Below are 55751 nucleotides of genomic sequence, written 5' to 3' on the forward strand. Positions count from 1 at the left end.
CGACCAGCAGCGAAGTGGCGAGGATCTTGTTACGCGGGCTGTAGAGCAGGTTGGCGCGCGGCACATGGGTCGAGCAAACCGGCTTGCATTTACCGCAGCGCAGGCAGTCCTTGACCATGTCGGAAATCTTGCCGATTTCCGATTGCTCCATGATCAGCGACTCGGTACCCAGCAGGCTGAAGGAAGGCGTGTAGGCATTGCCCATATCGCCGCCGGGCATCAGCTTGCCCTTGTTGAAATGGTTGTTGGGATCGACCTTCAGCTTGTAGGCGCGGAAGGGAGCAATTTCCTCTTCGGTCAAGAACTCCAGCTTGGTGATACCGATCCCGTGCTCGCCGGAAATCACTCCGTCCAGCCCGCGGGCCAGGTGCATGATGCGGGCGACCGCCTTGTTGGCCGTCTGCAGCATCTCGTAATTATCCGAATTGACCGGGATGTTGGTATGCACATTGCCGTCGCCGGCATGCATATGCAGGGCGACGAAGACGCGGCCGCGCAGCACTTCCTTGTGAATGGCCTCGATGCGTTCGATGATCGGCCGATAGACGCCGCCGTCGAAAATCTTGGAGAGCCGTGCCTTCAGTTCCTGCTTCCACGAAACGCGGACCGAATAGTCCTGCAGGCGGTGGAACAGCCTCGGGTTTTCAGCCCGGTTGGTCAGTTCGCCGGCCTGCACGCCGTAGGACAGGAAACGCGATTCGGCCTCGGCCAGCGGCAGGTCGAGGTTGTCAAGCAACCATTCCCAGCGCAGGCGAACGGCTTCGACGTAATCGAGCGCGGCCTGCCGGCGGTCGCCGATCAGCACGTCGGTCTCGAGCGTCGTGTCGCCTCGGTGCAGCGGCAGTTCGCCCTTGAGGAATTCGCTCAGCGCATCGCACAGGGCGAGCTTGTTCTGCGTCGACAATTCGATATTGATGCGCTCGATGCCGTCACAGTAGTCGCCCATGCGCGGCAGCGGGATGACCACGTCTTCATTGACCTTGAAGGCGTTGGTGTGGCGAGAAATGGCGGCGGTGCGCGAACGGTCGAGCCAGAATTTTTTGCGGGTTTCGCCGTCGACGGCAATGAAGCCCTCGGCGCCGCGCAGATTGCACATGCGGACTACGTCGGAGGCGGCGGCCATCACGGCCTTTTCGTCGTGGCCGACGAGATCGCCGATCAGCACCATCTTCGGCCGGCCATGGCGCTTGGCCTTGGTCGCATAGCCGACGGCCTTGACGTAGCGCTCGTCGAGGTGTTCCAGACCGGCCAGTAGGACGCCGGCCGCATTGCCGGCACCGCCCGGCTTGAAGTAGTCGGTGATCTCGACGATGGCCGGCACCGCCTCGCGGACCTGGCCGAAAAATTCGAGACAGACGGTGCGCGTCACCGGCGGCATCTTATGCAGCACCCAGCGCGCTGCGACGATGATGCCGTCAGTGCCTTCCTTCTGGACGCCCGGCACGCCACCCAGGAACTTGTCGGTGACGTCCTTGCCCAGCCCGGTCTTGCGGCAGGCCGCACCGGGCATGGTCAGGACTTCCTCGCCGAGCAGTTTCTTGCCGCTCGGATCGAAGCGCTTGAGGCGGAATTCGACGTTTTCCTGCTCGTGGATCTTGCCGTAGTTGTGATTGACCCGTTCGACTTCCAGCCAGTTGCCATCCGGATCGACCATCTTCCACCAGGCCAGGTTGTCGAGCGCAGTGCCCCACAATACGGCCTTCTTGCCACCAGCATTCATGGCGATGTTGCCGCCGATGCAGGAAGCGCTGGCCGAGGTCGGGTCGACCGCGAAGACGCGGCCAGCCAGTGAGGCGGCTTCGGAAACGCGATCGGTGACCACGCCGGCGCCGGTGCGGATCGTTGCATACGGCGTTTCGTGGCCGGTCAGCACCAGATCCTCGACCGGACCGATGTCGATCAGCTTTTCGGTATTGATCACTGCCGAGTAGCGGGTCAGCGGCACGGCGCCGCCGGTGTAGCCGGTGCCGCCCCCGCGCGGGATGATGGTCAGGCCGGCTTCGATGCAACCGCGCACGAGGTGGCCAATTTCCTCTTCGGTATCGGGATGGAGGACGACGAAGGGGTATTCGACGCGCCAGTCGGTGGCGTCGGTGACGTGCGAGACACGAGCCAGGCCATCGAAGGCGATATTGTCCTTGCGCGTGTGCTTGCCGAGATACTTCAGGACCTTGCGCCGCAGATCGATGGTTTTGCCGAAATGCTCGGAAAAACGATTGACGGCCAGTTGGGCCGCTTCGACCAGCCGCTTGACCTTGGCCGAACGCTCCGGATCCTCGCTCTCCGTCGACTGGCGGCGCTTTTCCACTTCGACCAGGCGATGGCGCAGAGCATTGACCAGGGCCTCGCGGCGCTCGCGATTGTCGAGCAGATCGTCTTCAAGATAGGGGTTGCGCTGGACGACCCAAATATCGCCCAGCACCTCATAGAGCATGCGGGCCGAGCGGCCGGTGACGCGCTCGCTGCGCAGTTCGTCGAGAATCGCCCAGTTGTCGGCGCCGAGCAGCCGGATGACGATCTCGCGATCGGAAAACGAAGTGTAGTTGTAGGGGATTTCGCGCAGGCGGGCAGTCATGGAAGCAGCCGGGGTCCGTCAAAAGATGAATTTTAGCGTATTGCGGCGCAACACGCGGGGCAGGTAGACCGGAAAAGGCTCGCCGAGTTTCGTTGCCAATGGCGCTTTTGCCTATGCGCCGTGACGTTTGGCGGCGTCGGCCGTAGAATCACCCCTTTGCCCCCAGCGCCCCCGCCATGCATCCGGATTATCTCGAAAAAGTTCTCAACGCCCAGGTCTACGACGTTGCCGTCGAAACGCCGCTCGAAGTGGCCGGCAACCTGTCCGCCCGAGTCGGCAACAAGATCATTTTGAAGCGCGAGGATTTGCAGCCGGTGTTCTCCTTCAAGCTGCGCGGCGCCTACAACAAGATCGCCAGCCTGTCGGCCGAAAAGCTCAAGCGCGGCGTCATCTGCGCCTCGGCCGGCAACCATGCCCAGGGCGTCGCACTGTCGGCGGCCCAGGTTGGCTGCCGGGCGGTCATCGTCATGCCGACCTCGACGCCGGGCATCAAGATCGACGCGGTGCGGCGGCGCGGCGGCGAAGTCGTGCTGTTCGGTGACTCCTTCGACGAAGCCTGCGCCCACGCCCTGGAACTGGAAAAAGCCGAGAAACTGACCTTCGTCCACCCCTTCGACGATCCGGAAGTAATCGCCGGCCAGGGCACCGTGGCGATGGAAATCCTGCGTCAGCACTCGCGTCACAACGGCCAGATCCACGCCATCTTCTGCGCCATCGGCGGCGGCGGGCTGGCCGCCGGGGTGGCCGCCTACATCAAGCGCCTGCGCCCGGAAATCAAGGTCATCGGGGTCGAGACCTTCGACGCCGATGCGATGAAGCAGTCGATCGCCGCCGGCAAACGCGTCCGCCTCGACCAGGTCGGGCTGTTCGCCGACGGGACCGCCGTCAAGCTGGTCGGCGAGGAAACCTTCCGCCTGTGCAAGGAATACCTCGACGAGGTCATCCTGGTCGATACCGACGCCATCTGCGCCGCGATCAAGGACGTCTTCGAGGACACCCGCTCCATCCTCGAGCCGGCCGGCGCCCTGGCCGTCGCCGGCGCCAAGGAATATGCCCGCCAACACAAGCTCAAGGACAAGAACCTGATCGCCGTGACCTCCGGCGCCAACATGAATTTCGACCGCCTGCGCTTCGTCGCCGAGCGCGCCGAGTTCGGCGAGCAGCGCGAGGCGGTGTTTGCCGTCACGCTGCCGGAGAAACCAGGGGCCTACAAGAAGTTCCTGGCGCTGATCGGCAAGCGCAACATCACCGAATTCAATTACCGCTACAACACCGAGGCCGAAGCGCACGTCTTCGTCGGCGTCCAGGTGGCCAAGCGCGAGGAGTCGCTGAAGCTGGTCGACAGCCTGCAGAAGCACGGCTACCCGACGCTCGACCTGACCGACGACGAGATGGCCAAGAACCACATCCGCCACATGGTCGGCGGCCATGCGCCACAGGTCTGCCAGAACGGCATGAGTGAACTGCTCTACCGCTTCGAATTCCCCGAGCGGCCGGGCGCCTTGATGAACTTCCTGACCCAGATGAGCGCCGGCTGGAACATCAGTCTGTTCCACTACCGCAACCACGGCGCCGACTACGGCCGGGTGCTGGTCGGCATGCAGGTGCCGCCGGCCGAGATGGGACAGTTCCAGGATTTCCTGAAGAACCTCGGCTACGCGCACTGGGACGAAAGTCAGAACCCGGCCTACAAACTGTTCCTCGGTTAATCACCAAAGCTGATAAGGATTTGCCTTTTCCGTCTTTGGCCGGCCGGCCGCGCCGCCTAGACTGCTGTTACCCGCTTCCGGAGATCCGCTCATGAAAATCGCCAACAACGTCACCGAACTGGTCGGCAACACGCCGCTGGTCAAGCTCAACCGCGTCACCGAAGGCGCCGGCGCCACCGTCGTCGCCAAGCTGGAGTTCTTCAACCCCGGGCACAGCGTCAAGGACCGCATCGCCGTCGCCATGCTCGACGCCGCCATCGCCGCCGGCAAGATCGGCCCGGAAACGGTGATTCTAGAGCCGACGTCCGGCAATACGGGGATTGGCCTGGCCATGGTCTGTGCCGCGCGCGGCATCAAGTGCGCCTTCGTGATGCCGGAAACGATGAGCCGCGAACGCAAGCTGCTGTTGAAAGCCTATGGCGCCGAACTGATCCTGACCCCGGGGCCGGACGGCATGGGCGGCGCGATCAAGAAGGCCGAGGAACTGGCCGCCGCCGACGCCCGCTATTTCATCCCGCAGCAATTCGAAAACCCGGCCAATCCGGAAGTACATCGCAGTACCACGGCCGAGGAAATCTGGCGCGACACCGACGGTCAGGTCGATATCTTCGTCTCCGGGATCGGCACCGGCGGCACGGTGACCGGCGTCGGCGAAGTGCTGAAAGCCCGCAAGCCGGGCGTCAAGATCGTCGCCGTCGAACCCGATGCTTCGCCGGTACTGTCCGGCGGCGCCAAGGGGCCGCACCCGATCCAGGGCATCGGCGCCGGCTTCGTACCCGGCGTGCTGAACACTGCGGTCTACGACGAGGTGATCCGCGTCAAGAACGACGATGCCTTCGCCGTCGCCCGCCGCATGGCCACCGAAGAAGGTCTGCTGGTCGGCATTTCGTCCGGCGCCGCGACCTGGGCCGCCCTCGAACTGGCCAAGCGCCCGGAAAACGCCGGCAAGCTGATCGTCGTCATCATTCCGTCCTTCGGCGAACGCTACCTGTCCACCGCCCTCTATCAGCACCTCGAAGTTTGAGCCCCGAGGTTTGAGCCGCTTCGACACGCCGCCCGACCGGCAGCACTCCGACTCCATCAAGTGGGGCAAGTACGCCGGTCGCGACATCCTGCCGCTGTGGGTCGCGGACATGGATTTCGCCGCGCCGCCGGCCGTGCTCGCCGCGTTGCAGCAACGCATCGGACACGGCGTGTTCGGCTACGGCGGCCCCTGGCCGGCGCTAACCGAGTCAGTACTCACTCACCTTGCAAGTGAATACGACTGGGCGGTCGAAGCCGACTGGATCGTCTGGCTACCGGGCCTGGTCACTGGCCTGAACGTCGCCTGCCGGGCGGTCGATGGCGAGGTGCTGACGGCGACGCCGATCTATCCACCTTTCCTTTCCGCGCCGCGCTTTTCGGGGCGGCCGCTGAATCGCGTCGAACTGGCCTGCCGTGATGCCCACTGGCAGTGGGACATGCCGGCGCTGCACGATGCCTGTCGCGACGCCACCCGGCTCTTCCTGCTCTGCCACCCGCACAACCCCGTCGGCCGTTGCTGGAGTCGCGAGGAACTGCTCGATCTCGCCGCTTTCGCCGAGACCAACGATCTGGTCGTCTGCTCCGACGAAATCCATTGCGGCCTGATCCTCGACGCCGACAAGCAGCACATCCCCTTCGCCAGCCTATCGCCGGCGACGGCCAAACGCAGCATCACGCTGATGGCACCGTCGAAAACTTACAACATCCCCGGCCTCGGCTGCGCCTTTGCGGTGATCCCCGATGCCGGGCTGCGCCGCCGCTTCCTGCATGCCATGGAGGGCATCGTGCCGCACGTCAATGTGCTCGGCCTCGCCGCCTGCGAAGCAGCCTACCGCGACTGCGCCGACTGGCATCGCGAACTGATCGCCTACCTGGCCAGCAACCGCGACCGGGTTGCGGCGACACTGGCCGGCCAGCCGGGAGTCAAGGCCAGCCCTGTCGAGGCGACCTATCTCGCCTGGATCGACGTGCGCGAACTCGGCCTGGCCCACCCGGCAGCTCACTTCGAAGCACATGGCCTCGGCCTCTCCGACGGCGGCGATTTCGGCGCCCGGGCTGGCTGCGCCTCAACTTCGGTTGCGCCCGGGCGACGCTCGACGAAGCCCTGGACCGCTTCAGCAAAGCTTGCGCCGCCGCATGAATCCCTACACCCTGACCCTGTGGTCCTTGGCCGTGGCGCTGATCGCCCAGTCCCTGGTCGCCGGACTGAGCATCGAACTCTTCCTGCGCCGGAATCAGGCAGCCGGCCTGCGCCGCGCCTGGCTGGCGATTGCCATCGGCTCGCTGCTGCTCGCCCTGCATCATGGCTACACAATCGAACTGGCGCTGCGCACCGGCCTCTACGACATGCGCCAGGCAGTGCTGGCCGGACTGACCTCCGTCCTCCTCGCTTTCGGCTTCTCCGGCCTCAGGCGTTCACAGGCCTGAGCGCGCCAGCCTCGGTGACGATCCAGTCCAGTCGCTGATCGTGGCTTTCCGGGCGAATGCTGGCCAGCCGATTGATCTCGAAACCGACACCAACCGCCAGCGGGCGAGGGGAGAGCACTGCTAGCGTGCGGTCGAAGTAGCCACCGCCGTAGCCCAGACGATAGCCAGCCGCATCGAAGCCATTGAGCGGCAACAGGATCAGGTCGGGGTGCACGAAGTCGCCGGTGGTCGGCGTCGGAATGCCGTAGCGGTCGAGTTCGAGCGGCGTTTCGGCGTGCCAGGTGCGAAAGGCGAGCGGTGCGTCCGCGGCGACTACGACCGGTAGCGCGGCCTGGGCGCCGCTTTCCCGCCAACCGGCGACGATGGCCCGGACATCCGGCTCGTGCTTGATCGGCCAGCAAAAGGCAACGACTTTGGGCACCGCCAGCACAGCCTGCAGGTGCATCACGATGCGGGCCGACAACTCGGCATGCGCCGACTCGTCCAAGGTCGCCCGCCGGGCCACCATTTCACGCCGCAACGCGCGCCGCCAGGCCGTGTTATCCTCGTTCGATTGATTCATAAGCCTAATCTAGCATGAAGTTTCGCCTGGTCGTTCTCGGTCTCACCCTAGCTTTTCCCCTCTACGCGCAGGACAGTCGCGACGCCGCCTTCCTGGCCGCCCGTGACGCATTCCGGGTCGGCGACCGCAACAAGCTGGAACGCGCCAGCGCCCAGCTCGGCAACCACGAACTCGCTCCCTACGTTGAAAACTACCGCCTGCGCATGGCCTTCGATCAGGGCGATTCAACCGCCATCCGCGACTTCCTGGAACGCAACGAAAAAAGCTATGTCGCCGAAAAGCTGCGTGCCGACTGGATCCGTTGGTTGGGCAAGCGTGCTACCTGGAACGAAATCGACCGCGAATACCCGAAGCTGATCGCCCCCGAACCGGATGTCACCTGTTACAGCCAGCTAGCCCGTCTCGCCCGCGACGATCGCCGCGTGCTCGACGAAGCCGAGAAACTCTGGCTGACCCAGCTCGAGCCGCCTGAGGCCTGCCGCGCGGTGTTCGACGCTGCAGTCGCCGCCCAGCGCCTGTCGGCCGACGATGTGTGGCTGCGCACCCGCCGCCAGGTCGAGGCCAACCGTCCTGCCCAGGCCAAGCTCACACTGGCCTATCTGCCGGATAGTCAGATGCCCGACTTGCGCACCTTCGACAGCGCCATCAACAGCGGCATGGGCTATCTCGCCCGCCAGCCTGCCAACTGGTATGGCAGTCGGCCCGGCCGCGAACTGGCGGCGATCGCCATCCAGCGCATCGCCATCAACGATCCGCGTATCGCTGCCGAGCAACTGGAAAAACTCCAGAGCCGGCTGCAAGAATCCGAGGGGCGCTGGGCCTGGGGCCAGATCGGCCTGCAAGCGGCAAAGAAGCACATGCCGGAAGCCGTGGACTGGTTTGCCCGGGCCGACAAGAGTGCGCTCTCCGACGATGCCTACCAGTGGAAAGTGCGCGCCGCGCTGCGCGCCCAGGATTGGGGTGTGGTGCGCGACACCATCCAGGCCATGCCGCCGCCACTGGCCGCGCTACCGGAATGGATCTACTGGCTCGGACGCGCCCTGAAAGCCGGCGGCCGCACCACCGAGGCCGATGCCCTGTTCGCCAAGATCGCCGGTCAGGCCAATTTTTACGGTAATCTGGCCGACGAGGAACTCGACCACACCGTAATGCCCCCGCCACGGGCCGTGGCCCCCAGCGCCGAGGAACAGAAGGCGGCCCGCGACAATCCAGGCATCCGCCGAGCCCTGACGCTCTTCCGGCTCGACATGCGGACGGAAGGGGTCAGGGAATGGAACTGGTCGGTGCGCGGCATGGATGACCGCAATCTGCTGGCGACCGCCGACCTCGCCCGGCGCAACGAGATCTGGGACCGCGCCATCAACACCGCCGACCGGACCAAGAACGAACACGATTACACGCTGCGTTTCCTTGCGCCCTACGGTGACCAGGTACGTTCGGCGGCCCTCAACCAGTCGCTAGACGATGCCTGGGTCTATGGCCTGATGCGCCAGGAAAGCCGCTTCATCACCAATGCCAAATCGACGGTCGGCGCCTCCGGCTTGATGCAGTTGATGCCCGCCACCGCCAAGTGGGTGGCCAAGAAGATCGGCCTGCGCGACTTCAACCACGGCCGGGTCAACGACACCGAGACCAACGTCCTGCTCGGCACCAGCTACATGCGGCTGGTCATGGAAAACCTCGACAACCACCCGGTACTCGCTTCGGCGGCTTACAACGCCGGTCCCGGCCGGGCCAAGAAATGGCGGGCCGACAGGCCCCTGGAAGGCGCGATCTATGCCGAAACCATTCCTTTCAGCGAAACCCGCGACTATGTCAAGAAGGTGATGAGCAACGCGGTTTACTATTCCGCCTTGTTCAACGGCAAGCCTACCTCGCTGAAAGCCCGCCTCGGTACGGTCGGCGCCCGGACCAGCGATGCCATGAAAGACGCCGACCTGCCCTGAGGTAATCGACCCATGCCTGCGCAAACCGATTCCTTCGAAATCCTGCGCGATTGTCGCGCCCTGTTCCTGAAGCAACTGGGCACGCTGCTCCAGGACAGCGGCGTCCTCGCCAGCGCTGCTATCCAGGCCGTCCAGCACGGTGCCGGCACCTACTTCGACGAAATGGCGGCCAGCCAGCGACGCGGCAGTTTCAAGGAAGAGGCCAGTGGCCTGACCTCGTCGCGGATCACGCTGGTCGGCGAAGAAGATCTGGAACTCAACATCCGGCTCGATCAACTGAGCACCCGATTTTTCGAGGCGACCGCCGGTAGCCTGTGGAAGCTCAACCTGCGCCTGACCACACTGCTCAGGCGCCCGGACCTCTCGCGGAGCAACAACCCGATTGACCCGAAGGGCATCTGCCGGGGCCTCGACGAGATGTTTGCCTCGGCTGGAGCCGTCTCGCACGACAAGAAACTGGACCTCCTCGGCCGCCTGGAAAGCAGTCTGCTGCAAAACCTGCCGGCGCTCTACAACACTCTCAACGACTTTCTCGAACAGGCCGGTATCGAAGCAGCGCAGGCGGCCATCGTTTCCACACCCGAGACCGCACGAAAACCGGCTGCGGAATCGCCGACCGTTCCCGACAATCTGCTGCTGACTCTACAAAAAACGCTGCGCGAGCGGCTGCCGATTCCAAGCCCGGCCGTCGTCGACCGCACTGCCAGCGGTACGTTGCTCAGCCAGGCCGCGCTGGAACGCCTGCTTTTCCGTTTGAACGAACTCGACCGTCCGGGCAATCTTGCATCGAGCTTTGATCCGGTCGCCTCGCATAGCCTTGAAACGCTGATTCCAGGGCTTTTTTCCGAGCCGGCGCCGAGCCAGCCAAGCCTCCCGAGCCAGCCAAAATCCCTGAGCTCTCTGGAGCTGGGTATTCCAGCCAACGCCCCGGAAGGTCTCGCTGTCGATACGCTGGCCAGCCTGTTTGCCGCCATCTTCGACGACCCTGAACTTCCGGATGCACTGAAAGCCGTGATTTCCCGCCTGCAAATCACGATCCTCAAGACCGTCATCCGCGATGCCGGGTTCTTTAGCGACGCCTCCCATCCGGCCCGCCAGTTGCTCGACAGGATCGGTGTCGCCATGCTCGGCCTGCATCCCGATACCACGCTCAAACATCCGCTTTGCACCCGGCTTTTGACGCTTGCCGCTGAACTGCAGGGCAGATTCAAAGGCGATGTCGCCGTCTTCACGGAAGCCTGCACCCAGATCGATGCCTTGATCGCCGAGCGCCATGCCGGCATCACCGACGCGGCCGAACCCTATATCCCCTTGCTGCATCAACTGGACCGCCGCGATCAGGCGCTCGCCGAAGCCCGGCGGGTCATCGCCAAGGCCATACCGCCCGGAACCCCGGTTCCGATTCGCGAATTCTTCAACAACTCGTGGAGCAAGGTGCTGCAGGTGGTCTGGATGGAACATGGTCCCGACAGCAACCAATGGGCAACCAACAGCAATGTCATGGCCAATCTGTTGTGGACTTTCGAACCCAAGCCGAGCGCCGAGAAGCGTAACGAACTGAACAAGCGACTACCGGAAATCCTCTCCCTGCTCAAGGCCGGAATGGATCGCCTGGGAATGGCCGAATCAGCCCAGGCAGCATTTTTTGATATCTGTTTCACCCTGCAAACGGAAGCCCTGCGCTCGACACCGCCCCAGACCGAGAATCCGGAATCGCCCCTGCTTGAACCCGGCACTTGGTCGCCAAAGGCCGGCAACCTGGTTATCGGGGAGATTTTGTCGGGTAAGTTGGTGCTGCGAACACTCGAGTTCGCCGGCAACCCGCCGGCGCCCGCTCGCAAATTGCCTTGTTCGCGTGGCGACTGGCTGAGATTCGAGCTCGATCACGGCAAAGCGTGCGTTGCCTTGGTATGCCATGTCAGCCCGACCAGCCAGCGCACCCTGCTCAGTAACCCCGACTCAGGGCTGGCCATGGCCATCCATCCGGCTGTTCTCGACCGCCAACTCCGCGAGGGCAAGGCAGAAATCCTCAGCTCGCGCTCGCTGTTCGATACCGCGGCCGAGCGGGTGCTGCGGCGGACTGCCGGGAACTGAGCGCGACAAGCCCGCCCGAATCCCGCCAAATTACCTTAAAATCACGGTTTTACGAATCAAGTTTCCGGGGTTCCAGATGGACATCAAAAAGGTCTTGCTGCTGGGGGGTAGCGGTTTTGTCGGTACCTATATCGTCAACCGTCTGTCGCAACGCGGCATCGAAGTCACCGTTCCGACCCGTCGCCGCGAACGAACCAAGGCGCTGATCATGCAACCCGGCGTCGAGATGCCGGAAGCCAACATTCACGACGAGCAAACGCTGACCGAATTGATGCGTGGTCACGACGCCGTGATCAACCTGGTCGGCATCCTGCACAGCCGCGATGTCAAGTTCCCGTACAGCCAGGACTTCGCCGAAGCTCACGTCGAGCTGCCGAAGAAAATCGTTGCCGCCTGCAAGGCCGCCGGCGTCCGCCGCCTGGTGCATATGAGCGCCCTCAAGGCCGACCCCAAGGCGCCGTCCGAATACCTGGCTTCCAAGGGTGAAGGCGAGGCCATCGTCCTCGCTGCCAAGGGTGAACTCGATGTCACCGTTTTCCGCCCCTCGGTCATTTTCGGCCTCGGAGATTCCTTCCTGTCGATGTTCGCCAAAGTCCTGAAGAAGCTGCCCTTCTTCCCGCTCGGTTTCGGTCATGCCCGCTTCCAGCCGGTGTGGGCGGCCGATGTCGCCGACGTTTTCGTCGACAGCCTGGGCGATGTCACTACCTTTGGCCAAGCCTACGATCTCGCCGGCCCCAAGGTCTATACGCTGCGCGAACTGGTCGACTACACCGCCCAACTGACCGGTAGCGGTTCCCGCATTATTGCCCTGTCCGAAGGCTGGGCTTACCTGCAAGCCGGCCTGATGTGGCTGGCCCCGCAACCGATGATGTCGCCGGACAACCTGCGTTCGATGCAGGTCGATAGCGTCTGCGAAGGCGGCTGCAATCCGCCCGCCAACTGGCGGCCGACGGCACTCGAAGCCATCGCGCCGAGCTATGTCGCGCTCAACACGCCGAAGGGCAAGCTCGACGGCTTCCGCTACCGCGCTGGAAGGTAAGCGTCGACACCGACGATGAACATTTACGTCGTCGGCGGTGCCGTCCGCGATCAACTGCTCGGCCGGCCCCATGCCGACCGCGACTATGTCGTGGTCGGCGCCACCCCCGAAGCCATGCTGGCCAGGGGCTTTCGTCCGGTCGGCAAGGACTTCCCGGTTTTTCTGCACCCGCAGAGCCATGAGGAATACGCTCTGGCCCGCACCGAGCGCAAGAGCGGCCATGGCTATCACGGCTTCACCTTCCATGCCGCGCCCGATGTCACGCTGGAAGACGACCTCGCCCGCCGCGACCTGACCATCAACGCCATGGCGCGCGCCGAAGATGGCCGCCTGATCGACCCTTACCGCGGCCAGGACGATCTGCTCAGCAAGACCCTGCGCCATGTTGGCCCGTCCTTCGCCGAAGACCCGGTGCGCATCCTGCGCCTGGCCCGCTTCGCGGCTCGCTTTACCGATTTCACGGTGGCGCCGGAAACCCTGGACCTGATGCGCGGCATGGTTGCCTCCGGCGAGGTGAACCACCTGGTGGCGGAACGGGTCTGGCAGGAACTCGCTAAGGGCTTGATGGAAGACCAGCCATCGCGCATGTTCGAGGTGCTGCGCGCCTGCGGGGCGCTGGCTCAGCTGCTGCCTGAGGTCGACGCACTGTTCGGGGTGCCGCAACGGGCCGACTACCACCCGGAAGTCGACACCGGCATTCACACGATGATGGTCATCGACCAGTCGGCCCGCCACGCGCTGCCGCTAGCGGGGCGCTTTGCGGCGCTGACCCACGACCTCGGCAAGGCCCTGACGCCGGCCGACATCCTGCCCCGCCACATCGGCCACGAAGGACGCAGCGTCGAACTGGTCGAGGTCGTCGCGGCCCGCCTCCGGGTGCCCAACGACTGCCGCGACCTGGCGCTGCTGATGGCGCAGTACCACGGCAACATCCATCGCGCCACCGATCTGAAGGCAAGCACCGTGGTCGGCCTGCTCGAAAAGACCGACGCACTACGCCGACCGGATCGCTTCCGGCTGCTGCTCGCCACCTGCCGCTGCGATTACACCGGGCGCCTGGGTTGGGAAAACCGTCCCTACGAAAGCCCGCAGCACCTGGAGACGGCGCTGGCGGCGGTCAATGCCGTGGCCGCGGGCGAAATCGCTGCCGCCTGTGCCAACAAGGCGAGCATTCCGGAGCACATTCACGCGGCCCGGGTCAACGCCGTCAAGCTCGCGTTAAATGAGGCGGGAAACCAGCCAGAGTAGCAGCGAGAAGATGATCACCGAGGCGAACGGAAAGCTGTAGGTCCGGCCGCGAAAGCGGAATGCCATGTCACCGGGCAGTTTCCCGAAACGGATAAAGCGCGCCAGATGCGGGGCGACAATACCCAGCAGGAAAATCGCGATCACCAGCGTCAGAATCCACTTCAACATTTATTACCTTGCGCTACGGGGTGAAAGTCGCATTTAATCACGCATCACCCTGACAGAACTCAATGATAAAAACTCAAACCATCGAAGGCCTCGAAGTCCATTCCTGCCTGCCGACCAAGAAAAGCAACCGCCCCCCCGTCCTATTCATCCACGGCGCCTTTGCCGGCGGCTGGATGTGGACCGAAACCATCATGCCTTTCCTGGCCAAGGCCGGCCATCCCTGCTACGCGCTCTCGCTGCGCGGACACGGCGGCAGCCAGGGCCGGGAGCAGATCGAATGGCACTCAGTCAGCGATTACGTCGATGACGTCAAAACGGTCATCAACTGGCTGGGCGTGGCGCCCGTGCTTGTCGGTCACTCGATGGGCGGTTTCATCGCCCAGAAATACCTCGAACGCCACGACACGCCCGGCATCGCGCTCGTCTGCTCGGTGCCGCCGCAGGGCCTGATCGCGTCGCAATTTCACCTGATGTTCCAGAAACCGCATCTGTTTTCGGAAATCAATCGCATCATGGCCGGCGACCACACCGATACCAGCACGCTACGCGAGGCGCTGTTCGCTGGCGAAGTCGACGAAGCCATGCTCGGCATCTGGGTAAAGCGCATGCAGGCCGAGTCCCAGCGCGCGCTGTGGGACATGTCGATGTTCAACCTGCCCAACCTGCACGCCATGCACCGTCCACCGATGTTGATCCTGGGGGCCGAACATGACGTACTGGTGCCCGCTTTCCTGGTCCAGACCACAGCCCAGACTTATGGTCTGCCGGCCCATATTTTCCGGGGCATGGGCCATGCCGTAACCCACGAAAAAGAATGGCCGCTGGTCGCGGCCACCTTGCGCGACTGGCTGGACGAACTCAGGCCTTGATGTCGACCGTGTTGCCGAGATGGGAAGGATTGCCGGCCGGTAGCGGCAACCCCTCCAGCAGTTGCAAGGCGCTCTGCGCCTGAATATCCATGGCTTTTTTCAACACCAGAATACTGACGGCATCACCAGTCTTGGCCTGCGCCAGGGCGCTGCTCAAACTACCGATTGAAGAAACATCCATCGTGCACTTGCTCCGAAGCACTCACGCCATTACCTTAGTGTAACCGTCACCCGTGTTTATTCAATGACTCTTCCGGAAAAACCCGATCCGGCATCCGCCATCAGCGAAGCGATCCGCGCCAAACGCGAACGCAAGACCGGCATTGCCGAAGATATCGCCTCGCTTGAAGCTTCGCTACTGGCCGATATCGAGACCTTCGACCTTGATGCCGCCGAGCGTCAGGCAAGGCGCGAGGCGAGCACCAGCGGCGCGGCCGGTATGAGCGATCCTTCGCTGATTTTTCCTGAAATCGTTCCGGCCAGCTTACCGCGCCAGCCCACGGCCCGAGCGGCGGCCGTCGAACCGGAGGAGGGCGAACCCAACACCGACAACGGCAGCCTTCTCGGCCGGCTCAGACAGCAGGCCGAGTCGCTTCAACGCGAACAACACAACGCGCTGGCCGAGCGAACGACCACCAATGAGGCCATCGACCAGGCCCTGAAACACCTGTTTTTCTATCTTCACGACTTCGTTCAGCAACTCAACATCGTCAAGCCGGCCATCCCCCGCGACTACCCGCTGCTCGAACAGTACGTACTGAATCAGATTACCTGGCAGGAAGGCTTTGCCGATTACCGGACGCAGAGCCAGAGCGCCGGCGCCCTGGTCGAACTGGTAATCTTTTCCTACCGCCTGATCGGCGCCGGCTTGCCGGTGGTCGAACGCGATGGCCCCCGAGTCGAGCGTTTCCGTGCCATGTTGTTCGACTATGGACTACCGTTTACCTGCAAGGAATTCAAGAACGAGCGCAGCTATGTCGAACGGGCCGAATTCCACATCAGCAGCGAGATCAGCGTCAGCGCCCGCTGGCGGGCGGATTTCGCGAAAGGCGTTCTGCTGCTGGAGACGCGCAATCTGGAGCGGCTGGGCAGCGCGGTCTATACCATTCGCCCGCAAGCCGTAGACCACCCGCTATTCGAAGCTTTCGGCCGCTTGGTGCTCGGTCAGCCCAACCAGTTCCGCGAACTGGCCAACCGCTCATAAGCGGCGGCTCTGGTCGCCTTGGGCAAAGCCGCAGAGACTGTCGTCGATGCCGCGGCCGATGGCGATGACCTTGAACAGTTCGCCCATCTCGTGTGGCATCAGCAGCTTGTTCACGGCCCCGGCCGCCCGGATGTAGTCGGGCGAGGCATTCGGAATTGCCGCCAGACTGTCGAGAATGCCGCAGTTGAGCAGGAACTGCCCCTGGCTGGTATAGCCCAGCAACTCCAGACCGGCACCGTGGGCCGCCGCAATGATGCCGGTGAAATCGACATGAACCGTCACGTCCTGCAGCCCTGGCAAATAGAAGGGGTCGGGATGCGCATGGTGGCGGTAATGGCACATCAGCGTGCCGCGCCCGCGTTGCTGGTGATAGAACTCGCGCCGGGGGAACCCATAATCGATCAGCAGCAGCGCGCCGCGCCCCAGGTGATGCCCCCACTCCGCGGCCCAGGCCCGGTTGGCCAGACTGATCTCGCTTTCAAAACCTGGCGGCAGGCTGCACTGCTCGCCGATTTCTTCGGCGGCAGCCAGCAGGGCACCGCCGGCGGGCTGTTCGATCCAGGTGAAAGAGCCGCCACCGTCGAGACCGACGCCGCGCTCGAAAATGCCGTTTTCCCGCCAGGCAACAATGTGGGCCGGCATCGCGTCGAGGAGTTCGTTGGCCACCACCACACCGGAAAACGACTCCGGCAGGAGATCCAGCCACTCGACCCGGGGTAGCAGATGCGGTACGGCCCGGGCGATGGTGTCGCGCTGCCGTTGCCGCAGATCGGCCGACAGATCGAGGATGAAATAGCGCTCGGGCAGGGCCTGCAGCCGCTCCAATTCGAGCAGCAGGTCGGCGGCCAACCGTCCGGACCCGGCACCGACTTCGAGCACGACCGGCACGGAAGCCGCCATCACCTGGCTGACCTGGCGAGCCAGGGCTTGCCCGAACAGCCCGGTCATTTCTGGCGAAGTCACGAAGTCGCCGGCCGCTCCGAACTTCCGTGCTCCGGCTGCGTAGTAGCCAAGCGCCGGCGCGTAGAGGACTTGTTCCATGAAGCGCGCGAAGGAAATCCAGCCGCCACCGGCGACGATTTCCTCGACGATGGCCTGTTGCAAATGCTGGCTATGAGCCAGTGCATCGGGATCGGGTAGCGGCAGATTGTTCATGGGACCTCGCTAAAACGCGGATTTTAGCGGCCAATGCACGTGGCTGGCGGTGGCCTGTACGATTTTTTCGCCACAGCGCCGGCGGACCGGCTGGTAAGTGCCTGCGAAACCCGCGCCCGGAACTGGCAGGTGGCCGGAATCGTCGGCGGAATCGATGCACCGGAACGTGAAATCCGCACGCTTTCCCGCCATCTAAAGCTTATTGCAGGCGGAGTCTCAGGGTACACTGATCGGTCTCCAGATTGACCGCGACCGGCCGGGTTCTGCTATCTCCCCTCGGTCACTGCATAGCCTGTCCCATGACCACCTCCAATACCCTGCAAAAACTCCGCAAGTTCCTTGAAAGCCGAACCGGCAAGGCCATCGGCGACTACAAGATGATTGAGGATGGCGACACCGTCCTCGTTTGCTGCTCCGGCGGCAAGGATTCCTACACCCTGTTGGCCATGCTGATGGCACTCCAGCAACGGGCGCCCGTCAAATTCCGCTTGATCGCGATGAATCTCGATCAGAAGCAGCCCGGATTCCCAGCTGACGTACTGCCGGCCTATTTTGAATCGCTCGGCATCGAGCATCGCATTGTCGCGGTCGATACCTATTCCGTGGTCAAGGAAAAGATTCCCGAAGGCAAGACCACCTGCTCGCTGTGTTCCCGGTTGCGCCGCGGCATCATCTACCGGACGGCCAAGGAACTGGGCGCCAACAAAATCGCCCTAGGCCATCACCGGGACGACATGGTGCATACCCTGTTCCTGAACATGCTGTTCGGCGGCAAGCTTAAAGCCATGCCCCCCAAACTGGTCACCGACGACCGCGCCCATGTCGTCATCCGCCCGCTAGCCTACTGCGCCGAGAAAGACATCGCCAAGTTCGCTCGCGGCATGGAATTTCCGATTATCCCGTGCAACCTCTGCGGCTCGCAGGAAAATCTCCAGCGCCAGAAGATCAAGGAAATGATGCAGGACTGGGACAAGCGTTTCCCAGGTCGCACCGAGTCCGTATTCACCGCCATGCAAAACATCGTCCCCTCGCATCTGGCGGACAATGCCATGTTCGATTTCCAGGGCTTGACCCTCGATACCTGGGTCGAGGAGGGCGATATCGCCTTCGATGCGCCGGAAATGCCGATCAGCGGCACAATTCCGTTAAGTCTTTCGGCATAATGCGGAAGCCCGGCTACTCATCATATAATCCGACTTAACAATAACTTACACTCCTGCGCCGTCGATGACTGCCTCGCAACACAAACTGGTCGTGATGTTTGCCGATGTTTCCGGAAGCGCCGGCCTGTTTGAGCGTCTCGGCGATACCGAGGCGATACATGCGGTCGAACGCTGCATCAAACGCATGAAACGTTCGATCGACGGTTATCGCGGCCGCACCGCCCAGGTCGTCGGCGACGAACTGCTCGCTGTTTTCGGAACGGCCGAGGACGCCTGTCAGGCGGCTATCGACATGCAGCAGCGGATCGCCGATTTGCCACCGGTCTCGGGCCTCAAGCTGACTATCCGGATCGGTCTCCATATCGGCCAGGTCACGGAAGATGGGGACAAGTTCACCGGCGAGGTCGTCACCAATGCCGCCCGTATTGCCGGCATCGCCCGCCGCGACCAGATCCTTGCCAGCTCTGCGCTGACCGCCGAATTGCCGGAATCCGGTATCGTTTCGGTTCGTCCGATGCCCGAGTTGGGCAGCATTCCAGAAAATGGAAACTCGCTGAATCTGCTCCAGATTCACTGGACCACCCACGAAGTCGGCGGCCAACCCCATTCGGCCTTCGGGCCAGCATCGCACCCGCCACCGGTTGAGCGTCTCTGCGTCCGCTATCACGGCAAAGCCTTCCTGCTCGACGAAAAAACCCCGGCGCTCTCCCTGGGCCGCGATCTCGGCAACAAGCTGGTGATCGAGGACCGCAAGGCCTCCCGCCAGCACGCCCGTATCGAGAAACGGGCCGACGGTTATTTTCTCGTCGACACCAGCACCAACGGCTGCTTTGTCACCATCTCGGGACGCCAGGAAGTCATGGTCCGGCGTCACGAATTAGCGCTTGAAAGCAGCGGCCGAATCTGCTTCGGCGGTTCGGGTAACGACCCGAGCACCGACGGCGCCGACTTCGAACACTTGTAGTAACTGGAAAACGGCCATCCGCGGATGGCCGGCCGGCAGCGGTGCTATCGCCGCCCGATTATTCGTCGTCCAGCATCATGCGCTGCTGGCGGTCCATGAAATCCTGCATGCTGTCGATGCCGCGTAATTGCAGAATGGTATTGCGCACTGCAGCCTCCAGCAGAACGGCCAGATTGCGGCCGGCAGCGACCGGAATTACGACCTTGCGAATCGGCACGCCGAGCACTTCCTGGGTCTGGGCATCGAGCGGTAAACGGGGTGCATCGCCTGCAGCAACCGTCTTCTGCAAATGGACGATCAGTTTCAGCCGCATTTTTCGGCGCGAAGCAGTTTCACCAAAGATGGTACGGATATTGAGCAGCCCGAGACCGCGTACCTCGAGGAAATCCCGCAACATGCCGGGACACCGGCCATCAATCGTCGCTGGTGCTATGCGCGCCATTTCGACGACATCATCAGCCACCAGGCCATGGCCGCGGGAGATCAGTTCAAGGGCAAGCTCGGATTTGCCGACGCCGGAATCGCCGGTGATCAGAACGCCCATGCCCAGCACATCCATGAAGACGCCATGTAGGTTGACGGTGTCTGCCAGGCGAGCCGAGAGGTAGATGCGCAGCAGGTCGATCACCGCCGAGCAAGGCTTGGGCGAGAGAATCAGGGGGGTACCGGACTGCGTACACGCATCCGTCACCAGATCGGGAGGAACCAGTCCGTCGGCAACGATGACCGCGGGTGGCTGGGCGCTGAGCAAGTCGGTGAACATCTGGCCGAAACGCCGCTCACCGATGCGCTCAGCCCACTCGTACTCGGCAAAGCCAAGGACTTGCAGGCGCTCGGGATGAATGATGTTGATATGGCCGACAACATCTGCCCCGTAATTGTTCGAAAGCTTGATCTCGATCCGGCGTTCGGTCTGTTGGCCGATCACCCAGCTCAACAGCAGCTTTTCGCGGTTATCGTCGTAGAGCTGGGTCAGACTGATATGGCGCACGAGCGTTGATCAGGACTGAAAGAGCGCGACGACGGACGCCGGGTCCGGGGCGGCCTGCAGTGCATCGCGGAAGGCGCGATCGGCAAAACGCTGGGCCAGCTCGGAGAGAATCTGAAGATGCTCTTCGGTGGCCTGTTCGGGCACCAGAAGGACAAAGAGCAGATTGACCGGGCGGCCATCGGGTGAATCGAAAGGGACCGGAGTCGCCAGGCGCAGGAAGGCACCGGCCGCATTTTTCAGACCCTTGATCCGGCCATGAGGAATGGCAATGCCCTGACCAAGTCCGGTCGAGCCGAGTTTCTCACGGGCAAACAGGCTGTCGAATATAACCGAGCGCGCCAAGCCGAGATGCGACTCGAAGAGCTGGCCGGCCTGTTCAAAGACCCGTTTCTTGCTGCTGGCCTCAAAGTCGAGAAGCACCTGCGAGGCCGACAGAATGTTGCTTAGAGGGTTCATAAGGGGAAGGGGTAAAGCAAGGGGCCGCAGCTACAGCGCTGCGGCCGATCGGCGCTTATTCAGCAACGTCGAGCGCAGGCTTTTCACCGCGATGGTGATCCTGCACTTTTTGCTTGTATTTGAGAACCTGGCGATCCAGCTTGTCGAACATGGCGTCGATGGCGGCATAGAGATCGTCGCCGGATTCTTCGACATGCATGTCCTTGCCGGGCACATGGACGGTAACTTCGGCCTTCTGTTTGAGTTTCTCGACAGACAGGACGACGCTCACACCGGTTACCTTGTCAAAATGGCGAACCACGGGATCCAGCTTGTTTTCCACGTACTCGCGCAAGGCGGGGGTAACTTCGATGTGGTGACCAGCGATCTGCAGATTCATGTTTTCTCCTCTCTCTACAGGGTCTTGCGTAAATTGACCGGCGGGATGTTGAGCGACTCGCGGTATTTGGCTACCGTGCGTCGGGCGACAACGATTCCCTGCTGGCCTAGTATTTCGGATAATTGACTATCCGACAAGGGCTTCTTGCCGTCCTCGGCTCCGATCAACTGCTTGATCAGAGCGCGGATGGCGGTGGCGGAACAAGCTCCGCCGGTGTCGGTAGCAACATGGCTACCGAAGAAGTATTTCAGCTCAAAAATGCCCCGCGGCGTCGCCATGTATTTCTGGCTGGTGACGCGGGAGACGGTCGATTCATGCAGGCCGAGAATGTCGGCGATTTCGCGCAACACCAGCGGCCGCATGGCGACTTCGCCATGCTCGAAAAACTGGCGCTGGCGATCGACGATGGCCTGGGTTACGCGGTGGATGGTCTCGAAGCGCTGCTGGACGTTCTTGATCAACCAGCGGGCCTCCTGCAACTGGCCGGTCAGGTTGCCATTGCCCCGGCGCTGGCGGGAGAGTATCTCGGCATACAGGCGGTTGATGCGCAGGCGGGGATAGGCATCCGGATTGATGTAGGCCGTCCACTTGTTCTTGAGCTTTTTGACGATGACGTCAGGCGTAATGTAGCGCGCCTCGACCTGGGCAAAACCGGCCCCCGGCCGCGGATTCAGACGAGTGATCAGAGCGTGCGCCGCGCGCAGCGCCTCGTCGTCGCAGCCGGTCAGGCGGCGAATCTTGACGAAATCCCGGGCGGCCAGCAACTCGAGGTGCTTTTCGACGATGGCCAGGGCCAACGGCTGTTCGGCACAGGGCTGCAGGGCCTTGAGTTGCAGGGCCAGGCATTCCTGCGGGCTGCGCGCGCCAATCCCGGTCGGATCGAAGTGCTGGATATGATGCAGGGCGATTTCGAGCTCTTCGAGCTCGATCTCGTATTCCGGCGGCAGAGTTTCAAGAAGTTCCAGCAAGGAAGCCGACAGGTAGCCGTCATCGTCGAGGGCTTCGATCAGGAAGCGGACCAGGGCACGATCGCGCTCGGTCAGCTGGGTCATGCCCAGTTGCCAGCCGAGATGATCGCGCAGGCTGATGGTGCCGGCATGAATGTCCTGGGCATCGCTATCGTCGTCCTCGTCGCGCCCGGCACCGGTAAAGGTCCCAGCATCCGAGCTCCAGCGATCGTCGTCGACATCGGAGGGGGCTGATGGCACATCCATTTCACGGTCGTCGCGGGCATCGCGCTCTTCGCGTTCGACCTTCTGTTCGCGCTCACCTTCGCTGGTCTGCGGCGAGTCGAACTGCTGAGCCGCGGTAAAGGTCTCGCTGCCACCGTCGTCGTCGCGCTCCAGCATCGGATTTTCGAGCAGATAGCGTTCGATTTCCTGCTGCATTTCCACCGTCGACAGCTGTAGCAGCTTGATCGACTGCTGCAACTGGGGGGTCAGCGCCAGATGCTGGGATAGTTTGAGTTGGAGGGCAGGTTTCATCGGTTGGGATAGGGGCGCTGCTTAACGGTCAGAGCTTGAAATGCTCGCCGAGATAAACCTTGCGGACGCTTTCATTCTCCACGATTTCGTTCGGCCGTCCAGCGGCGAGTACGCGGCCAGCGTTAATAATGTACGCATGGTCGCAAATACCGAGGGTCTCGCGGACGTTGTGGTCAGTGATCAGCACACCGATACCGCGCTCCTTGAGGAAGCGGATGATTTTCTGAATTTCCAGGACGGCGATCGGGTCGACGCCGGCAAAGGGTTCGTCGAGCAGAATGAAGCGAGGATTGGTGGCCAGCGCCCGGGCGATTTCGACCCGCCGCCGCTCACCGCCGGAGAGTGCGGCGGCGTTGACGTGGCGGACATGGCCGATATGCAGTTCGCCGAGCAGACCCTCGAGGCGGTCATTGACTTCCTCTTCGGGCAACTTGAGCAGTTCGAGGATGGCCCGGATGTTTTCCTCGACATTGAGCTTGCGGAAGACCGAGGCCTCCTGCGGCAAGTAGGAAAGACCCTGCCTGGCCCGGCTGTGCATCGGCAGATGGGTCAGCCGGGCATCGTCGATATAGACCTCGCCGCCATCGGCCGGCACCAGGCCGACAATCATGTAGAAGCAGGTGGTTTTGCCGGCCCCGTTCGGTCCGAGCAGGCCGACAACCTCGCCGGCGGCGACCTCGAACGAAACGTCCTCGACCACGGTGCGCGCCTTGTAGCGCTTTTTCAGGTTATGGGCCGAGAGCTTGGAGATCGGGGCGTTCATTGGCTGGCTCCGCGCATGACCCGGCGGATGGCATCGCCCGAGAAGCCGCGGTATTGCAGAAAGCGCATCTGCTTGGCCCGCTCTTCCGGGGTCTGCGGCAACTGGCCAAATTTCTTGGCCCACACCGACTGGCAGCGCTCGCCCTCGTCACCGCCTTCGGGCAGGGCGGCGGCGATGTCGTCGTCACCGACCCCGGTCTGCCGCAACTCCTGTTTCAGCCGCGCATTACCGTAACGGCCGGCACGGGCCACGACGCGTTGCCGGGCAAAGCGGTGGTCGGAGAGCAGATTCTGGGCTTGCAGGGTGTCGAGCACGGCCGCGAGCTGCTCTTCCGACTCGGCGGCGCCAGCGAGTTTGGCCTTCAACTCGGCCCGGCTGTGTTCGCGCCGGGTCAAGAGTTTCAGGGCACGAACGCGCAAATCAGACATCAGCCTTGGCAGCCTTGACCGGCTTGATGACGTTGGTGCTGGCGGCCTCGCGGATGCCGGCCTCGATTTCCTGGGCGATTTCCGGATGGCTGCGCAGGAATTCTCGGGCGTTGTCCTTGCCCTGGCCGATTTTCTCGCCCTTGTAGGCATACCAGGCGCCGGATTTCTCGACCAGCTTGTGGGCGACACCCATTTCGACGATTTCGCCGTGGCGGGAAATACCTTCGCCGTACAGAATGTCAAAAATGGCTTCGCGGAACGGTGGCGAGACCTTGTTCTTGACGACCTTGACCTTGGTTTCGCTGCCGATGACTTCATCGCCCTTCTTGATCGAGCCGATGCGGCGGATATCGAGGCGCACGGAAGCGTAGAACTTCAGCGCATTGCCACCGGTCGTCGTTTCCGGCGAACCGAACATGACTCCGATCTTCATCCGGATCTGGTTGATGAAGACGACCAGGGTGTTGGTCTTCTTGATGTTGGCGGTCAGCTTGCGCAGGGCCTGGCTCATCAGCCTGGCGTGCAGGCCGACCATCTGGTCGCCCATTTCGCCTTCGATTTCGGCACGTGGGGTGAGGGCGGCGACCGAGTCGATGACGATGATGTCGACCGAACCGGAGCGGACCAGCATGTCCGAGATTTCGAGGGCCTGTTCGCCGGTATCCGGCTGCGAGATCAGCAGGTCGCCGACATTGACGCCGAGCTTTTGCGCATATTGCGGATCGAGGGCGTGTTCGGCATCGATGAAGGCGGCGACGCCACCGAGTTTCTGCATTTCGGCGATAACCTGCAGACAGAGCGTGGTCTTGCCCGAGGATTCCGGTCCGTAGATTTCAACGACCCGGCCGCGCGGCAGTCCGCCAACGCCCAGGGCAATATCCAGACCCAGCGATCCGGTGGACACCACCTGGATGCCTTCGTCGATTTCGGCATCGCCCATCTTCATGATGGAGCCTTTACCGAACTGCTTTTCGATCTGTTGCAGCGCTGCGGCGAGCGCCTTTGCCTTGTTGTCGTCCATGGAGGTACCTCGAAATTTGAGCGGATTATGGCACAGGGGCCGAAGATGGAACAGAAATTGCTGAGCCGAAAATCAGCGGATTTGGCGCGAAATATGCATATGGCAAACCGCGATTTTGGCCGAATACCGATAAACACGGGTATATTTTCGGCGGCCACTTCTGGCCGCCCCAGGTTACTGGTTATAAATACAGTACATTTTAGGTAGTCACTTGGCAAGATTATTTTTCCTTTCACCGGCCTCGGGGAAACTGCTGTTCGGCCTTGCCCTGGCCGCTGCCACAGCATTCGCCCAGGCCAGGCCCGCCCCGTGGTATTGGTGGGTCAGCAAGGTCGATGGGGCCCGCGTTTGCCTGCAGACCTCTCCGGGCAGCGGCTGGTATCGCGATGGCGGACCGTACCGCAACGGCCGCTGCGGCGCCGATCTGGCACGCTGAAGCAGAGCCACCGATGATCTATACCCCGCCGGCCGATACCGGCCTCAGCATCATCTACGCCGACGACAGTCTGCTCGTGCTCGACAAGCCGGCGGGGCTGCTCTCGGTGCCGGGACGCGGCGCCGACAAGGCCGACTGCCTGGCCAGCCGCGCCCAGGCCAATTTTCCGGATGCGCTGACCGTGCATCGGCTCGACATGTCGACTTCAGGCCTGCTCCTGATGGCCCGCGGAGAAGCCATGCAGCGCGCGCTGTCCCGATTGTTCGAGGACCGCCGGGTCGACAAGCGCTATCTCGCCGTGGTCGACGGCTACCTGGAAAGCGAGAGCGGCGAGGTCGACCTGCCGCTGATCTGCGACTGGCCGAACCGCCCCCGACAAAAGGTGGATTTCGAAGTCGGCAAGCGCTCACTGACGAAATTCCGAAGATCTGGCTTCGATCCGCATACCGGATGTAGCCGGGTCGAACTGGAGCCGGTGACTGGCCGTTCGCACCAGTTGCGGGTCCATATGGCCGCGCTCGGCCACCCGATCCGCGGCGACGAACTCTACGGACCGGACCCCGAACCCGGCGAACGCCTGCTCTTGCATGCCACGGATCTGGCCTTTGTCCATCCGCTAAGCGCCGTCGCCCTGCGCTTTCACAGCGACGCTCCGTTCTAACCGCCGAAAACCTTATAATTCCCGCGTTTTCAATCCCTTGCCGACGTCGCTCGGAGAATCATGCTGATCTGGTTCGTCGTTCTCTACCTGATGCTTTCCATCGGCATTGGCCTCTATGTCGCGACCCGCGTCCATAGCGCCAAGGATTTCGCGGTAGCCGGGCGCCATCTGCCGCTGCCGGTCGTCACCGCCACCGTGTTCACCACCTGGTTCGGGGCCGAAGCGGTGTTCGGCGTCTCCGCGACCTTCGTCAAGGAAGGCCTGCGCGGCGTCGTCGCCGATCCTTTCGGTTCCTCGCTGTGCCTGATCATCGCCGGCATCTTCTTCGCCAAGAAGCTCTACAAACTTAACATCCTGACCCTCGGCGACTACTTCCGGATGCGCTACAACCGCACCGTCGAAGTGCTGACCACGCTCTGTATCGTGGCCAGTTATCTGGGCTGGGTCTCGGCCCAGATCAAGGCCCTCGGCCTGGTCTTCAATGTCGTCACCGGCGGCTACGTCAGCCAGACGGCGGGAATGATCCTCGGCGCGGCCATCGTCCTCACCTACACCACCTTCGGCGGCATGCTCTCGGTGGCCATCCTCGACTTCGTCCAGATGGGCGTCATCATGGGCGGCATGCTGTACATCGGCTACATTGTCTCCGGCCTGACCGGCGGCGTCGATGTCGTCATCAACCATGCGGCGACCGCCGGCAAACTCGATTTCTTCCCGCCGCCCGACCCCTGGCAGTGGCTGACCTTCCTCGGCGCCTGGATGACCATGATGCTCGGCTCGATCCCGCAGCAGGACGTCTTCCAGCGCATCACTTCGGCGAAGAGCGCGCGCATCGCGATCTGGGGGTCGGTCCTCGGCGCCTCGATCTACTTCTGCTTCACCTTCGTGCCGATGTTCATCGCCTATTCGGCCACCCTGATCGACCCCGAGCTATTTAACGGCCTGATGAAGACCGATTCGCAACTGGTCCTGCCCACGCTGGTCCTCCAGCACACCCCGCTCTTTGCCCAGGCCATCTTCTTCGGCGCCGTGCTCTCGGCCATCATGAGCTGCTCGTCGGCGACGCTGCTCGCCCCCTCGGTCGCCTTCTCGGAAAACATCGTGCGCGGCTTTTTCCCGGGCATGGGCGACCACCAGTTCCTGCAGGTCATGCGCGGCTCTATCGTCGTTTTCGCCGGCATCGTGCTCGGCTTTGCGCTGTATTCCAATGCCAGCATTTTCAAGATGGTTGAGAACGCGTACAAGATCACACTGGCCGGCGCTTTCGTACCGCTCTTCTTCGGTGCCTTCTGGAAACGGGCGACGATCCAGGGCGCGCTGGCCGCAATCATTGGCGGGCTGAGTTCATGGATCCTGATCGAAGTGCTGGTCAGCAAGGCCGATCAGGCTCAGGAATACGCCTACGCGCTGGTCGGCGCCGGGCAGGCCGTTCCTCCCCAGCTGATCGGACTGGGCGTCAGCATCATCGGCATGATCGCCGGTTCGCTGCTGCCGCAATGGGTCGGCCGGCCGACAGCGCATGAAGACATCCACGCCGCCCTGCACCACCGGGCGGCGGCTGAGACTCACCACGCCGAGACGGTGCACCGGCACGAGTCTTAAACAAAGCGTACGCCTTGGGCCAGCGGCAGGTCGGCCGAGTAGTTGATGGTATTGGTCGCCCGCCGCATATAGGCCTTCCAGGCATCCGAACCGGCCTCGCGGCCGCCGCCGGTTTCCTTCTCGCCGCCAAAGGCACCACCGATCTCGGCCCCGAGGGGCCGATATTGACGTTGGCGATGCCGCAATCGCTGCCGCCGACGGCCAGAAAACGCTCCATCTCACGCAGGTCGTTGGTGAAAATTGCCGACGACAGCCCCTGCGGCACAGCGTTGTGCACGGCGATGGCCGCCTCGAGTTCGCGGTAACGCAGGACGTAGAGGATGGGGCTGAAGGTTTCCCGGCGCACCAGTTCGCTTTGCTGCGGCATTTCGACCAGTGCCGGCCGCACGTAGCGGCCGTTCGGACAGCCGTCCACGGCCACCGCTTCGCCGCCGTGCACCGTGCCGCCTTCGGCCCTGGCCTGGAGCAGCGCGCTGTTATGGGCGGCCAGCGCCGTATCGTCGATCAGCGGACCGACCAGGGTGGCCGGGTCGAGCGGCTGGCCGACCGGCAGGCTCGCGAAGGCGATCGTCAGCCTGGCGAGCAGCGCCTCATAGATATCCTCATGCACGATCAGTCGGCGCAAGCTCGTGCAGCGCTGGCCGGCCGTCCCGGCGGCGGCGAAGACGATGGCCCGCACCGCCAGCTCGAGGTCGGCGCTGGGCGCGACGATCATCGCGTTGTTGCCGCCCAGTTCGAGCAGGCAACGCCCGAAACGGGCGGCGACAATGGGCGCGATGCGCCGCCCCATGCGGCTCGAGCCGGTAGCCGAGACGAGGGCGACCTCGGGATGGGCGACCAGCTGTTCGCCGAGCCCGGCATCGCCGATCACGACCTGGCTCAGGCCGTCGGGCACGCCGCCAACCTCGGCCGCCGTCTGCTCGAACAGGGCCTGGCAGGCGAGGGCGGTGAGCGGCGTGCGCGACGATGGCTTCCAGAGCAGGGTATTGCCGCAGACCAGGGCCAGCGCTGCGTTCCAGGCCCAGACCGCGACCGGAAAATTGAAGGCGGTGATCACCGCGCAGACGCCGAGCGGGTGCCAGGTTTCCATCATCCGGTGCGCCGGGCGCTCGCTGGCGATGGTCAGGCCGTACAACTGGCGCGACAGGCCGACAGCGAAGTCGCAGATGTCGATCATTTCCTGCACCTCACCGCGGCCTTCCGAGAGGATTTTGCCGGTTTCGATGCTGACCAGGCGGCCGAGCGCCGCCTGGTGCCGCCGCAGGCACTCGCCGTAGCCATGCACCAGCTGACCGCGGCGCGGGGCCGGCACCTCGCGCCAGGCCAGAAAAGCTGTGCGCGCCTGGGCTACCATCGCGTCGAGCGTGCCGGGCGGACGTTGCCAGTGGCCGAGGCAACTGCCGTCGATCGGCGTATGAACAGCGATTTCCCCGTCGTCGGCCGGCGGCACGCCGAGGTAGACGAGGAGCGATGCGACTTCGGTCGCGAGATGGGCGCTGGACATGGCGGCCTCCTGTTCGGCGATATCACCGGCCCCGACCGGCGGCGGTCAAATGCCCCAGACGACAGCCGTGGCGCGTCGATGATTGGACCATTCCGATCACCATCGGTTGCGTCACCGAAACCCATGGCCATCACGATGCGGCGCGCCCCGGAACCGCGCCAGTTCCGCCTGTGGTCATGCTTATGGACCGAAATCAAGGTGTGCTGGCGCGCGGTCGACGGTAGCGCAAACGGTTAGAATCGATGCCATGCCCCATCACGAACGCAGCCCCGTCCTGCTTTCCCGCTACCTGGCGTTGGCCTGGCTTGGTTTGATCGTCTATGGCAGCCTGCATCCGTTCAGCGGCTGGCGAACAACCGGCGATTCGCCTGTGGCCTTTCTCGATGGCGGCTGGCCACGTTACTGGACGGTTTTCGACCTGCTCGCCAACGTGGCGGTTTACGTGCCGCTTGGCCTGTTCCTGACCCTGGCTCTACGCAGCCTGCCCTGGCGCTTCACGGCGCCGATCCTTGCCGTGCTGCTCGCCGCCGGCGTCAGTTTCGGGCTGGAAACGGTCCAAACCTGGTTACCCTCGCGCGTTCCCTCCAATGTCGATCTCGCCTGCAATGCCCTTGGCGGACTGCTCGGCGCCATCTGGGCGCAGGCAGTCGGACCGCGGTTGTTCGCCCGCATCATGGAAATCGAGCATCGTCTGATCGCCCCCATCCCGCATGCCGAGCTGGGCCTGACCCTGCTCGGTCTCTGGCTGCTGGTGCCGCTGTCGCCGGAAACCCTGCTTTTCGGAGCCGGCGACCTGCGCCAGTTGCTCGGCTTCAGTAGCGACCTGCCTTTCGTCGCCGAGAGTTTCGTCGTCATCGAGGCCAGCATCACCACCCTCAATGCGCTGACCGTCGGCCTGATGCTGAGCATGCTGGCGGCGCGCCGGGTAGCGGCTTACATCATCGTGCCACTATTCCTGCTCCTTGGCCTGATCGTCCGTACGCTGGCCGCCGCCATCCTGATCGGTCCGGGTGAGGCGCTCGCCTGGCTGACACCAGGCGCCCAGAGCGGCCTGCTGAACGCCATCGTTCTGCTCCCACTGCTGCTGCTCCTGCCGCCGACGCCGCGCCTGATGTTGGCGGCTGTGGCGCTGCTGGCCGGAACGGTGCTGGTCAATCTGGCACCGCCCAATCCCTATTCGGCGGCGGCCCTGGCTACCTGGCGCCAAGGTCACTTCCTGAATTTCAACGGTCTGACCCGACTGGTGGCAACGCTATGGCCCTTCCTGACGCTCCCCTTCCTGCTGCTGACCAGCCGTCGCCAATAGACTGGCACGCCCGGTCGGCGGAAGCCACCGCCACGGCAATCGGCGTCGATGTCGCGAGCGGTCTGAGTGACGCCGAGGTGGCGGCCCGCCTCGAGCGCCACGGTCCCAACCGGCTGACCGAAGCACCGGGCAAACCGGCCTGGAAACGCTTTGCCGAACAGCTGATGCAGCCGCTGGTCCTGGTCCTGATCGCCGCCGGCACGGTCACGGCAGGACTTGGCGAATGGGTGGACGCCAGCGTCATTTTCGGCGTCGTGGTAGTTAACGCGGTCATTGGCTACTGGCAGGAAGCCAAGGCCGAAGGGGCGCTGGCGGCGCTCGCCAAGAGCGTCGCAACGCCGGTCACCGTCAGGCGCGGCGGTCAGCGCCGGCAGATCGAAGCGGCCGGACTGGTTCCCGGCGACATCGTCGTTCTCGCCGCCGGCGACCGCATTCCGGCTGACCTCCGGCTCTTCCACGAGCGTGAGCTGCATACCGACGACTCGATGCTGACCGGCGAATCGCAGCCGGTACTCAAGCACACCACGGCGCTACCCAGCGACACCCCGCTCGCCGACCGCCGTAACATGGCCTACGCCGGCAGCACCGTGGTCGCCGGGCTGGGCAGCGGCATGGTCATCGCCACCGGCGATGCCACCGAAACCGGGCGCATCGCCGACCTGATCGCCAGTGCCCCCGATCTGGTGACGCCGCTGACCCGCAAGATGATTACTTTCTCCAACTGGCTGCTGTGGGCGATCGGCGGCCTCGCCATCCTCACCTTCGGGGTCGGCCTGGCGCGCGGCGAAACCGCTTTCGAAATGTTCATGGCGGCGGTGGCACTGGCCGTCGGCGCCATCCCGGAAGGGCTGCCGGCCGCGGTCACTGTCACGCTGGCCATCGGCGTCGCCCGCATGGCCCGCCGCCGGGCCATCATCCGCCACCTGCCGGCGGTCGAAACGCTGGGCAGCACGACGGTGATCTGTTCCGACAAGACCGGCACACTGACCGAAAACGCGATGACGGTGCGCGTCCTGTGGTGCGCCGGGGCCGGCCATGCCGTCAGCGGTCATGGCTACAACCCGGAAGGCAGCATCAGCCATGACGAAATGCCGGCTCCGATCGCGGGCGCGCTACGCGAATCTCTGGTCGCCGGAGCCTTGTGCAACGACGCCAGCCTGGGGCGCGATGGGCAACACTGGAAAATCACCGGCGACCCGACCGAAGCGGCGCTACTGGTCGCCGCCCGCAAAGGCCGGCTCGACGAACAGACCCTGCTCGCCCTCTATCCCCGGGTCGACGAACTGCCCTTCGATGCCACCCGCCAGTACATGGCGACCGCGCACCGCAGCGACGGCGAAACGGTAATCTACGTCAAGGGCGCCATCGAGCGCCTGCTGCCGCGCTGCAAAGACCAACTCGGGGCCGACCAGCAATTGCTGCCGCTGGCAACGGCGACGATCGAAGCCGCCGCCCATGCCTATGCCGGACAGGGCATGCGCGTCCTGCTCCTCGCCCGCGTCCTGCGGCCGAGCGCCAGCCGGCTCGACGACGATGCCCTGCACGACCTGACCCTGCTCGGCCTGGTCGGCATGATCGACCCGCCGCGCAAGGCGGCAATCAGCGCCATACGCAACTGCCACTCGGCCGGCATCCGGGTCAAGATGATCACCGGCGACCACGCCATCACCGCCCTCGCCATTGCCCGGCAGATCGGGCTCAGTAGCGAACACGCGCTGACCGGGCGCGAACTGGCGGCGCTCGACGACCAGGCGCTGGCCAAGGCCGCCCACGAAATCGATGTCTTTGCCCGCGTCGAGCCAGAACAGAAGCTGCGCCTGGTGCGTGCCCTGCAAGGGCTGGGCGAAGTCGTGGCGATGACCGGCGATGGCGTCAACGATGCCCCGGCCCTGAAGCAGGCCGACATCGGCATCGCCATGGGCCTCGGTGGCACCGAGGTGGCCAAGGAGGCGGCGGCGATGGTGCTGACCGACGACAATTTCGCCAGCATCGAGGCGGCGGTCGAGGAGGGCCGGGGGGTCTGGGACAATCTGGTCAAGTTCATCACCTGGACCCTGCCGACCAATTTCGGCGAAGGTCTGGTCATCGTCGCCGCCATCGTCTTCGGCAGCACGCTGCCGATCACGCCGCTGCAGATCCTCTGGATCAACATGACCACCGCGGTTTTGCTCGGCCTGCCGCTGGCCTTCGAGCCGATCGAGCGCGGCATCATGCACCGGCCGCCGCGCCGGCTGGCCATGCCGGTACTCAATGGCGACCTGATCCGCCGCATCGTGCTCGTTTCGCTGCTGCTGCTCGGCGGCGCCTTCGGCCTCTTCCTGCACGAGCTCGACCAGGGCAAATCGCTGGCCGAAGCACGGACGGTCGCCGTCAATGTCTTCGTGATGGTCGAAGCCCTCTATCTCTTCAACTGCCGTTCGCTGACCCGCAGCTTCTGGAGCCTCGGCCTGTTTACCAACCTCTGGGTGTGGGGAGGGGTCGCCAGCATGCTCGGCCTGCAATTGCTGTTCACCTACTGGCCGCCGCTCGCCGCCGTCTTCCAGACCGCCCCCATCGGCTGGGTCGAATGGGGCAAGATACTGGCCGTCGGCGTGTTCAGCAGCGCCATCATCGCCCTCGAAAAACACTGGACCAACGCTCGGCGTTCCACGTGAAAGCGGACCGCCTATAATGTTGAGCCCCCGAGGAGAGAACCGATGAGCCATTTCAAATACCACGTCTTTTTCTGCTGCAACCAGCGCGAACCCGGCGAAAACTGCTGCAACGCCCATGGCGCGAGCGACATGCAGACCTACGCCAAGGAGCGCATCAGCCAGCTCAAGATGAAGGGGGAAGGCAAAGTCCGCGTCAACAAGGCGGGCTGCATGGATCGTTGCGATCTCGGGCCGGTCATGGTCGTCTATCCGGAAGCCGTCTGGTACACCTACATCGACAAGGACGACGTCGAGGAAATCATCCAGGAACACCTGATCAACGGCCGCATCGTGGAGCGTCTGAAAATATGAGAGCCCCGGAAGAAAAGATCGTGATCGACGGCCCGGCCGGCAAGATCGACGTCATCATGGAGCGCCCCGACGCGCCGCGCGGCATCGCCCTGATCGCCCACCCGCACCCGCTGGGCGGCGGCGCCAACACCAACAAGGTCGCCTATACGCTGGCCCGCACTTTCGTCGGCCTCGGCTACGCCGCCTTCCGCCCCAATTTCCGCGGCGTCGGCGGCACCGAAGGCATCCATGACGAAGGCCGCGGCGAAACCGAAGATCTGCTCGCCGTGCTCCAGGACGCCAAGTGCCGCTGCGGCGACCTACCGGTGGCGCTGGCCGGCTTTTCCTTCGGCGCCTACTGCCAGACCCGCGTCGCCAAGCGCCTGGCCGAAGCCGGGCATCCGGCCCAGCGCCTGGTCCTGGTCGGCACCGCCGCCGGTCATGTCGAAGGTACCCGCCAGTACGACACCGAAGCCGTGCCCCACGACACCATCGTCATCCACGGCTCGTCCGATGAAACCGTCCCGCTGGCCAATGTCTTCGACTGGGCGTTGCCCAATGACCTGCCGGTCGTCGTCGTGCCCGGTGCCGACCACTTTTTCCATCGCCGCCTGCACCTGATCCGCGACATCATCACCCGGGCATGGCGGCACTAGTGGCTGCTTCGGATTCAGTGGCACTGAGTGCCAGCGGACTGCGCAAGTCCTATGCCGGCACCGAGGTGGTGGCTGGCCTGTCGTTCGCCGTCGAGCCCGGCACCTGTTTCGGCCTGCTCGGCCCGAACGGCGCCGGCAAGACGACGACCCTGCGCCTCTGCCTCGGCCTGACCGCCCCGGAGAGTGGCGAGATCACCCTCAACAACTACGCCATTCCGGCCGACGCCCAGCAGGCGCGGGCGCGGGTCGGCGTCGTGCCGCAGTTCGACAATCTCGACCCGGATTTCACCTGTGCCGAAAACCTGCTCGTCTTCGGCCGCTACTTCGGCCTGCCCGACGCCGAGGTCAAGGCCCGCATCCCGCAGCTGCTCGAGTTCGCCAGCCTGACCAGCAAGGCCGACGCCCGCCTGGCGACCCTGTCCGGCGGCATGAAACGGCGCCTGACGCTGGCCCGCGCCCTGGTCAACGACCCCGACATCATCTTTCTCGACGAGCCGACCACCGGCCTCGACCCCCAGGCCCGCCACCTGATCTGGGACCGCCTGAAGCAGCTCAAATCGGCCGGCAAGACGCTGATCCTGACCACCCATTTCATGGACGAAGCCGAGCGCCTGTGCGACCGGCTGATCGTCATCGACCACGGCCGCCTGATCGCCGAAGGCAGCCCGCGCCAGTTGATCGCCGAGCACATCGAACCGCAGGTCATCGAGGTCTACGACGAGGCGGCCGGCGACCTGCCGGCTTTCGTCGAGGCCCAGCGCGGCCTGGCCGAACGCGTCGAAACCAGCGGCGAAACCGCCTTCTTCTACTGCCGCGAACCGCATCCGCTGCTCGCCAGGCTGGCCGAAGCCCCCGGCCTGCGCTATGTGCACCGCGCCTCCAATCTGGAAGACGTTTTCATCAAACTGACCGGCCGGGAGTTGCGCGACTGATGACAGCATTCAACTGGCTCCCCGTCTGGCGCCGCAACTTCCTGGTCTGGCGCAAACTGGCGCTGCCTTCCATCCTCGGCAATCTGGCCGATCCGCTGATCTACATGCTCGGCCTCGGCTACGGCCTGGGCGCCATGCTGCCCAGCATCGACGGCCAGCCTTACGTCGCTTTCCTGGCCGCCGGCACGGTGTGCGCCTCGACCATGAATGCGGCGACCTTCGAGGCCCTGTACTCCTCGTTTTCGCGCATGCATGTCCAGAAGACCTGGGACGCCATCCTCAATACGCCGCTCGGTCTGACCGATGTCGTCGCCGGCGAACTGTTCTGGGCGGCAACGAAATCGCTGTTTTCCGGCGCCGCCATCCTCGTCGTGATCGCCGCCCTCGGCCTAACCCATGGCCCGCTGCTGTTCTGGGCGCTGCCGGCCGTCGTCCTGACCGGGCTGGCCTTCGCTGCGCTCGGCCTAATCTGGAATGCGCTGGCCCCGTCCTACGATTTCTTCATGTATTACTTCACGCTGTTCATTACCCCGATGACGCTGATTTCCGGCGTTTTCTTCCCCACCGACCAGTTGCCCGCCTGGCTCGCAACGATCGGCGGCTGGCTGCCGCTAGCCCAGGGCGTCGCCTTGGTCCGTCCGCTGCTCGCCGGCCAGGTGCCGGCCGATGCCCTGATCCACATCATGGCGCTGCTCGCCACGGCCGGTGTAGCCTTCGCGATTGCCCTGCGCCTGACCCGCCGCCGCCTGCTCAAGTAGAATCCGCTAATGGAATCCCTGCTCGTCATCACCAACTGTCCGGATGAAGCCTCCGCCAACGCCATCGCCCTGGCCGTAGTCGAAGCGCGGCTGGCCGCCTGCGTCAATATCCTGCCGCGCGTCCAGTCCGTCTACCGCTGGCAGGGTGCCGTCGAGTCGGCCACCGAGATCCCCCTGCTGATCAAGACCACCGCAGCCAATTATCCGGCGCTCGAGCAAGCCATCGCCGAACTGCATCCCTACGAAGTCCCCGAAATCATCGCCCTGCCGATCGCGCAGGGTTTGCCGGCCTATCTGAACTGGGTGGCGGCCGAGACGATCCAATGACCATGCGCGCGCTGTTCCTGCTTTTCTCCCTGCTCATTTCGCTGGCCCATGCCGAGGAATTCCTCGACCCGGCGGTCGCCTTCAAACCATCGGCGCGCGCCCTCGACGGCCAGACCATCGAGATTTCCTACGAGATCGCCAAGGGCTATTACCTCTATCGCGACAAGTTCCGCTTCAGCGTCGACGGCGACAGCGCCACCCTCGGCACCCCGACCTTCCCGCCCGGCAAGGAGAAGATGGACGAGAACTTCGGGAAGGTCGAGGTCTATTACAAGTCGGTGGCGATCCGCGTGCCAGTCGAAAGAAATGCCTCAGGAGTGCTGCCGCTCAAGCTCAAGGTCATTTCGCAGGGCTGTGCCGATGCCGGCGTCTGCTACCCGCCGCAACCCCAGACGGTGAGCCTCGAACTGCCCGATCCGGCGAGCACGCCGCCCGCCGCCGCCCAAGGCAGTGGCGACGAGAGCGGCTTCATCGCCCAGACGCTGAAGGATGCCGGGTTCTGGGCCAATCTCGCTTTCTTCTTCCTGGCCGGGCTCGGCCTGTCGCTGACCCCCTGCGTCTTCCCGATGATTCCCATCCTCTCGGGCATCATCGCCGGCCAGGGCCACAAGAATTCGCACGGCCGCGGCTTCGCCCTGGCCCTGGCCTACGTCCTGGGCATGGCGGTGACCTACGCCGCGGCCGGCATCGCCGCCGGCCTGACCGGCACGCTGCTCTCCGCCGCGCTGCAGAACGCCTGGGTGCTCGGCAGCTTCGCCGTGGTTTTCGTGATCCTCTCCTTCTCGATGTTCGGTTTCTACGAACTACAGTTGCCGGTTGCGCTGCAAAGCAAACTCTCCGAGGAATCCGGCCATCTGCAGGGTGGACGCGGCATCGGCGTCTTCGTGATGGGTGCGCTATCGGCCCTAATTGTGGGACCCTGCGTCGCCGCCCCGCTGGCCGGCGCCTTGCTCTATATCGGCCAGACCGGCGACGCCGTGTTCGGCGGTGCGGCGCTGTTCGTCATGGCCCTCGGCATGGGCGCCCCGCTGATCGCGGTCGGCGTCGCCGGCGGTTCGCTGCTGCCCAAGACCGGGCCCTGGATGGAGGCGGTCAAGAAAGGTTTCGGCGTGCTGCTGCTGGCCACCGCCCTCTGGCTGGTTTCGCCGGTCATCCCGCCGGTCGCCGCGATGCTGGCCTGGGCGGCGCTGCTGATCATTCCGGCAATCTTCCTGCACGCCCTCGACCCGCTACCGGCCCAGGCCAGTGGCTGGCTGCGCTTCTGGAAAGGCATCGGCATCGTCATGCTGCTGACCGGCGCCGCACTGCTGGTCGGCGCCCTGGCCGGCGGTCGCGATCCGCTGCAGCCGCTGGCCGGGCTGCGCGGCCAGGCGGTGGCCGAAGAAGTCCGGAAACTGCCGTTCGAGCCGGTCGGCTCGCTGGCCGAACTGGATAGCCGGGTACTGGCGGCCGGCCGGCCGGTGATGCTCGACTTCTATGCCGACTGGTGCGTCTCGTGCAAGGAAATGGAGCGCTTCACCTTCGCCGACCCCGCCGTCCAGGCCAAACTGGCAGGTTTCACGCTGCTCAAGGCCGACGTCACGGCCAATAGCGACGAGCACAAGGCCTTGCTCGCCCGTTTCGGACTCTTCGGGCCGCCGGGCATCCTATTTTTCGACGCACGGGGCAAGGAAATCAAAACCGTCCGCGTCGTCGGCTATCAGGATGCGGCGACCTTCCTGCAGTCGCTCAACCGCGTTCTGTAATCCGCCGCGCGAATAAGTTCGCTAATTTTTGTAAAAAAGGGCCCTTCGGCTAAAATGCGCCCACTATGGATTCCCTTGGCCTGATTCGCGAATTTCTCCAGGACCGCATCGGCGTTGCGCCGGAGCAGGTCGTTCCCGAAGCCCCGCTCGCACCGCTCGGCGTGGACTCGCTGATGATGCTCGAATTGATGTTCGAATTCGAGGACCGTTTTGGCATCACCCTCTCCAAGGACCTGAAAAGCCCAACAACTGTCGGCGATATGGCTGAGCTGATGGACCGGCTGCGCCGCGAACAGGGTTGAGCATGATCCAGCGTCGGGTGGCGATTACCGGGCTGGGTCTCGTCAGCCCCTACGGCGGCGATCTGCCGGATTTTTTCGAACACCTGCTGGCCGGCGAATCGGCCGTGCATTTCCTGCGCACCGACGACATTCCCCGACCGCTGACCATTCCTTTCGTCAGTTGCCCCGGCTTCGATGCCGACAGCGTGTTGGGCCGGCCCCTGGCCGGAACGATGGATCGCTTTGCCCAGCTCGCCACGGTCGCCGCTTTCAGTGCCTGGGCCGATGCCGGCCTGAGCCGCGCCCCGGACGCTGAAGACCGCAATCACTGGGGCGTCGCCTGGGGCACCGCCCTGGGCGGTACGCTGGCTTACGAAAAGGGTTATCGGGAACTTTGGCAAAAGGGCCGCGAGCGGGTTTCGCCGCTGTCGGTGATTCTCGGCATGAACAACGCGGCCAATGCCCACATTTCCATCCAGCTTGGTCTGGGCGGCGTCAGCATGAGCCATACCGTGGCCTGCGCCTCCTCCTCGATCGCCATCGGTGAGGCCTTCCGCCGCGTGCGTAGCGGCGAGGCGCCGATCATGCTGACCGGTGGCTCCGACGTGCCGCAGGCCTACGGCGTCGCCCGCGCCTGGGAAGCCCTGCGCGTCATGGCCAGCGGCGATGAAAATACTTCAGCGAGCGCCTGCCGGCCGTTCAGCGCCGAGCGTACCGGCCTGGTCCTGGGCGAGGGCGGGGCTGCCCTTGTCCTCGAGGACTGGGAACATGCCGTCGCCCGCGGCGCCCGCATCCACGGCGAAATGGTCGGCTACGGTACGAGTTGCGACCACAGCCACCTGGTCCGTCCGGAAGCGGCCGGTCAGGTCAGGGCACTGGAAGCCGCGCTGGCCGATGGCGGACTGCGCCCTGCGGACATCGACTACGTCAATGCCCACGGCACGGCGACCACCGAGGGCGACCCGGTCGAAGTCGCCGCCCTGAAAGCCGTATTCGGCGAAGGCGCCACCCGCTTGCCGGTCAGCGCCACCAAATCCATGCACGGCCACCAGTTGGGTGCGGCCGGCGCCATCGAAGCCATCGTCACCATCCTCGCCCTGCGCGAACGGGCGATCCCGCCGACCGCGCATCTCGCGGCGATCGATCCAGCCTGTACCGGCGTCGACCATGTCACCGCTGCCCGGCGCGACCAGCCATTGCGCGCCGCCTTGTCGAACTCCTTCGCTTTTGGCGGCAGCAACGCGGTCCTCGCGTTTCGCGCCGTCGGCTAATCCTCCTACGGAAACCCTGTCATGTCCCAAGAAATTTCGCCGGAAACCGTTGCGGCCCTGCTGCCGGAAGTAGCCGAGCTGATCGTTTCAGCCCTCAACCTGGATGTCGCCCCCGCCGACATCGAACCCGATGCGCCGCTATTCGGCGACGGCCTGGGACTCGACTCGATCGACGTGCTGGAAATCGCCCTGGTCATTTCCAAACGCTATGGCTTCCAGTTGCGTTCGGACAACGAGGACAACCTGCGCATTTTCTCCTCGCTGCGCGCCCTGGCCAGCCACGTCGCCAGCCAACGGACCAAATGATCGTTCCCGGCCCGGCCAAGCTGCTGCGCGGGCTGGCCCTGGCCGCCCTCGTCGTCGCCTGGGCCTGGTTCGCCCATCAGGGTAGCGCCGGCGCCGGCAATCCCGATTTTTCCGTCGCCCTGGCGACTGCCCCCGTTGCCGTCCTGTTCGTCATCCTGCTCTGGCGCGTCGGCAACCCGCTGGGGAGCGCGCTCGGCGGACTGGCCATGCTCGGCCTGCTCGCCTGGTCCTGGCCGGCACTGCGCCAGAACATCGCGCTGCTCTACTACATCCAGCATCTCGGCACCAATCTGGCACTCGCCGCCTTGTTCGGCCACACCCTGTTCGGCAGACATGAGGCACTGGTCACCCAGTTCGCCCGGATGGCGCATGGCGGGGTCGTTTCCGCCGCCCAGGAACGCTACTCGCGACAAGTCACCATCGCCTGGAGCATTTTCTTCCTGGCCAATGCGGCCGTCTCGAGCGTGCTATTCTGGCTGGCCGCCCCCGCGGCCTGGTCGCTGTTCGCCAACGTCTTGAGCACACCGCTGGTCGCCGCCATGTTCGTGATCGAACACCTCTGTCGCAACCATTTCCTGCCACCGGAAGACCGCTCGAGCGTCGCCGACACCATTCGCGGCTATCGCGCCGCGATGGCGGCACGGCGCCAGAATACGCAGGCCCGTCACCCATGAGCCGGATACCGCTCCTCGCCCACGCCAGCCTCGACGACAACCTGGCCTGGGGCCCGGCCGGCCCGGTCACGGTGCGCCGCTTTCTCGCCGAAGCCCAGCTGCTCGCCGAAAAGCTGCCGGCCGGGCACCATCTGCTGAATGTCTGCCAGGACCGCTATCGCTTCGCGGTCGGCTTCGCCGCCGGCCTGCTCAGCGACCGGATCAGCCTGCAACCGTCCTCGCAGACGGCCGAAACGCTGCGCAACATCCGTCAGCAGACCCCCGACGTCGTTTGCCTGTGTGATGGTGAATTCGACAGCCAGGACCTGCCGCGCCTCGACTATCCCGTTCTTTCCGCCGCCGATGTCGATGCCGTGCGCGCCATTCCGGACATCGCCGCCGACGCCATCGCGGCCTGCCTGTTCACCTCCGGCTCGACCGGCGCCCCGATGCCGCACTTCAAGCGCTGGGGCCAGCTGGCCGGCAGCGGCCAGGCTGAGGCGAAGAGGCTGGGCCTGGCCGAGCGACCGCACGTCATCGTCGGTACCGTGCCGGTCCAGCACGCCTTCGGCTTCGAGTCGACTTTCCTGCTCGCCCTGCACGGGGGGGCCACATTCTGGTCCGGCAAGCCCTTCTATCCGCAGGACATCGTCGCCGCCCTGAAGACCGTTCCGCAGCCCCGGCTGCTGGTCACCACGCCCTTTCATCTGGCCAACCTGCTGTCCGCCGAAATCGAACTTCCCGCCGTCGACCTGGTGCTCTCGGCAACCGCGCCGCTATCGAACGAACTGGCGGCGCGCGCCGAAAGCCGCTTTCAGGCCCCGCTGCTCGAAATTTTCGGCAGCACCGAGACGCTGCAGATCGCCAGCCGCCGGCCGACCCACGGCGCCGCCTGGCACCTCTTGCCGGGCATCGAGCTGAAGCAGCAGGACGACCTGACCATCGCTTGCGGCGGTCATGTCGAAGCCGGTGTGACGCTATCCGACGCCATCGAACTGCTGCCCGACCACCACTTCCTGCTGCACGGGCGTCATGCCGACCTGGTCAACATCGCCGGCAAGCGGACCTCGATCGCCTATCTCAACCATCAGATCGCCGCCATCCCGGGAGTCATCGACGCTGCCTTCTTCCTGCCCGACGACACGATGCCCGACGGCGTAACCCGCCTCGCTGCCTTTGTCGTCGCCCCCGGCCTCGAGCGCCGGCAGTTGGTGGCCGAATTGCGCCGGCGCATCGATCCCATCTTCCAGCCCCGGCCGCTGGTCTTTCTCGACCAACTGCCGCGCAACGCAGCCGGCAAGCTGCCGCGCGCCGAGCTGGCGGCGCTGCATGCCGCCCACACCACCCATGCCGGCAACTGATTTCAGCTGGGTCGTTCCAGTCGATCATCCGGCCTTTGCCGGCCACTTTCCCGGCCAGCCCATCGTGCCCGGCGTCGTCCTGCTCGACCAGGCCATCCTGTTTGCCGAGCGCCTGCTCGACCGACCGCTGGCGCTGTGGCAGATCGGCAACGCCAAATTCTTCAGCCCGGTCGCTCCGGGCGAAACCCTCGTTTTCTCGCTGGAATGCAAAGCCAGCGGTGCGCTCGCCTTCCAGGTCCGCAGCCCCGACCGCGATGTCGCCAGCGGCAGCCTGACGCCGCCGACACCATGAGCCAGCCCAAGCCGGCCGGCAGCGACTGGCTGCGGCAACAGGAAAAAAGCAATCTGGCCATCCTCAAGCTGATGGTCTGGATTTCGCTGACCTTCGGCCGCCGTTTGGGCCGCCTGGTGCTCTACGGCATCGCCGCCTATTACGTGCTGTTTGCCCCCCAGGCCCGGCGCTACAGCCGCGACTACCTGCACCGCGCGCTCGGCCGCTGGGCCGAATGGTCGGACGGCTTCCGTCACGTCTTCAGTTTCGCGAGCACCATCCACGACCGCATCTACCTGCTCAACGACCGTTTCAACCTGTTCGACATCGAGGTGATCGGTGCCGAGGAACTGCATGCCTCGCTCGACAAGCAGCCGGGCGCTCTGCTGATCGGCGCCCATCTCGGCAGTTTCGAAGTGCTGCGCGCCCTGGGCCGGGGCCGGGCCGGGCTCAAGGTGGCGATCCTGATGTACGAGGAAAACGCCCGCAAGATCAACGCCACGCTGGAGGCGATCAACCCCCAGGCCACCGAGGACATCATTCCGCTCGGCCGCATGGACTCGATGTTGCAGGCGCGCGACCGACTCGACCAGGGCTACCTGGTCGGCATGCTGGCCGACCGCAGCCTGGGCGGCGATGCCACCACCGAGTGCGACTTTCTCGGCGAGCCGGCTCCGTTCCCGGTCGGCCCCTTCCGCATGGCGGCGATGCTCCGCCGCCCCGTCTACTTCATGGCCGGGCTCTACCTCGGCGGCAACCGCTATCAGATCCATTTCGAGCCGCTCGCCGATTTTTCGGACACCCCGCGCGCCGAGCGCGAGGCGGCGATCAAGGCGGCCCAGCAGCATTACGCCGAGCGCCTGAGCCATTTTTGCCGTCTGGCCCCCTACAATTGGTTCAACTTCTTCGATTTCTGGCAGAAAAAATGATCAGACAATTTGTAGCCGGACTGCTGGCGGCCGCGCTCGCCTTTCCCGCCCTTGCCGCCTTCGATGTCGGCCAGTTGATGGACGATCTGGCCCGCCACAAGGGTGGCAAGGCCCGTTTCGTCGAAAAGAAGTACATCTCGCTGCTCGACAAGCCGGTCGTGTCGACCGGCGAAATGTCCTATACCGCTCCCGATCGCCTGGAAAAACGGACCCTGACCCCGAAACCGGAAATCCTGCTGCTCGACAAGGATCTGCTCAGCATCGAACGCGAAAAGCAGAAGTTGTCGATCAATCTGAGCAACCAGCCCGAGGCGCTGGCTTTCATCGACAGCATCCGGGGCACGCTGACCGGCAATCGGGCGGCGCTCGAGAAGAATTACTACCTGCATCTGGCGGGAACCCATGAGAAGTGGGTACTCACCCTGTTACCCAGCGAACAGAAAATCGCCGCTCTCGTCCAGCGCATCACGGTCAGCGGCAGCAAGAACCAGATTCGCAGCATTGAATACCTGCAAGCCGACGGTGATCGCTCGGTGATGAGCATCGAGCCGATCGACGGCAAATGAACGCCCCGGCCATCCGTACCTTCCTGCTCTGGCTGCTAGCCATGCTGGCCGGGGCGGCGATCGTCTGGAACAGTCGCTTCACGGCCGACATGTCCTTCTTCCTGCCCAGTCGCCCGACCGCCGAACAGCAGGTTCTGGTCGATCATCTGAAGGAAGGCGCCGTCGCACGCCTGCTGATGCTGGGCATCGAAGGTGGCGACGAGCAACAGCGCGCCGCGCTGTCCCGCCAGTTGCGCGCTCGCCTGGCCAAAATGCCCGAATTCGTTATGGTGCAGAACGGCGAGGCCGGCACCCAGGATGCCGACCGCAATTTCCTGGTTCAGCACCGCTATCTGCTGAGCCCGGCGGTGACGCCGGAACGTTTCAACATCGATGGTCTGCGCACGGCCATCGCCGACAGCATCGACCGCCTCGCCTCGCCGGCCGGGATGATGCTCAAGCCCTTGCTGGCCCGCGATCCGACCGGTGAGCTGGTCGAATTGCTGAGCCGGGTCGACGCCGGCGGCCAGCCGAACAGCCGACTGGGCGTCTGGGTCTCACGTGATGGCGAGCGCGCCATGTTGCTCGTCCAGACCCGGGCCCTGGGTTCCGATACCGACGGCCAGGAGGCGGCGATTGCCGCGCTCCGCGCCCAGTTTGCCGAGAGTACTCGAGAGGCCGGCATTGGCGACGCCCGCTTGCAACTCTCCGGCCCCGGCCTGTTCGCGGTCAATTCGCGAGCGACGATCAAGGACGAGGTCAGTCGCCTGTCGCTGATCAGTTCGCTGGCCATCACCTGTTTGCTGTTCTTCGTCTATCGCTCCTTCGGCCTGTTGGCGCTCGGCCTGCTGCCGGCGCTGTCCGGCGCCCTGGCCGCCGTGGTCGCCGTCAGCCTGGTTTTCGGCACGGTATTCGGGATTACGGTCGGTTTCGGCTCGGCCTTGATCGGCGAAGCCGTCGATTACTCGATCTATTACTTCGTGCAGTCCGGCCGCCTCGGCGTGGACGCCTGGCGCGCCCGCTTCTGGCCGACCATCCGGCTCGGCGTCCTGACCTCGATCGCCGGTTTCGGCGCCTTGGTCTTCTCCGGTTTTCCGGGACTCGCCCAACTCGGCCTCTATGCCCTGGCCGGTGTCCTGACTGCCGCGCTCGCCACCCGCTTCGTGTTGCCGCAGCTCAGTGCCGGCCGGATCCGGCCGCGCGATCTGACGCCGCTCGGCAAGAGCGTGCAGCGCGCCATCGCGGCCATGGGGTCTCTGCGCTGGCCGGCCCTGTTGCTGGCCGGGGCCGCCGCCATAGTGCTCTATGTCGATCGTGGCGAGCTGTGGAACCCGGAGCTGTCGGCCCTGAGTTCGGTCAGCCAGGCCGATCAGGCGCTGGACCTGGCCTTGCGCGCCGATATTGGCGCTCCGGATTCGCGCTATCTGGTGGTCATCGGCGCGCCCGATCGCGAAGCGGCCTTGCTGGCGGCCGAAAAAATCGGACAACAGCTCGATCAACTGGTCTCCAGCGGCGACCTCGGCGGCTACGAAAGCCCGGCCCGTTTCCTGCCCAGCCAGAGTACCCAGGTCACCCGCCGCAGCAGCCTGCCGGCTGCCGAAGAATTACGCTCGCGCTTGCAGGCGGCGCAACTCGGTTCGCCGCTCGCCGCCGCCAAACTCGAGCCCTTCCTGACCGATGTCGAAGCGGCTCGCCGCTTGCCGGCGATCGATCGCCAAGCCCTGAACGGAACCGGTCTGGCCTTGGCGGTCGATTCGCTGCTCCTCGAGCATGCCAGCGGCTGGAGTGTCTTGCTGCCACTGCGCCCGGGCGAAAAAGCCATCGATCCGGCGGCGGTCCGCTCTGTGCTGACCGGTTCCAACGCCTTGTTCATCGACATGAAAACCGAGTTCGACAAGCTCTACAACGACTATCTGCACGAGGCCATGCTGTTATCGCTGGCCGGCTTCCTTGCCATCGTCGTGCTGCTTGCCGTCGCCCTGCGTTCGGCCCGCCGCCTGGCCGCCGTCCTGCTGCCCCTGATCCTTGCCGTGCTGATCGTCATCGCCGGCCTGCACCTGGCCGGCGAACATCTGCACCTGCTGCACCTGATCGGCATGCTGTTAATCGTCGCCGCCGGCTCCAACTATGCGCTGTTTCTCAACCAGGGCGCCGATGACGAGCAAGCCGACCCGGAAACCCTGGCCTCGATGCTGATTGCAACCCTGACCACGGCCATCGGCTTCGGCACGCTGGCCCTGTCGGAAGTCGCGGTACTGCATGCCGTAGGCGTCACCGTCGGGCCGGGTGCCGTTCTGGCGCTGCTGCTCTCGGCGATTTTCGTTCCCCGGGCAACGGCACGATGAGCCAGCCCCTGCATACCCTCCGCCAGACGGTCGGCGCCCCGAGCCTGATGGTGCTGCTGCCCGGTGCCTACATGACGGCAGCCGATTTCGAACAGGCCGGATTCTTTACAGCAGTCGCCAAACGCCGGCTGGCGCTTGATCTGGTCGCGGTCGACCTCGATCTCGAGGCAATCTCCGGCGGCACGGCGCTACCCGCCGTACAAGCCGAAATCATCGCGCCAGCCCGCCGTCAGGGGTACCAAAAAATCTGGCTGGGCGGCATATCGCTCGGCGGCCTGCTCAGTCTCTGCCACAACGCCGATACGCCGGGCAGCGTCGATGGCCTGTGCCTGCTTGCCCCTTATCCGGGCAGCCGGCTGACCACCAATGCCATCGCCCGGGCCGGGGGCCTGGAGCAATGGCAGCCAACGCCGGAAGAGCTGAGCGATCCGGAATTTCGCATGTGGCGCTGGCTGCAGGCCCCACCGGCCGATTTTCCCGCCTTCGTCGGTTATGGCAGCGACGACCGTTTCGCCGCCGGCATGAAACAGATTGCCGCCTGCTTTCCAGCTACGGCCGGCCTTGCCATTCCCGGAGGCCACGACTGGCCGGTCTGGCAAGTTTTGTGGGAACATTTTCTCGATAGTGGACTCCTTCTCCGCTGACGCCCATGCCGCCACCCTGGAAACCGACCCCCACCGTCCAGCTCACGATTGCCACCCATGCGGCGGCTACCCTCAGCTTGTTCGCCGCACCCGCCACCTGGCCCTGGGCGCTCGGTGCGGTGGTGCTCAACCAGCTGGTCCTGACCGGGGCCGGCATGTTGCCGCGCACTACGCTGCTCGGCCCCAACCTCAACCGTCTGCCCGGCGCCGCCGTCGAGCGCCGCGAAATCGCCCTGACCATCGACGATGGCCCCGACCCCGAAGTCACGCCGCGCGTCCTCGACCTGCTCGACGCCGCCGCGGCCAAGGCCAGTTTTTTCTGCATCGGACGACGCGCCCGTCAGTACCCGGCGCTGTGCCGGGAAATCGTCGCCCGTGGCCACAGCGTCGAAAACCATGGAGACGCGCACGCCCTGGCCTTCGCCACCTTCGGGCCGCGACGCATGCACGCCGACATTGCCGCCGCCCAGGCCTGCCTGGCCGACATCACCGGCCAGGCGCCGCGCTTCTTCCGGCCGACGGCCGGTCTGCGCAACCCCTTTCTCGACCCGGTGCTGACCCTGCTCGAACTGCGCCTCGCCTCCTGGACACGGCGCGCCTACGACACCCGCAACGGCGATCCACAGCGCGTCTTCGAACGGCTGAGCGACGGCCTGGCAGCCGGCGACATCCTGCTGCTTCATGACGGCAATGCTGCCCGCACCAGCGCCGGCGAACCGGTTATCCTCGCCGTGCTGCCCAGGCTGCTGCAAACCATGGCCGATTCCCGACTAACTCCTGTCACCCTGACCGCCGCCTCGCCATGACCTCCCGTTTCCTGCAAATCCTGCTCGACGACGCCAGCCGTCCCTTCCGTTCCGGTGGCCATTTCGCCTATCACTACGCCCGCGGCAAACTCTCTTCCGACTGCATCTTCCGCCAGCTCCTCAAGCGCGGCATCTTTCCCGCCGAGGCCCGTTTTCTCGACCTCGGCTGTGGCCAGGGCAGTCTGTTCGGCTGGCTGCTCGCCGCCCGCAATCTGTTCGACAAGGGCCACTGGCCGAGCGACTGGGCCGAACCGCCGAAACCGCTCAGTCTGCGCGGCTTCGAACTGATGCAGAAGGACGTCGACCGCGCGACCCGGGCTTTCGGCGCCAACCACCCGGTCGTCGATATCCGCCAGGGCGACATGTGCAAGGTCGATTTCGGCCAAGCCGATGTCGTCACCATCCTCGACGCCCTGCACTACGTCGATCACGGCCACCAGAAGGACGTCCTCAAGCGCATTCGCGCCGCCCTGCCACCCGGCGGCCTGTTCCTGACCCGGGTCGGCGATGCCGGGGCCGGCCTGCCGTACCACATCTGCAACTGGGTCGATCACGCCGTGACCTTCGTCCGCGGCCACCGCCTGCCGACCCTTTATTGCCGCCAGTTGGCGGAATGGATCGACGTCCTGAAGAACGTCGGCTTCCAGGTCGAAACCATGCCAATGAGCGAAGGCAAGCCTTTCGCCAACATCATGCTGATCTGCCGGGTGCCGGGCTGAAGCCTGGATTGAGGCGCCGGCTCGGCGCCGCGACAATTTTCGTCGGCCTATTGCTGCTCAATGGCTGCACGACGACGAGCCTGCCGCTGCCGGTCGACAACCCGCCACTGCCGCCCGATATCGCCCCCAGCCAGGTGCCGGCGCCAGTTGCCGCACCGCTCCGCAGTGACCAGGAGCGGCGGGTGCTGATTGCCCGCCTGATCGCCCCGACGGTCCGGGATCGCGAAGCCTGGGCCGGCGATCTGCATGCCGCCTTCAGCCGGCTCGGTATCCCCCACGCCCCTGAAATCTATTGCGCGGCGATTGCCGTCATCGAGCAGGAATCGAACTTCCAGGCCGACCCCGTGGTTCCCGGCTTGCCCGCCATCGCCTGGAAAGGTCTGGAAGAGCGCGGCAAGAAATACGGCATTCCGAAGCTGCTGATCAAGACCGCGATGCTGAAGACCTCGCCGGATGGTCGCAGCTACCGCCAGCGCATCGATGCCTTGAAGACCGAGAAGCAGCTCAATGCCCTCTATGCCGACATGATTGCCGAGGTGCCGGCCGGAAAACAGTTGCTCGGCGGCTACAACCCGGTACGCACCGGCGGCCCGATGCAGGTCAGCATCGAATTCGCCGAGCAGTTCGCCCGCACCCGACCCTATCCCTATCCGCACAAGGGCGACATCCGCGACGAGGTGTTCAGCCGGCGCGGCGGGCTCTACTTCGGCAGCGCTATCCTGCTCGACTACCCGGCGCCCTACGACAACGTCCTCTACCGCTTTGCCGACTTCAACGCCGGCCGCTACAGCAGCCGCAACGCCGCCTTCCAGAGCGCCCTGGGTCGCCTCGCCGGCAAACCGCTGAGCCTCGACGGCGACCTCTTGCGCTACGACAGGGGACAGGCGACGGCAGCGCCGAGTGGCGTCGAACTTGCCGCCCGCAGCCTGGCCGGCAAATTGCAGATGCGTCCCGCCGAAATCCGGCGCGATCTGTTGCTTGAAAAGGCCGCCCAATTCAGCCACAGCCCGCTGTTCAACCGGGTCTTCAAGCTCGCTGAGCAACAGGCCGGCCGGCCCTTGCCACGGCAGGCGATGCCGCAGATCGACCTGAAGAGCCCGAAGATCACCCGCCAGCTGACCACCGAATGGTTCGCCCGCCGCGTCGATGGGCGCTACCGGACCTGCCTGGGACGGATCGAAGCCTCCCTTTAGCCGCCGGCGTCCGGTTAAAATGACGGTCTGATGAATTCGAGGCCCACCGTGACCCCGCTGCAGCTTTCCAGTTACACCGCCACCACCTGCCTCGGCCACGGTCTCGCCGCCACCCTGGCCGGCCTGCGCGAGCAGCGCAGCGGCCTTGCCCCCTGCGCCTTCGAGACGGTGCAGCTCGATACCTGGATCGGCGAAGTGCCGGCGGTCGACGCGCAACAGTTGCCGGCCGGGCTGGCCAAATACGACTGCCGCAACAACCGGCTGGCCCAGCTGGCGCTGGAGGCCGATGGCTTCGCCGACCGCGTCCGCGCCGCCGTCGCCCGTTACGGCAAGACCCGGGTCGGCGTCTTCCTCGGCACCAGCACCTCCGGCATCCTGCAGACCGAGCTCGCCTACCGCCGGCGCGATCCGGCCACTGGCGCGCTGCCCGCCGACTTCATCTATCGCACGACGCACAATTCCTTCTCGCTGGCCGAGTTCGCCCGCGATTATTTCGGCCTCGAAGGCATGGCGCTGGCGATTTCCACGGCCTGTTCGTCGAGCGCCAAGGTCTTCGCCGCCGCCGCCCGCCAGCTGGCCTGCGGCACGATCGACGCGGCGCTGGTCGGCGGCGTCGATTCGCTGTGCCTGACCACGCTCTACGGCTTCGCCTCGCTGCAGCTGACCTCGGCGGACCCCTGCCGGCCCTACGATGCGACACGCAACGGCATCTCGATCGGCGAGGGCGGGGCCTTCGCCCTGCTCGAACGCGCTCCTGCCCAGCCCGAAGCCGGTTCGGTGCTGCTGCTCGGCACCGGCGAATCGAGCGACGCCTACCACATGTCGTCGCCGCACCCGGAAGGCCTCGGCGCCCGCATGGCGATGCAGGCGGCACTGCGCTCGGCCGGCCTGGAAGCGGCCGACATCGGCTACATCAACCTGCACGGCACGGCGACGCCGGCCAATGACGCCGCCGAGGGCAAGGCGGTCGCCGCCCTGTTCGGCGACCGCGTCCCGTGCAGCTCGACCAAGGGTGCCACCGGCCACACGCTGGGCGCCGCTGGCGCCGTCGAGGCCATCATCTGCGCCCTGGCCCTGACCCACGACTTGCTGCCGGGCAGTCCGCATACCGAACGCATCGACCCGGCGATTCCAGTCCAGTACGTGCTGACCAGCCGTAGCGATCGACTCCGCTACGCCTTGAGCAATTCCTTCGGTTTCGGCGGCAGCAACTGCAGCCTCATTCTCGGAGTCGCCGCATGAACGCCACCCCGCTCAGCGCCTGGATCGAAGGCATCGGCCTGATCGCCCCCGGCCTGCCCGACTGGCCGACAACCCGCGCCGTGTTGCGCGGCGAACAGCCCTATGCCGCCGCCCCATCGGTGCTGCCGGCGCCGGCCCTGCTGCCGCCCGCCGAACGCCGGCGGGCCAGCCGCATTATCAAGCTGACCCTGGCCGTCGGCCAGGAAGCCGCCGCCCACGCCGCGGCCGAGGTCAGCACACTGGCCACCGTGTTCAGTGCCTCCGGCGCCGACGGCCACAACTGCCACGCCATCTGCGAGCAACTGGCCAGCGACGATCGCCAGATTTCACCGACCCGCTTCCACAATTCGGTGCATAACGCCGCCGCCGGCTACTGGGGCATCGCCACCCAGTCGATGGCCCCCTGCCAGGTGATCTGTGCCTTCGATGCCGGCTTCGGCGCCGGCCTGCTCGATGCCCTCGGCCAGGTCGTCGTCGACCAGCAAACGACGCTGCTCATCGCCTACGACAGCGAATACCCGGAGCCGCTGCACAGCAAGCGACCGGTACCCGATGTCGGCGGCGTCGCCCTTGTCCTCAGCCTGGTGCGGACCGCCCGTTCGCTGGGCCGGATCACCGTCACACCGAGCACGGCGCCGGCTGACCGCCTGGCCGACGGCGAACTCGAAGCCCGCCGCATCGACATTCCCGCCCTGCGTTGCCTGCCGCTGCTGCAAAAACTGGCGTGCGGCGAGTCGGGCAGCGTCTGCATTGACTACCTGCCGCCGATGCAGCTCAAGGTCGACCTGCAAACGTGCTAGACCACGCCGCCATCGCCGCCCGCATTCCGCACCAGGGCAACATGTGCTTGCTCGATGCCGTGGTCGACTGGTCGGAGGCAGCCATTACCTGCCGCGCCGTCAGCCATGCCGACCCCGCCAACCCGCTGCGTGCCGCCGGCCGCCTCGGTGCCGCCAACGGCATCGAATACGCCGCCCAGGCGATGGCCGTGCATGGCGCGCTGCTCGCCTCTGCCGGCGACCGGCCGCGCCAGGGCTACCTGACCAGCGTGCGCAGCGTGCAGCTGCATGTCGCGCGCCTCGACGACCTGGCCGGCGAACTGGCGGTGCACGCCGAACGCCTGTCCGGCGACGCCAATCACATCCTCTACCAGTTCTCGCTCAGCCACGCCGGCCGCTGCCTGCTCGAAGGCCGCGCCGCCGTCGTGCTCGACGCCGACGCCCTCAAGGAAACCCGCTCATGAAACGCGCCCTGGTCACCGGCGGCAGCGGCGGCATCGGCGCGGCGATCTGCCGGCGCCTGGCCGCCGACGGCTACCATGTCATCGTCCATGCCAATCGCAGCCTGGCCAAGGCCGAAGCCGTGCTCGCCGAGATCGTCGCCGCCGGCGGCAGCGGCGAAGCCGTCGCTTTCGACGTCACCGAACGGGCGGCCACTGCCGTGGTCCTCGAACGGCTGCTCGAGGCCAGCCCGATCCAGGTTCTGGTCAACAACGCCGGCATTCATGCCGACGCCGTATTCCCGGGGATGTCGGCCGAGCAGTGGCATTCGGTGCTCGACGTCTCGCTGAACGGCTTTTTCAACGTCACCCAGCCGCTGACCATGCCGATGATCCGCACGCGCTGGGGCCGCATCGTCAATATTTCCTCGGTCGCCGGCATTACCGGCAATCGCGGCCAGGTCAATTATTCGGCGGCCAAGGGCGCCCTGCATGCCGCCACCAAGTCGCTGGCGCTGGAACTGGCCAGCCGCGGCATCACGGTCAATGCCGTGGCGCCGGGCATCATCGCCACCGAGATGAGCGACGGCACGTTCGACGCCGAGACCATCAAGAAGCTGGTGCCGATGCAGCGCGCCGGCCGGCCCGAGGAGGTCGCCGACCTCGTCGGCTTCCTGGCTTCCGACCGCGCCGCCTACATCTCCGGGCAGATCATTTCGATCAACGGCGCGCTGATCTGAGGCCCGGCCTCAGGCCGAGCGGAAAATCAGTTCCTTGATCCGCGCCAGCTTGGGCGCGACCACGGGCACGGTCAGCATGGTGCTGACCACCGCCATCAAGAGCAGGGCGGTGAAGGTTTCGCTGGTGATGATCTGCTTGTCGAGCAGGATGTTGGCGAAAATGATCATGATCAGGGCCTTGGTCTGCAGCAGCCAGCCGATGATGCTGGCCTCGCCGGGCGCCCAGTTCAGGATGCGGCCGGCAATCCGGACGCCGATCAGCTTGCCGGCGATCGAGGCGACGAGCAGCACGCCGGCGGCGACGAACACCGCTTCGCCGCCGAGCGCCCAGTTGGTGCGCAGTCCGGTGGACAGGAAAAAGACCGGCATGATGACCAGCAAGACATGGTGGCGCAAGAGGTCCATTTTCTCCTGATCGAACCAGGCGGCTTCCATGCTCGCGCCGGCCAGGAAAGCGCCGACCATGAAGTGCAGCCCGGCCCAGTCGGCCCCAAAGGAAACCACGGCCAGCCAGATCAGCGCGACATACCAGCGGTCGCGTTCGGCCAGCCGCTGCATCAGCTTGTGGAAGAGCCAGGCGGCCACCGCAAAGGCAACGAGAAACGTGCCCTGGCGGCCGATGCGTTCCCAGTCCATGAGAATCAGCGCCAGCACGCCCCAGATCGCGATGTCGTCGAGGCTGGCGTAGCGCAGGATGCGCTGGCCGATCGGCTGGCGGAGGACTTCGAGCTTTTCCATGAGCAGGATCAGGATGGGCAGGGCGGTGACCGCGCAGGCCATGCCGACGCCGACGACAAACTGCCAGGTCAGCGCCTTCGGCCCCATCCAGCCGTCAACCGTCAGCATTAGCAAGGCCGCCCCGCACCCGAAAAGCAGCGGCGTACCGAGGGCCAGACCGGCCGTGATGCCGCTTTCGCGGCGATGCGCCCAGGCTTTCTTGAGGTCCAGTTCGACGCCGGCGATCATCACGAACAGCATGACCGCCCACCAGGCGATGCCGTTCAGCGACTGGATCACCGCCGGGTTGAAAACGAAATGGTAGTAATCGGGGAAGACGCGGCCCAGGATGCCCGGCCCGAGCAGGATGCCGGTAATGATCTGGACGACGACCAGCGGCGCGTAATAGTCGGTCTTGCCGACCCGCCAGATCAGATAGGGCACCGTAAAGATGATCGTCATCGCGATCAGGAAGATTTCGGTCGTATTCATCGTTCAGGACACGTGGCAGCAGGACGACTCAGGCCTTGCGCCCGAGATATTCGCGAAAGACGCCGAAGGTCACCGCGCAGTGCACATCGACAAAGCCGGCGCGGCGCATGGCGTCGAGAATCAGGGCGGGCTCGATGGCCAGCTCGATGGTATCGCCGTAGTAGGCCCAGAGGCGTTTGACGTCGGTCTGGCTGCGCGTCAGGCGGGCCAGGAAGGGGACGACACCACCGATGTAGCCGCGCATCGCCAGTTGCCCGAGGCGGCTTTGCGGCCGGCTGATTTCCATGATGCAGGCCCGGCCGCCCGGGCGCAGCACGCGGTGATACTCGGCGAAGGCCTGGTCGAGATCGCCGACGTGGCGCAAGGCATAGCCCATCGAAATGAAATCGACGTGATCGGCGGGCAGGGGAATCGACTCGGCGTAGGCTTCGATGGTTTCCACATCGAGTTTCTTGCGCAGTTCGGCCAGCATGCCCGGCGAAGGGTCGAGGGCGAGCAGACGGCCGGCCGGGCCGATCAGGCGCTGCCCTTCGACGGCGACCAGGCCGGTGCCGGCGGCGACGTCGAGCAGCGTCATGCCGGCACGCAGCCCGTTGCGACGCAGTACGTCGCGGCGATACCAGGCGCCGCTGCCGAGGGCGGTGATCCGCTCGGCCCGGTCATAGCCACCAGCGGCCTGATCGAACATGGCGCGGGTGGCGCTGCGGCGTTCGTCTTCGCCGGAAAAATAGCTTTGCAGACGCGGATCGGACCTGATGGCAGCGTTACGAGGCATGGATTCGGTGACTCAATGAGGGGAAATTAGGCGACGCCAGAGCAGCACGGGCAGGCGCAACACGAACCCGAGGAAAAGCCGGGTGTGCATCCAGGTGAGCAGCGTATTGTCACGCAGGTAGCGAAAATGCGAGACGCCGCCTTGGTCGGCTCGGAAATAGCGGACCGGGGCAGCGAGGTTGAGCGGCCGGACGCCGGCCCAGCACAGGCGGACGACCGCCTCGGGATCGAAATCGAAGCGCCGCATCCAGCGGTTGGACAGCATCACACGCCTCAACGGAGCGATCGGATAGACGCGAAAACCGTACAACGAGTCGCCGATGCCCATCCACAGCGTTTCCAGATTGGCCCAGCCGTTCGACACCTTGCGGCCATTGACGCGCAGGGCCGGCGCATCGGCGTCGAACACCGGCTTGCCGAGCACCATCGCCGCCGGCTGCTGCTGCGAGGCCGCCATGAAGGTAGGGATCAGGTCGGCTGGATGCTGGCCGTCGGAATCCATGGTCAGGGCATGCGTGAAGCCGGCCGCAGCAGCCCGCGTGATGCCTTCCAGTACCGCTGAGCCCTTGCCACGGTTCTCGGGCAGCACGATTACGCTCAGGCCCTCGAGCTCACGGGCCAGGGCCTGTAGGGATTCGGCGCTACCGTCGGTGCTGCCATCGACCACGACCCAGACCGGCGACCACTGGGCCAGCGCGGCACGAATAGTGGTCAAGACCTTGGGGCCGGGGTTGTAGCTGGGGATCAGGACGAGGTGGGTAGACGATTTTTGCGGCATGTCGATCAAGACGTGATGGTGCTGTGCGTCGATTTCCGGCCGAGCTCTTCGCGGAAATAGCCGTCGAGTTCGCGGGTCAGGCCGGCGGCGCTTGCCGGCGCGGGAAAGCGCCGCCCCAGGCGGATACGGCAATGCAGCGGCAGGGCCGGCCGCTTCCAGAGCGGCCACGCCTTGCCGAGATAGGGCACGGAATACTCGATGAGTAGCGTCTGCACCGGGATGCCGGTGCGTCCGGCGATCAGTGCAGTGCTCGGCGAACAGGGATCAATCGGGAAGTTAACGGTGCGCGTGCCCTCGGGAAAGATCACCAGATGAGCGCCGCCCTGCAGTTCCTCACGCGCGCTGAGGATCATCTCGAGCGGATTGTTGTTGCGGATGTAGCGGGCCAGACGGGCCGCTGCACCGAACAGGATATTGTCCATCAGCGAAGCCTTCATGACGCAGACGGCGTTGGGAAGACGCGACACGACCAACACGGCATCGAGCAGGGAAGGGTGGTTGGCGGCCAGGATCAGCGGCCCCTCGCCGCGTAGTTGATCGAGTTCAGAGAGATCGAAACGGCAGGCGCAAAAGCGGGAGAGGACATTCAGATAGGTCTGGAAGCCGTCCATGATCATGTAGCGTCCCCAGCGCTGGCCGCGCGCACGGGAAAGCAGGGGATTGAAGATCAGCGCGAAGGGCAGCCAGCCGATACAGATAATGGCCAGCGAGCCGAGGCCGATGACCATGGCGACGTATTCGTAGGCAATCCATAGCGGGTTGCCTGCCCGTCGCGGATCAGTCATTCACCATCACGCGGGTGGACGACTCTCCGAGAATCCAGGTGATGGCGACGCCGGCCGCGAAATAGTCCTTCTGGCGAACCAGCGGACTATCCTCAAAAGT

At 64.7% G+C, this 55751-nt stretch carries 56 protein-coding genes and 2 pseudogenes (2 of these 58 cut by a window edge); 40 read left to right on the forward strand and 18 right to left on the reverse strand.

The genetic code is table 11. The features are described from left to right. Positions 1-2575: the 5' portion of a DUF3683 domain-containing protein gene (locus NQE15_RS23380; RefSeq protein ID WP_265945274.1), read on the reverse strand. It extends 1301 nt beyond the left edge of the window; the window shows 2575 of its 3876 coding nt (coding positions 1-2575); the start codon lies at positions 2573-2575; the stop codon falls past the left edge of the window. A 176-nt stretch (positions 2576-2751) separates the two neighbouring features. Between NQE15_RS23380 and ilvA the strand changes: the two genes are divergently transcribed. The 4 genes and pseudogenes from ilvA (at position 2752) to NQE15_RS23400 (ending at position 6735) form a co-directional block, all read left to right on the forward strand. Then, positions 2752-4284 (forward strand): threonine ammonia-lyase, biosynthetic, encoded by a 1533-nt coding sequence (gene ilvA, locus NQE15_RS23385; RefSeq protein ID WP_265945276.1) that lies wholly within the window; start codon positions 2752-2754, stop codon positions 4282-4284. A 91-nt stretch (positions 4285-4375) separates the two neighbouring features. After that, positions 4376-5308: a cysteine synthase A gene (gene cysK, locus NQE15_RS23390; protein WP_265945278.1), complete on the forward strand. Its 933-nt coding sequence runs from the start codon at positions 4376-4378 to the stop codon at positions 5306-5308. Positions 5309-5318: 10 nt separating this feature from the next. Continuing rightward, a pseudogene (locus NQE15_RS23395) lies at positions 5319-6448 on the forward strand (MalY/PatB family protein). After that, positions 6445-6735: a hypothetical protein gene (locus tag NQE15_RS23400; RefSeq protein ID WP_265945280.1), complete on the forward strand. Its 291-nt coding sequence runs from the start codon at positions 6445-6447 to the stop codon at positions 6733-6735. The pseudogene NQE15_RS23395 and the gene NQE15_RS23400 overlap by 4 nt, the downstream one beginning before the upstream one ends. Here NQE15_RS23400 and NQE15_RS23405 read toward each other — a convergent pair. Continuing rightward, the gene (locus NQE15_RS23405; RefSeq protein ID WP_265945282.1) at positions 6716-7297 is read right to left on the reverse strand and encodes a 5-formyltetrahydrofolate cyclo-ligase; all 582 of its coding nucleotides are present in this window, start codon (positions 7295-7297) and stop codon (positions 6716-6718) included. The two genes, NQE15_RS23400 and NQE15_RS23405, sit on opposite strands and share 20 nt — an antisense overlap. Before the next feature lie 14 nt (positions 7298-7311). On the opposite strand from NQE15_RS23405, the gene NQE15_RS23410 reads away from it, so the two are divergent. The 4 genes from NQE15_RS23410 (at position 7312) to NQE15_RS23425 (ending at position 13624) form a co-directional block, all read left to right on the forward strand. Then, positions 7312-9243 carry a lytic transglycosylase domain-containing protein gene (locus tag NQE15_RS23410; RefSeq protein WP_265945284.1) on the forward strand — a complete coding sequence of 644 codons (1932 nt, stop codon included), beginning with the start codon at positions 7312-7314 and terminating at the stop codon, positions 9241-9243. Positions 9244-9255: 12 nt separating this feature from the next. Beyond that, positions 9256-11337, forward strand: a complete 2082-nt coding sequence (locus tag NQE15_RS23415; RefSeq protein ID WP_265945286.1) for a DUF1631 family protein — start codon at positions 9256-9258, stop codon at positions 11335-11337. 76 nt (positions 11338-11413) lie between these two features. After that, complete coding sequence (locus NQE15_RS23420; protein WP_265945288.1) at positions 11414-12376, forward strand: complex I NDUFA9 subunit family protein; 963 nt, start codon at positions 11414-11416, stop codon at positions 12374-12376. Positions 12377-12391: 15 nt separating this feature from the next. Then, positions 12392-13624, forward strand: a complete 1233-nt coding sequence (locus NQE15_RS23425) for a multifunctional CCA addition/repair protein (protein ID WP_265945289.1) — start codon at positions 12392-12394, stop codon at positions 13622-13624. On the opposite strand, the gene NQE15_RS23430 is transcribed toward NQE15_RS23425, so the two are convergent. Then, complete coding sequence (locus NQE15_RS23430) at positions 13595-13792, reverse strand: DUF2905 domain-containing protein (RefSeq protein ID WP_265945291.1); 198 nt, start codon at positions 13790-13792, stop codon at positions 13595-13597. The genes NQE15_RS23425 and NQE15_RS23430 overlap by 30 nt on opposite strands. 62 nt (positions 13793-13854) lie before the next feature. Here NQE15_RS23430 and NQE15_RS23435 point away from each other — a divergent pair, with 62 nt between their 5' ends. Further along, positions 13855-14661 carry an alpha/beta hydrolase gene (locus tag NQE15_RS23435; protein ID WP_265945293.1) on the forward strand — a complete coding sequence of 269 codons (807 nt, stop codon included), beginning with the start codon at positions 13855-13857 and terminating at the stop codon, positions 14659-14661. On the opposite strand, the gene NQE15_RS23440 is transcribed toward NQE15_RS23435, so the two are convergent. Next, positions 14651-14842 (reverse strand): YjfB family protein, encoded by a 192-nt coding sequence (locus NQE15_RS23440; RefSeq protein WP_265945295.1) that lies wholly within the window; start codon positions 14840-14842, stop codon positions 14651-14653. The two genes, NQE15_RS23435 and NQE15_RS23440, sit on opposite strands and share 11 nt — an antisense overlap. 63 nt (positions 14843-14905) lie before the next feature. Between NQE15_RS23440 and NQE15_RS23445 the strand changes: the two genes are divergently transcribed. Then, on the forward strand, positions 14906-15865 hold the full coding sequence (locus NQE15_RS23445) for a hypothetical protein (RefSeq protein ID WP_265945297.1): 960 nt from the start codon (positions 14906-14908) through the stop codon (positions 15863-15865). On the opposite strand, the gene NQE15_RS23450 is transcribed toward NQE15_RS23445, so the two are convergent. Then, positions 15860-17020 carry a class I SAM-dependent methyltransferase gene (locus NQE15_RS23450; RefSeq protein WP_265945299.1) on the reverse strand — a complete coding sequence of 387 codons (1161 nt, stop codon included), beginning with the start codon at positions 17018-17020 and terminating at the stop codon, positions 15860-15862. The genes NQE15_RS23445 and NQE15_RS23450 overlap by 6 nt on opposite strands. Before the next feature lie 299 nt (positions 17021-17319). Between NQE15_RS23450 and ttcA the strand changes: the two genes are divergently transcribed. Then, positions 17320-18183, forward strand: coding sequence for a tRNA 2-thiocytidine(32) synthetase TtcA (ttcA, locus tag NQE15_RS23455; protein WP_265945301.1), 864 nt, complete (start codon positions 17320-17322; stop codon positions 18181-18183). A gap of 64 nt (positions 18184-18247) precedes the next feature. Continuing rightward, positions 18248-19147, forward strand: a complete 900-nt coding sequence (locus NQE15_RS23460) for an adenylate/guanylate cyclase domain-containing protein (RefSeq protein ID WP_265945303.1) — start codon at positions 18248-18250, stop codon at positions 19145-19147. 58 nt (positions 19148-19205) lie between these two features. Here NQE15_RS23460 and hprK read toward each other — a convergent pair whose 3' ends face one another. The 7 genes from hprK to recA are packed head-to-tail and all read right to left on the reverse strand — an operon-like array spanning position 19206 to position 24669. Further along, on the reverse strand, positions 19206-20138 hold the full coding sequence (hprK, locus tag NQE15_RS23465) for an HPr(Ser) kinase/phosphatase (RefSeq protein ID WP_265945305.1): 933 nt from the start codon (positions 20136-20138) through the stop codon (positions 19206-19208). A 9-nt stretch (positions 20139-20147) separates the two neighbouring features. Beyond that, positions 20148-20594 (reverse strand): PTS IIA-like nitrogen regulatory protein PtsN, encoded by a 447-nt coding sequence (ptsN, locus tag NQE15_RS23470; RefSeq protein WP_265945307.1) that lies wholly within the window; start codon positions 20592-20594, stop codon positions 20148-20150. A gap of 55 nt (positions 20595-20649) precedes the next feature. Continuing rightward, positions 20650-20973 carry a ribosome hibernation-promoting factor, HPF/YfiA family gene (gene hpf / locus NQE15_RS23475; RefSeq protein WP_265945309.1) on the reverse strand — a complete coding sequence of 108 codons (324 nt, stop codon included), beginning with the start codon at positions 20971-20973 and terminating at the stop codon, positions 20650-20652. 14 nt (positions 20974-20987) lie between these two features. Then, positions 20988-22457, reverse strand: a complete 1470-nt coding sequence (locus NQE15_RS23480; protein WP_265945311.1) for an RNA polymerase factor sigma-54 — start codon at positions 22455-22457, stop codon at positions 20988-20990. 28 nt (positions 22458-22485) lie between these two features. Continuing rightward, complete coding sequence (gene lptB / locus NQE15_RS23485; RefSeq protein WP_323054924.1) at positions 22486-23220, reverse strand: LPS export ABC transporter ATP-binding protein; 735 nt, start codon at positions 23218-23220, stop codon at positions 22486-22488. Next, positions 23217-23648, reverse strand: coding sequence for a recombination regulator RecX (recX, locus tag NQE15_RS23490; protein ID WP_265945313.1), 432 nt, complete (start codon positions 23646-23648; stop codon positions 23217-23219). Before recX ends, lptB begins: the two co-directional genes overlap by 4 nt. Beyond that, complete coding sequence (gene recA, locus NQE15_RS23495) at positions 23641-24669, reverse strand: recombinase RecA (protein WP_265945315.1); 1029 nt, start codon at positions 24667-24669, stop codon at positions 23641-23643. Before recA ends, recX begins: the two co-directional genes overlap by 8 nt. 211 nt (positions 24670-24880) lie before the next feature. Here recA and NQE15_RS23500 point away from each other — a divergent pair, with 211 nt between their 5' ends. The 3 genes from NQE15_RS23500 to NQE15_RS23510 are packed head-to-tail and all read left to right on the forward strand — an operon-like array spanning position 24881 to position 27368. Continuing rightward, positions 24881-25105, forward strand: coding sequence for a hypothetical protein (locus NQE15_RS23500; RefSeq protein WP_265945317.1), 225 nt, complete (start codon positions 24881-24883; stop codon positions 25103-25105). Between the two features lie 13 nt (positions 25106-25118). Then, positions 25119-25766, forward strand: coding sequence for a pseudouridine synthase (locus tag NQE15_RS23505; protein ID WP_265945319.1), 648 nt, complete (start codon positions 25119-25121; stop codon positions 25764-25766). Between the two features lie 60 nt (positions 25767-25826). After that, a complete protein-coding gene (locus NQE15_RS23510) occupies positions 25827-27368 on the forward strand; it encodes a sodium:solute symporter family protein (RefSeq protein WP_265945321.1) in 1542 nt (513 codons plus the stop codon). 199 nt (positions 27369-27567) lie between these two features. On the opposite strand, the pseudogene NQE15_RS23515 reads toward NQE15_RS23510, so the two are convergent. Continuing rightward, a pseudogene (locus NQE15_RS23515) lies at positions 27568-28872 on the reverse strand (aldehyde dehydrogenase family protein); the annotation flags it as partial. A gap of 247 nt (positions 28873-29119) precedes the next feature. On the opposite strand from NQE15_RS23515, the gene NQE15_RS23520 reads away from it, so the two are divergent. From NQE15_RS23520 to fabG, 25 genes are all read left to right on the forward strand, one after another. Continuing rightward, complete coding sequence (locus NQE15_RS23520; protein WP_265945323.1) at positions 29120-30178, forward strand: VanZ family protein; 1059 nt, start codon at positions 29120-29122, stop codon at positions 30176-30178. Further along, positions 30127-32832, forward strand: coding sequence for an HAD-IC family P-type ATPase (locus NQE15_RS23525; RefSeq protein WP_265945325.1), 2706 nt, complete (start codon positions 30127-30129; stop codon positions 32830-32832). The genes NQE15_RS23520 and NQE15_RS23525 overlap by 52 nt, the downstream gene beginning before the upstream one ends. A gap of 42 nt (positions 32833-32874) precedes the next feature. Continuing rightward, a complete protein-coding gene (locus NQE15_RS23530) occupies positions 32875-33183 on the forward strand; it encodes a (2Fe-2S) ferredoxin domain-containing protein (RefSeq protein WP_265945327.1) in 309 nt (102 codons plus the stop codon). Continuing rightward, positions 33180-33818, forward strand: a complete 639-nt coding sequence (locus NQE15_RS23535) for an alpha/beta hydrolase (protein WP_265945329.1) — start codon at positions 33180-33182, stop codon at positions 33816-33818. The genes NQE15_RS23530 and NQE15_RS23535 overlap by 4 nt, the downstream gene beginning before the upstream one ends. Then, positions 33806-34750, forward strand: coding sequence for an ATP-binding cassette domain-containing protein (locus tag NQE15_RS23540; RefSeq protein WP_265945331.1), 945 nt, complete (start codon positions 33806-33808; stop codon positions 34748-34750). Before NQE15_RS23535 ends, NQE15_RS23540 begins: the two co-directional genes overlap by 13 nt. Beyond that, a complete protein-coding gene (locus tag NQE15_RS23545) occupies positions 34750-35508 on the forward strand; it encodes an ABC transporter permease (protein WP_265945333.1) in 759 nt (252 codons plus the stop codon). The genes NQE15_RS23540 and NQE15_RS23545 overlap by 1 nt, the downstream gene beginning before the upstream one ends. 9 nt (positions 35509-35517) lie before the next feature. Beyond that, entirely contained in the window at positions 35518-35835 is a 318-nt protein-coding gene (gene cutA / locus NQE15_RS23550; RefSeq protein WP_265945335.1) for a divalent-cation tolerance protein CutA, read from the forward strand. A 2-nt stretch (positions 35836-35837) separates the two neighbouring features. Then, positions 35838-37580, forward strand: coding sequence for a protein-disulfide reductase DsbD (gene dsbD, locus NQE15_RS23555; protein WP_265950404.1), 1743 nt, complete (start codon positions 35838-35840; stop codon positions 37578-37580). 65 nt (positions 37581-37645) lie between these two features. Further along, positions 37646-37882: an acyl carrier protein gene (locus tag NQE15_RS23560; protein WP_265945337.1), complete on the forward strand. Its 237-nt coding sequence runs from the start codon at positions 37646-37648 to the stop codon at positions 37880-37882. Between the two features lie 2 nt (positions 37883-37884). Then, entirely contained in the window at positions 37885-39132 is a 1248-nt protein-coding gene (locus NQE15_RS23565) for a beta-ketoacyl-[acyl-carrier-protein] synthase family protein (RefSeq protein WP_265945339.1), read from the forward strand. 21 nt (positions 39133-39153) lie between these two features. Then, positions 39154-39438, forward strand: coding sequence for a phosphopantetheine-binding protein (locus NQE15_RS23570; protein WP_265945341.1), 285 nt, complete (start codon positions 39154-39156; stop codon positions 39436-39438). Further along, positions 39435-40112, forward strand: coding sequence for a hypothetical protein (locus NQE15_RS23575; protein ID WP_265945343.1), 678 nt, complete (start codon positions 39435-39437; stop codon positions 40110-40112). Before NQE15_RS23570 ends, NQE15_RS23575 begins: the two co-directional genes overlap by 4 nt. Further along, on the forward strand, positions 40109-41452 hold the full coding sequence (locus NQE15_RS23580) for an AMP-binding protein (RefSeq protein ID WP_265945345.1): 1344 nt from the start codon (positions 40109-40111) through the stop codon (positions 41450-41452). Before NQE15_RS23575 ends, NQE15_RS23580 begins: the two co-directional genes overlap by 4 nt. Continuing rightward, the gene (locus NQE15_RS23585; RefSeq protein WP_265945347.1) at positions 41439-41744 is read left to right on the forward strand and encodes a 3-hydroxyacyl-ACP dehydratase FabZ family protein; all 306 of its coding nucleotides are present in this window, start codon (positions 41439-41441) and stop codon (positions 41742-41744) included. The genes NQE15_RS23580 and NQE15_RS23585 overlap by 14 nt, the downstream gene beginning before the upstream one ends. Next, positions 41741-42652, forward strand: a complete 912-nt coding sequence (locus NQE15_RS23590) for an acyl-CoA synthetase (protein ID WP_265945349.1) — start codon at positions 41741-41743, stop codon at positions 42650-42652. Before NQE15_RS23585 ends, NQE15_RS23590 begins: the two co-directional genes overlap by 4 nt. Further along, positions 42649-43218 carry a LolA-related protein gene (locus NQE15_RS23595; RefSeq protein ID WP_265945351.1) on the forward strand — a complete coding sequence of 190 codons (570 nt, stop codon included), beginning with the start codon at positions 42649-42651 and terminating at the stop codon, positions 43216-43218. The genes NQE15_RS23590 and NQE15_RS23595 overlap by 4 nt, the downstream gene beginning before the upstream one ends. Further along, the gene (locus tag NQE15_RS23600) at positions 43215-45542 is read left to right on the forward strand and encodes an MMPL family transporter (protein ID WP_265945353.1); all 2328 of its coding nucleotides are present in this window, start codon (positions 43215-43217) and stop codon (positions 45540-45542) included. The genes NQE15_RS23595 and NQE15_RS23600 overlap by 4 nt, the downstream gene beginning before the upstream one ends. Then, complete coding sequence (locus NQE15_RS23605) at positions 45539-46186, forward strand: alpha/beta fold hydrolase (protein ID WP_265945355.1); 648 nt, start codon at positions 45539-45541, stop codon at positions 46184-46186. The genes NQE15_RS23600 and NQE15_RS23605 overlap by 4 nt, the downstream gene beginning before the upstream one ends. A 5-nt stretch (positions 46187-46191) precedes the next feature. Then, positions 46192-46992: a polysaccharide deacetylase family protein gene (locus tag NQE15_RS23610; RefSeq protein ID WP_265945357.1), complete on the forward strand. Its 801-nt coding sequence runs from the start codon at positions 46192-46194 to the stop codon at positions 46990-46992. Then, the gene (locus NQE15_RS23615; RefSeq protein ID WP_265945359.1) at positions 46989-47711 is read left to right on the forward strand and encodes a class I SAM-dependent methyltransferase; all 723 of its coding nucleotides are present in this window, start codon (positions 46989-46991) and stop codon (positions 47709-47711) included. The genes NQE15_RS23610 and NQE15_RS23615 overlap by 4 nt, the downstream gene beginning before the upstream one ends. An 8-nt stretch (positions 47712-47719) precedes the next feature. Then, positions 47720-48904 (forward strand): DUF1615 domain-containing protein, encoded by a 1185-nt coding sequence (locus tag NQE15_RS23620; protein ID WP_265945361.1) that lies wholly within the window; start codon positions 47720-47722, stop codon positions 48902-48904. A gap of 30 nt (positions 48905-48934) precedes the next feature. Then, positions 48935-50146, forward strand: coding sequence for a beta-ketoacyl-[acyl-carrier-protein] synthase family protein (locus NQE15_RS23625; protein WP_265945363.1), 1212 nt, complete (start codon positions 48935-48937; stop codon positions 50144-50146). Further along, a complete protein-coding gene (locus NQE15_RS23630) occupies positions 50143-50946 on the forward strand; it encodes a beta-ketoacyl synthase chain length factor (protein ID WP_265945365.1) in 804 nt (267 codons plus the stop codon). The genes NQE15_RS23625 and NQE15_RS23630 overlap by 4 nt, the downstream gene beginning before the upstream one ends. After that, entirely contained in the window at positions 50940-51389 is a 450-nt protein-coding gene (locus tag NQE15_RS23635) for a hotdog family protein (RefSeq protein WP_323054926.1), read from the forward strand. Before NQE15_RS23630 ends, NQE15_RS23635 begins: the two co-directional genes overlap by 7 nt. After that, complete coding sequence (gene fabG / locus NQE15_RS23640; protein ID WP_265945367.1) at positions 51386-52105, forward strand: 3-oxoacyl-ACP reductase FabG; 720 nt, start codon at positions 51386-51388, stop codon at positions 52103-52105. The genes NQE15_RS23635 and fabG overlap by 4 nt, the downstream gene beginning before the upstream one ends. A gap of 9 nt (positions 52106-52114) precedes the next feature. On the opposite strand, the gene NQE15_RS23645 is transcribed toward fabG, so the two are convergent. The 5 genes in view from NQE15_RS23645 to NQE15_RS23665 are tightly spaced (at most 28 nt apart) and all read right to left on the reverse strand, a layout consistent with a single transcriptional unit that may run on beyond the window. After that, entirely contained in the window at positions 52115-53314 is a 1200-nt protein-coding gene (locus tag NQE15_RS23645; protein WP_265945369.1) for a cation:proton antiporter, read from the reverse strand. Between the two features lie 28 nt (positions 53315-53342). Continuing rightward, positions 53343-54089 carry a class I SAM-dependent methyltransferase gene (locus NQE15_RS23650; RefSeq protein ID WP_265945371.1) on the reverse strand — a complete coding sequence of 249 codons (747 nt, stop codon included), beginning with the start codon at positions 54087-54089 and terminating at the stop codon, positions 53343-53345. 12 nt (positions 54090-54101) lie between these two features. Next, positions 54102-54866 carry a glycosyltransferase family 2 protein gene (locus tag NQE15_RS23655; protein WP_265945373.1) on the reverse strand — a complete coding sequence of 255 codons (765 nt, stop codon included), beginning with the start codon at positions 54864-54866 and terminating at the stop codon, positions 54102-54104. 5 nt (positions 54867-54871) lie between these two features. Further along, complete coding sequence (locus tag NQE15_RS23660) at positions 54872-55651, reverse strand: lysophospholipid acyltransferase family protein (protein WP_265945375.1); 780 nt, start codon at positions 55649-55651, stop codon at positions 54872-54874. Continuing rightward, a protein-coding gene (locus NQE15_RS23665) for a MipA/OmpV family protein (RefSeq protein ID WP_265945377.1) crosses the window boundary here: on the reverse strand, positions 55644-55751 show its 3' end. Its footprint extends 741 nt past the window's final position; 108 of the gene's 849 nt are visible here — the last part of the coding sequence; the start codon falls outside the window, past its right edge — the gene reads right to left on this strand; the stop codon is at positions 55644-55646. The genes NQE15_RS23660 and NQE15_RS23665 overlap by 8 nt, the downstream gene beginning before the upstream one ends.

The organism is Dechloromonas sp. A34, from assembly GCF_026261605.1.
Lineage (GTDB): Bacteria > Pseudomonadota > Gammaproteobacteria > Burkholderiales > Rhodocyclaceae > Azonexus.

Bases quoted from the DNA above. Each gene is read 5' to 3' on its own strand.
- ilvA (WP_265945276.1), top strand. From the start codon at position 2,752: ATGCATCCGGATTATCTCGAAAAAGTTCTCAACGCCCAGGTCTACGAC.
- cysK (WP_265945278.1), top strand. From the start codon at position 4,376: ATGAAAATCGCCAACAACGTCACCGAACTGGTCGGCAACACGCCGCTG.
- NQE15_RS23400 (WP_265945280.1), top strand. From the start codon at position 6,445: ATGAATCCCTACACCCTGACCCTGTGGTCCTTGGCCGTGGCGCTGATC.
- NQE15_RS23405 (WP_265945282.1), bottom strand. From the start codon at position 7,297: ATGAATCAATCGAACGAGGATAACACGGCCTGGCGGCGCGCGTTGCGG.
- NQE15_RS23410 (WP_265945284.1), top strand. From the start codon at position 7,312: ATGAAGTTTCGCCTGGTCGTTCTCGGTCTCACCCTAGCTTTTCCCCTC.
- NQE15_RS23415 (WP_265945286.1), top strand. From the start codon at position 9,256: ATGCCTGCGCAAACCGATTCCTTCGAAATCCTGCGCGATTGTCGCGCC.
- NQE15_RS23420 (WP_265945288.1), top strand. From the start codon at position 11,414: ATGGACATCAAAAAGGTCTTGCTGCTGGGGGGTAGCGGTTTTGTCGGT.
- NQE15_RS23425 (WP_265945289.1), top strand. From the start codon at position 12,392: ATGAACATTTACGTCGTCGGCGGTGCCGTCCGCGATCAACTGCTCGGC.
- NQE15_RS23430 (WP_265945291.1), bottom strand. From the start codon at position 13,792: ATGTTGAAGTGGATTCTGACGCTGGTGATCGCGATTTTCCTGCTGGGT.
- NQE15_RS23435 (WP_265945293.1), top strand. From the start codon at position 13,855: ATGATAAAAACTCAAACCATCGAAGGCCTCGAAGTCCATTCCTGCCTG.
- NQE15_RS23440 (WP_265945295.1), bottom strand. From the start codon at position 14,842: ATGGATGTTTCTTCAATCGGTAGTTTGAGCAGCGCCCTGGCGCAGGCC.
- NQE15_RS23445 (WP_265945297.1), top strand. From the start codon at position 14,906: ATGACTCTTCCGGAAAAACCCGATCCGGCATCCGCCATCAGCGAAGCG.
- NQE15_RS23450 (WP_265945299.1), bottom strand. From the start codon at position 17,020: ATGAACAATCTGCCGCTACCCGATCCCGATGCACTGGCTCATAGCCAG.
- ttcA (WP_265945301.1), top strand. From the start codon at position 17,320: ATGACCACCTCCAATACCCTGCAAAAACTCCGCAAGTTCCTTGAAAGC.
- NQE15_RS23460 (WP_265945303.1), top strand. From the start codon at position 18,248: ATGACTGCCTCGCAACACAAACTGGTCGTGATGTTTGCCGATGTTTCC.
- ptsN (WP_265945307.1), bottom strand. From the start codon at position 20,594: ATGAACCCTCTAAGCAACATTCTGTCGGCCTCGCAGGTGCTTCTCGAC.
- hpf (WP_265945309.1), bottom strand. From the start codon at position 20,973: ATGAATCTGCAGATCGCTGGTCACCACATCGAAGTTACCCCCGCCTTG.
- NQE15_RS23480 (WP_265945311.1), bottom strand. From the start codon at position 22,457: ATGAAACCTGCCCTCCAACTCAAACTATCCCAGCATCTGGCGCTGACC.
- lptB (WP_323054924.1), bottom strand. From the start codon at position 23,220: ATGAACGCCCCGATCTCCAAGCTCTCGGCCCATAACCTGAAAAAGCGC.
- recX (WP_265945313.1), bottom strand. From the start codon at position 23,648: ATGTCTGATTTGCGCGTTCGTGCCCTGAAACTCTTGACCCGGCGCGAA.
- recA (WP_265945315.1), bottom strand. From the start codon at position 24,669: ATGGACGACAACAAGGCAAAGGCGCTCGCCGCAGCGCTGCAACAGATC.
- NQE15_RS23505 (WP_265945319.1), top strand. From the start codon at position 25,119: ATGATCTATACCCCGCCGGCCGATACCGGCCTCAGCATCATCTACGCC.
- NQE15_RS23510 (WP_265945321.1), top strand. From the start codon at position 25,827: ATGCTGATCTGGTTCGTCGTTCTCTACCTGATGCTTTCCATCGGCATT.
- NQE15_RS23520 (WP_265945323.1), top strand. From the start codon at position 29,120: ATGCCCCATCACGAACGCAGCCCCGTCCTGCTTTCCCGCTACCTGGCG.
- NQE15_RS23525 (WP_265945325.1), top strand. From the start codon at position 30,127: ATGGCCCTTCCTGACGCTCCCCTTCCTGCTGCTGACCAGCCGTCGCCA.
- NQE15_RS23530 (WP_265945327.1), top strand. From the start codon at position 32,875: ATGAGCCATTTCAAATACCACGTCTTTTTCTGCTGCAACCAGCGCGAA.
- NQE15_RS23535 (WP_265945329.1), top strand. From the start codon at position 33,180: ATGAGAGCCCCGGAAGAAAAGATCGTGATCGACGGCCCGGCCGGCAAG.
- NQE15_RS23540 (WP_265945331.1), top strand. From the start codon at position 33,806: ATGGCGGCACTAGTGGCTGCTTCGGATTCAGTGGCACTGAGTGCCAGC.
- NQE15_RS23545 (WP_265945333.1), top strand. From the start codon at position 34,750: ATGACAGCATTCAACTGGCTCCCCGTCTGGCGCCGCAACTTCCTGGTC.
- cutA (WP_265945335.1), top strand. From the start codon at position 35,518: ATGGAATCCCTGCTCGTCATCACCAACTGTCCGGATGAAGCCTCCGCC.
- dsbD (WP_265950404.1), top strand. From the start codon at position 35,838: ATGCGCGCGCTGTTCCTGCTTTTCTCCCTGCTCATTTCGCTGGCCCAT.
- NQE15_RS23560 (WP_265945337.1), top strand. From the start codon at position 37,646: ATGGATTCCCTTGGCCTGATTCGCGAATTTCTCCAGGACCGCATCGGC.
- NQE15_RS23565 (WP_265945339.1), top strand. From the start codon at position 37,885: ATGATCCAGCGTCGGGTGGCGATTACCGGGCTGGGTCTCGTCAGCCCC.
- NQE15_RS23570 (WP_265945341.1), top strand. From the start codon at position 39,154: ATGTCCCAAGAAATTTCGCCGGAAACCGTTGCGGCCCTGCTGCCGGAA.
- NQE15_RS23575 (WP_265945343.1), top strand. From the start codon at position 39,435: ATGATCGTTCCCGGCCCGGCCAAGCTGCTGCGCGGGCTGGCCCTGGCC.
- NQE15_RS23580 (WP_265945345.1), top strand. From the start codon at position 40,109: ATGAGCCGGATACCGCTCCTCGCCCACGCCAGCCTCGACGACAACCTG.
- NQE15_RS23585 (WP_265945347.1), top strand. From the start codon at position 41,439: ATGCCGGCAACTGATTTCAGCTGGGTCGTTCCAGTCGATCATCCGGCC.
- NQE15_RS23590 (WP_265945349.1), top strand. From the start codon at position 41,741: ATGAGCCAGCCCAAGCCGGCCGGCAGCGACTGGCTGCGGCAACAGGAA.
- NQE15_RS23595 (WP_265945351.1), top strand. From the start codon at position 42,649: ATGATCAGACAATTTGTAGCCGGACTGCTGGCGGCCGCGCTCGCCTTT.
- NQE15_RS23600 (WP_265945353.1), top strand. From the start codon at position 43,215: ATGAACGCCCCGGCCATCCGTACCTTCCTGCTCTGGCTGCTAGCCATG.
- NQE15_RS23605 (WP_265945355.1), top strand. From the start codon at position 45,539: ATGAGCCAGCCCCTGCATACCCTCCGCCAGACGGTCGGCGCCCCGAGC.
- NQE15_RS23610 (WP_265945357.1), top strand. From the start codon at position 46,192: ATGCCGCCACCCTGGAAACCGACCCCCACCGTCCAGCTCACGATTGCC.
- NQE15_RS23615 (WP_265945359.1), top strand. From the start codon at position 46,989: ATGACCTCCCGTTTCCTGCAAATCCTGCTCGACGACGCCAGCCGTCCC.
- NQE15_RS23625 (WP_265945363.1), top strand. From the start codon at position 48,935: ATGAATTCGAGGCCCACCGTGACCCCGCTGCAGCTTTCCAGTTACACC.
- NQE15_RS23630 (WP_265945365.1), top strand. From the start codon at position 50,143: ATGAACGCCACCCCGCTCAGCGCCTGGATCGAAGGCATCGGCCTGATC.
- fabG (WP_265945367.1), top strand. From the start codon at position 51,386: ATGAAACGCGCCCTGGTCACCGGCGGCAGCGGCGGCATCGGCGCGGCG.
- NQE15_RS23645 (WP_265945369.1), bottom strand. From the start codon at position 53,314: ATGAATACGACCGAAATCTTCCTGATCGCGATGACGATCATCTTTACG.
- NQE15_RS23650 (WP_265945371.1), bottom strand. From the start codon at position 54,089: ATGCCTCGTAACGCTGCCATCAGGTCCGATCCGCGTCTGCAAAGCTAT.
- NQE15_RS23655 (WP_265945373.1), bottom strand. From the start codon at position 54,866: ATGCCGCAAAAATCGTCTACCCACCTCGTCCTGATCCCCAGCTACAAC.
- NQE15_RS23660 (WP_265945375.1), bottom strand. From the start codon at position 55,651: ATGACTGATCCGCGACGGGCAGGCAACCCGCTATGGATTGCCTACGAA.